This is a genomic window from Chryseobacterium defluvii, from assembly GCF_003634775.1.
Classification (GTDB): domain Bacteria; phylum Bacteroidota; class Bacteroidia; order Flavobacteriales; family Weeksellaceae; genus Chryseobacterium; species Chryseobacterium defluvii.
In genome coordinates, this window is record NZ_RBXB01000003.1 from 115,343 (window position 1) to 173,013 (window position 57,671).

48 protein-coding genes and 1 riboswitch (2 of these 49 running past the window's edge) are annotated in these 57,671 nt (G+C 35.3%); of the genes, 16 read left to right on the plus strand and 32 right to left on the minus strand.

Translation table 11 applies throughout. The features are described from left to right. The 5 genes from BCF58_RS12430 to folE form a co-directional block, all read right to left on the minus strand. Positions 1-2,451 carry the 5' portion of a 4-alpha-glucanotransferase gene (locus tag BCF58_RS12430; RefSeq protein WP_121462155.1) on the minus strand. Its footprint begins 201 nt before the window's first position, so the window shows 2,451 of its 2,652 coding nt (coding positions 1-2,451); it begins with the start codon at positions 2,449-2,451; the stop codon falls past the left edge of the window. A 124-nt stretch (positions 2,452-2,575) separates the two neighbouring features. Further along, positions 2,576-3,742: a T9SS type A sorting domain-containing protein gene (locus BCF58_RS12435; protein ID WP_121462156.1), complete on the minus strand. Its 1,167-nt coding sequence runs from the start codon at positions 3,740-3,742 to the stop codon at positions 2,576-2,578. A gap of 244 nt (positions 3,743-3,986) precedes the next feature. Continuing rightward, positions 3,987-5,453 (minus strand): cysteine--tRNA ligase, encoded by a 1,467-nt coding sequence (gene cysS / locus BCF58_RS12440; RefSeq protein WP_121462157.1) that lies wholly within the window; start codon positions 5,451-5,453, stop codon positions 3,987-3,989. A gap of 176 nt (positions 5,454-5,629) precedes the next feature. Beyond that, positions 5,630-6,061, minus strand: coding sequence for a DinB family protein (locus BCF58_RS12445; protein WP_121462158.1), 432 nt, complete (start codon positions 6,059-6,061; stop codon positions 5,630-5,632). A 12-nt stretch (positions 6,062-6,073) separates the two neighbouring features. Continuing rightward, positions 6,074-6,739: a GTP cyclohydrolase I FolE gene (gene folE / locus BCF58_RS12450; RefSeq protein WP_121462159.1), complete on the minus strand. Its 666-nt coding sequence runs from the start codon at positions 6,737-6,739 to the stop codon at positions 6,074-6,076. A 96-nt stretch (positions 6,740-6,835) separates the two neighbouring features. Here folE and BCF58_RS12455 point away from each other — a divergent pair, with 96 nt between their 5' ends. Both BCF58_RS12455 and BCF58_RS12460 read left to right on the plus strand, forming a co-directional pair. Then, positions 6,836-7,990, plus strand: coding sequence for a hypothetical protein (locus tag BCF58_RS12455; RefSeq protein ID WP_121462160.1), 1,155 nt, complete (start codon positions 6,836-6,838; stop codon positions 7,988-7,990). Between the two features lie 146 nt (positions 7,991-8,136). Continuing rightward, a complete protein-coding gene (locus BCF58_RS12460; RefSeq protein ID WP_121462161.1) occupies positions 8,137-8,820 on the plus strand; it encodes a hypothetical protein in 684 nt (227 codons plus the stop codon). A 35-nt stretch (positions 8,821-8,855) separates the two neighbouring features. Here the strand turns inward: BCF58_RS12460 and metF are convergent, their stop codons facing one another. From metF to BCF58_RS17705, 7 genes are all read right to left on the minus strand, one after another. Then, positions 8,856-9,815, minus strand: a complete 960-nt coding sequence (gene metF / locus BCF58_RS12465) for a methylenetetrahydrofolate reductase [NAD(P)H] (protein WP_121462162.1) — start codon at positions 9,813-9,815, stop codon at positions 8,856-8,858. Between the two features lie 92 nt (positions 9,816-9,907). Then, entirely contained in the window at positions 9,908-12,565 is a 2,658-nt protein-coding gene (metH, locus tag BCF58_RS12470) for a methionine synthase (protein WP_121462163.1), read from the minus strand. 7 nt (positions 12,566-12,572) lie between these two features. Beyond that, positions 12,573-13,664, minus strand: a complete 1,092-nt coding sequence (locus BCF58_RS12475; RefSeq protein WP_121462164.1) for a fatty acid desaturase family protein — start codon at positions 13,662-13,664, stop codon at positions 12,573-12,575. Positions 13,665-13,748: 84 nt separating this feature from the next. Further along, positions 13,749-14,759, minus strand: coding sequence for a homocysteine S-methyltransferase family protein (locus BCF58_RS12480; protein WP_121462165.1), 1,011 nt, complete (start codon positions 14,757-14,759; stop codon positions 13,749-13,751). A gap of 56 nt (positions 14,760-14,815) precedes the next feature. Beyond that, complete coding sequence (locus BCF58_RS12485; RefSeq protein WP_121462166.1) at positions 14,816-15,976, minus strand: O-succinylhomoserine sulfhydrylase; 1,161 nt, start codon at positions 15,974-15,976, stop codon at positions 14,816-14,818. 129 nt (positions 15,977-16,105) lie between these two features. Next, positions 16,106-17,647, minus strand: a complete 1,542-nt coding sequence (locus tag BCF58_RS17700) for an ACT domain-containing protein (protein ID WP_228434798.1) — start codon at positions 17,645-17,647, stop codon at positions 16,106-16,108. Between the two features lie 3 nt (positions 17,648-17,650). Then, positions 17,651-18,592, minus strand: coding sequence for an alpha/beta fold hydrolase (locus BCF58_RS17705; protein WP_228434799.1), 942 nt, complete (start codon positions 18,590-18,592; stop codon positions 17,651-17,653). A gap of 62 nt (positions 18,593-18,654) precedes the next feature. After that, a riboswitch (SAM riboswitch) is annotated at positions 18,655-18,762 on the minus strand. Between the two features lie 187 nt (positions 18,763-18,949). On the opposite strand from BCF58_RS17705, the gene BCF58_RS12495 reads away from it, so the two are divergent. From BCF58_RS12495 to BCF58_RS12505, 3 genes are all read left to right on the plus strand, one after another. Continuing rightward, positions 18,950-21,565 (plus strand): MGH1-like glycoside hydrolase domain-containing protein, encoded by a 2,616-nt coding sequence (locus BCF58_RS12495; RefSeq protein WP_121462167.1) that lies wholly within the window; start codon positions 18,950-18,952, stop codon positions 21,563-21,565. Positions 21,566-21,982: 417 nt separating this feature from the next. Next, positions 21,983-25,312 carry a T9SS type A sorting domain-containing protein gene (locus BCF58_RS12500; protein ID WP_121462168.1) on the plus strand — a complete coding sequence of 1,110 codons (3,330 nt, stop codon included), beginning with the start codon at positions 21,983-21,985 and terminating at the stop codon, positions 25,310-25,312. A 201-nt stretch (positions 25,313-25,513) separates the two neighbouring features. Next, positions 25,514-27,184, plus strand: coding sequence for a T9SS type A sorting domain-containing protein (locus BCF58_RS12505; protein WP_121462169.1), 1,671 nt, complete (start codon positions 25,514-25,516; stop codon positions 27,182-27,184). Between the two features lie 59 nt (positions 27,185-27,243). Here BCF58_RS12505 and BCF58_RS12510 read toward each other — a convergent pair whose 3' ends face one another. The 8 genes from BCF58_RS12510 to BCF58_RS12545 form a co-directional block, all read right to left on the minus strand. After that, positions 27,244-27,666, minus strand: coding sequence for an OsmC family protein (locus BCF58_RS12510; RefSeq protein ID WP_121462170.1), 423 nt, complete (start codon positions 27,664-27,666; stop codon positions 27,244-27,246). Positions 27,667-27,735: 69 nt separating this feature from the next. Continuing rightward, positions 27,736-29,058, minus strand: a complete 1,323-nt coding sequence (locus tag BCF58_RS12515; protein WP_121462171.1) for a DUF58 domain-containing protein — start codon at positions 29,056-29,058, stop codon at positions 27,736-27,738. Positions 29,059-29,084: 26 nt separating this feature from the next. Further along, on the minus strand, positions 29,085-29,576 hold the full coding sequence (locus BCF58_RS12520; RefSeq protein ID WP_121462172.1) for a hypothetical protein: 492 nt from the start codon (positions 29,574-29,576) through the stop codon (positions 29,085-29,087). Positions 29,577-29,636: 60 nt separating this feature from the next. Beyond that, a complete protein-coding gene (locus BCF58_RS12525) occupies positions 29,637-30,671 on the minus strand; it encodes an AAA family ATPase (RefSeq protein ID WP_121462173.1) in 1,035 nt (344 codons plus the stop codon). A gap of 73 nt (positions 30,672-30,744) precedes the next feature. Next, positions 30,745-31,902 carry a hypothetical protein gene (locus BCF58_RS12530; protein ID WP_121462174.1) on the minus strand — a complete coding sequence of 386 codons (1,158 nt, stop codon included), beginning with the start codon at positions 31,900-31,902 and terminating at the stop codon, positions 30,745-30,747. A 12-nt stretch (positions 31,903-31,914) separates the two neighbouring features. After that, a complete protein-coding gene (locus tag BCF58_RS12535) occupies positions 31,915-32,712 on the minus strand; it encodes a DUF4129 domain-containing protein (protein ID WP_121462175.1) in 798 nt (265 codons plus the stop codon). After that, the gene (locus BCF58_RS12540; RefSeq protein WP_228434800.1) at positions 32,705-33,556 is read right to left on the minus strand and encodes a DUF4013 domain-containing protein; all 852 of its coding nucleotides are present in this window, start codon (positions 33,554-33,556) and stop codon (positions 32,705-32,707) included. Before BCF58_RS12540 ends, BCF58_RS12535 begins: the two co-directional genes overlap by 8 nt. A 94-nt stretch (positions 33,557-33,650) precedes the next feature. Continuing rightward, a complete protein-coding gene (locus BCF58_RS12545; protein WP_121462177.1) occupies positions 33,651-34,634 on the minus strand; it encodes a stage II sporulation protein M in 984 nt (327 codons plus the stop codon). Positions 34,635-34,661: 27 nt separating this feature from the next. Here BCF58_RS12545 and BCF58_RS12550 point away from each other — a divergent pair, with 27 nt between their 5' ends. Then, the gene (locus BCF58_RS12550; RefSeq protein WP_121462178.1) at positions 34,662-35,411 is read left to right on the plus strand and encodes an RDD family protein; all 750 of its coding nucleotides are present in this window, start codon (positions 34,662-34,664) and stop codon (positions 35,409-35,411) included. A 34-nt stretch (positions 35,412-35,445) separates the two neighbouring features. Continuing rightward, a complete protein-coding gene (locus BCF58_RS12555) occupies positions 35,446-35,736 on the plus strand; it encodes a GNAT family N-acetyltransferase (RefSeq protein ID WP_121462179.1) in 291 nt (96 codons plus the stop codon). A 43-nt stretch (positions 35,737-35,779) separates the two neighbouring features. On the opposite strand, the gene BCF58_RS17455 is transcribed toward BCF58_RS12555, so the two are convergent. From BCF58_RS17455 to smpB, 6 genes are all read right to left on the minus strand, one after another. After that, on the minus strand, positions 35,780-35,938 hold the full coding sequence (locus BCF58_RS17455) for a hypothetical protein (RefSeq protein WP_170149023.1): 159 nt from the start codon (positions 35,936-35,938) through the stop codon (positions 35,780-35,782). A gap of 64 nt (positions 35,939-36,002) precedes the next feature. After that, positions 36,003-36,974, minus strand: coding sequence for a glycosyltransferase family protein (locus tag BCF58_RS12560; protein WP_121462180.1), 972 nt, complete (start codon positions 36,972-36,974; stop codon positions 36,003-36,005). Next, positions 36,971-37,798 (minus strand): UDP-2,3-diacylglucosamine diphosphatase, encoded by an 828-nt coding sequence (locus BCF58_RS12565; protein ID WP_121462181.1) that lies wholly within the window; start codon positions 37,796-37,798, stop codon positions 36,971-36,973. Before BCF58_RS12565 ends, BCF58_RS12560 begins: the two co-directional genes overlap by 4 nt. A 56-nt stretch (positions 37,799-37,854) precedes the next feature. After that, positions 37,855-38,595 (minus strand): YebC/PmpR family DNA-binding transcriptional regulator, encoded by a 741-nt coding sequence (locus BCF58_RS12570; protein ID WP_121462182.1) that lies wholly within the window; start codon positions 38,593-38,595, stop codon positions 37,855-37,857. 95 nt (positions 38,596-38,690) lie between these two features. Then, on the minus strand, positions 38,691-40,163 hold the full coding sequence (locus BCF58_RS12575; protein ID WP_121462183.1) for an OmpA family protein: 1,473 nt from the start codon (positions 40,161-40,163) through the stop codon (positions 38,691-38,693). Between the two features lie 77 nt (positions 40,164-40,240). Further along, a complete protein-coding gene (gene smpB, locus BCF58_RS12580) occupies positions 40,241-40,699 on the minus strand; it encodes an SsrA-binding protein SmpB (protein WP_121462184.1) in 459 nt (152 codons plus the stop codon). Between the two features lie 202 nt (positions 40,700-40,901). On the opposite strand from smpB, the gene BCF58_RS12585 reads away from it, so the two are divergent. The 7 genes from BCF58_RS12585 to BCF58_RS12615 all read left to right on the plus strand — a co-directional run bounded on the left by BCF58_RS12585 (position 40,902) and on the right by BCF58_RS12615 (position 49,174). After that, the gene (locus BCF58_RS12585; RefSeq protein WP_121462185.1) at positions 40,902-42,524 is read left to right on the plus strand and encodes an ABC-F family ATP-binding cassette domain-containing protein; all 1,623 of its coding nucleotides are present in this window, start codon (positions 40,902-40,904) and stop codon (positions 42,522-42,524) included. Between the two features lie 82 nt (positions 42,525-42,606). After that, positions 42,607-44,319 (plus strand): single-stranded-DNA-specific exonuclease RecJ, encoded by a 1,713-nt coding sequence (recJ, locus tag BCF58_RS12590; protein ID WP_121462186.1) that lies wholly within the window; start codon positions 42,607-42,609, stop codon positions 44,317-44,319. A gap of 26 nt (positions 44,320-44,345) precedes the next feature. Continuing rightward, positions 44,346-44,666 carry a four helix bundle protein gene (locus tag BCF58_RS12595; protein WP_121462187.1) on the plus strand — a complete coding sequence of 107 codons (321 nt, stop codon included), beginning with the start codon at positions 44,346-44,348 and terminating at the stop codon, positions 44,664-44,666. 8 nt (positions 44,667-44,674) lie between these two features. Next, positions 44,675-45,259: a nicotinate (nicotinamide) nucleotide adenylyltransferase gene (gene nadD, locus BCF58_RS12600; RefSeq protein WP_121462188.1), complete on the plus strand. Its 585-nt coding sequence runs from the start codon at positions 44,675-44,677 to the stop codon at positions 45,257-45,259. 61 nt (positions 45,260-45,320) lie between these two features. Beyond that, complete coding sequence (locus BCF58_RS12605) at positions 45,321-45,662, plus strand: DUF3817 domain-containing protein (protein ID WP_121462189.1); 342 nt, start codon at positions 45,321-45,323, stop codon at positions 45,660-45,662. A gap of 307 nt (positions 45,663-45,969) precedes the next feature. Further along, a complete protein-coding gene (locus tag BCF58_RS12610; RefSeq protein ID WP_121462190.1) occupies positions 45,970-48,243 on the plus strand; it encodes a TonB-dependent receptor domain-containing protein in 2,274 nt (757 codons plus the stop codon). A 73-nt stretch (positions 48,244-48,316) separates the two neighbouring features. Beyond that, positions 48,317-49,174 carry an alpha/beta hydrolase gene (locus tag BCF58_RS12615; RefSeq protein WP_121462892.1) on the plus strand — a complete coding sequence of 286 codons (858 nt, stop codon included), beginning with the start codon at positions 48,317-48,319 and terminating at the stop codon, positions 49,172-49,174. A 31-nt stretch (positions 49,175-49,205) separates the two neighbouring features. On the opposite strand, the gene BCF58_RS12620 is transcribed toward BCF58_RS12615, so the two are convergent. Genes BCF58_RS12620 through BCF58_RS12630 form a run of 3 tightly spaced genes read right to left on the minus strand, consistent with a single transcriptional unit; the run spans position 49,206 to position 52,889 of the window. Next, entirely contained in the window at positions 49,206-50,963 is a 1,758-nt protein-coding gene (locus tag BCF58_RS12620; protein WP_121462191.1) for a discoidin domain-containing protein, read from the minus strand. Positions 50,964-51,005: 42 nt separating this feature from the next. Then, on the minus strand, positions 51,006-51,929 hold the full coding sequence (gene ctlX, locus BCF58_RS12625) for a citrulline utilization hydrolase CtlX (RefSeq protein ID WP_121462192.1): 924 nt from the start codon (positions 51,927-51,929) through the stop codon (positions 51,006-51,008). A 45-nt stretch (positions 51,930-51,974) separates the two neighbouring features. Next, the gene (locus tag BCF58_RS12630) at positions 51,975-52,889 is read right to left on the minus strand and encodes a dimethylarginine dimethylaminohydrolase family protein (protein ID WP_121462193.1); all 915 of its coding nucleotides are present in this window, start codon (positions 52,887-52,889) and stop codon (positions 51,975-51,977) included. Positions 52,890-53,183: 294 nt separating this feature from the next. On the opposite strand from BCF58_RS12630, the gene BCF58_RS17460 reads away from it, so the two are divergent. Next, entirely contained in the window at positions 53,184-53,345 is a 162-nt protein-coding gene (locus BCF58_RS17460) for a hypothetical protein (RefSeq protein WP_170149024.1), read from the plus strand. Positions 53,346-53,379: 34 nt separating this feature from the next. Here BCF58_RS17460 and BCF58_RS12635 read toward each other — a convergent pair whose 3' ends face one another. The 3 genes from BCF58_RS12635 to BCF58_RS12645 form a co-directional block, all read right to left on the minus strand. After that, a complete protein-coding gene (locus tag BCF58_RS12635; protein WP_121462194.1) occupies positions 53,380-55,533 on the minus strand; it encodes a TonB-dependent receptor domain-containing protein in 2,154 nt (717 codons plus the stop codon). A gap of 80 nt (positions 55,534-55,613) precedes the next feature. Next, positions 55,614-56,675, minus strand: coding sequence for a helix-turn-helix domain-containing protein (locus tag BCF58_RS12640; protein ID WP_121462195.1), 1,062 nt, complete (start codon positions 56,673-56,675; stop codon positions 55,614-55,616). Positions 56,676-56,744: 69 nt separating this feature from the next. Next, entirely contained in the window at positions 56,745-57,122 is a 378-nt protein-coding gene (locus tag BCF58_RS12645; RefSeq protein ID WP_121462196.1) for a winged helix-turn-helix transcriptional regulator, read from the minus strand. An 88-nt stretch (positions 57,123-57,210) separates the two neighbouring features. Here BCF58_RS12645 and BCF58_RS12650 point away from each other — a divergent pair, with 88 nt between their 5' ends. After that, positions 57,211-57,671, plus strand: the 5' portion of a protein-coding gene (locus tag BCF58_RS12650) for an alpha/beta hydrolase (RefSeq protein ID WP_121462197.1). The gene runs 355 nt beyond the window's last position; only the first 461 of its 816 coding nucleotides appear in the window; it begins with the start codon at positions 57,211-57,213; its stop codon lies off the right edge, out of view.

A 57,671-nucleotide genomic window follows, 5' to 3' on the forward strand; every position in this document is an offset into this window, starting at 1 on the left:
AAGCATTGCGTCATTGTAAAGATGTTGCTTCATAATGATCTCCGCCAAATGAGAATCCAATTCCTCAGGAGACTTTCCATATTGTATCAGTTGTTGGTTAAAATATTTCTGGGTGAGTGCAGGATCTTCTTTCCACCACTGTCTGAGTGTTGAGCTATCATGTGAAGAAGCGGTTACTACATTCAGGTAGGAAGCATTTTTAGGATTATAAAAAGGAATATTCTCGGAAGGCATACGCTGAACTTTCAGCGCAATGATTGCCAATTCATCCATCACTACAGGTACACAAGCAGGAACAAGGCCTAAATCTTCTCCGCAGATCAACATTTCGGTAGCATTTAAAATTACCGGAAGCTTTTCCATGGCTTTTTCATACCATAAATGGTCCTGTCTTCTGAAGAAATAATCATGGTACAGGTCATAAAGGACCTTCTTTTCCCAGTCAGACAGATATTGATAGGAATCTGTATGATAAACATTAAATCTTGGATGATATACCGTTTCTCCGTTTCTTTCTTCCGTTAAGAACAAAACATTGGCACACAGAGAAATCAATGACTCTTCAATCGGGCCTCGCGGATTTTTCTTAAAGAAGTCGGAAAGTTTTCTTTGGGTATCAAACTCTTCTTTAAAAGAATAGGTTCCATTATGATTATTATGAATAAATTCAAGAGCCTGAGCCTTATTCTCGCCAAAATATTTCCAAAGAATCTGTTCGTTGATGAATGGTTTACAATATCTGTCAAAATTAAACGGAATATGCAGCGCTTTAAATTCATCCAAAACAATCGGAACCGCCGGGTAAAAGTATCCCAAAATACCCTGAGTAGCAGAAATTGGCATTCTCCATATCCTGAAAAATCCTAGAATATGATCAATTCTCATCGCGTCAAAATACTGCTCCAAAGCTTTGAACCTGTTTTTCCACCAACGGTAATCGTCTTCTTTCATGGCTTCCCAATTATAGGTTGGGAATTCCCAGTTCTGACCCAATTCTGTAAATTGATCAGGTGGTGCTCCTGCCTGGAAATCCATCCCGAATAATTCCGGTTCTGCCCAGGCTTCTACCGAATACCTGTAGATGCCGATCGGTAAATCTCCTTTTACAGATACACCTAAACTATGGGTATAATCAATGGCATCTTTTAATTGCTTATGAAGCTGGAACTGTACCCATGCATGCAACATTGAAGCATCATAATCTTTGCTTTTGGGAGAAAAGAACTGCAAAATCTTACCTGCAATATATTTTTTGTGCGTTTTCCATTCATTAAAGTTCGGAGTTTTGTACTTATCTCTTAATACACAAAATGCAGAATAAGGAATCAGCCATTCTTCATTGTCTTTAATAAACTTTTTAAAGCTTCTGTCCCTGTAAATCTTATCTTTTTCAGTGGTAAAAACTGCTTGTAAATATTTCCATTTCGATTCGATCATCTTTTCATAATCAATCAATTCAAGGGCATTAAGTTGTTCTTTATCTGATAAATATTCTTCAACTAAATCCTTAGGTAATGAAAAATCAAGATTCTCTAATGAAATATACTGCGGATGCAGAGCATAGACGGAAACAGCAGCATAAGGATAAGAATCCGTCCATGAATAATTGGCTGTGGTATCATTGATAGGGAGAATTTGAATAATTCCAAGATGGGTTTCTTTGGCCCAATCCGCCAGCTTTTTCATATCTGAAAACTCACCTACTCCAAATCCTTCTTCGCTTCTCAAAGAGAATATTGGAACGGCTACGCCTGCGTCATGATACATCTGATAGGCCTTGAACCTAAAATAATGATTGGAAACAATCTGTAAAACATCTTTTACAGGATTGGCTACCGTAAATCTGTTTTCGCCGGTCTCCACATCAATAATCCGGTTTTCTTTACGATCGTAGATGCAATATTTGTATTGAATAAACTCGTTTTCTGGAATTTCAACAGAGGTTTCCCAGATTCCGAAATCGGTTTGCGAAAGATGGATAGCTTTCTCATAATCCCAATTTCCCAATGAAGCAGTACTTCCAAACAATACAATCTTCCAGTCCGGATTGTAAAGTGGAGCTTCAATTCTGAATAAATGGGTATGCTTTTTTAAAACCGTTATTTTCTCAGGGATAAATTGATTGAGTTTATTATGAAGGATTTTATTGTTCAGATAGTTTTCCGGGAAATTTTTATTATTCCATTCATCAAAAATGACAAACTCCTTATAATTATGAGGGAAATTGAGATGATGCGGAACAAATTCTTCTTTCACTATATTCTCTTTTTCATCAATAAGCTCATATGTATAAGAAATCGATTTTGAAAAATAGTCTACTTCACATTTCCACAAACCGTTTTCGGTATAGAACATTGTGTGGGTTTTGGAAACGGCACCTTCTTCGTTTATGACCAACTTCAGGGACTCACCGACTTTCGTGCTGTAACCTATATTAAAGTATAGTTTCATTTATATTTTTTTATAAAAATACATTTTAATCTCGAAAAATAAAACTTCTTGAATATCAAATATTCATTAAAAAAACCTTCTCAAATACTTGAAAAGGTCATATTTCTTTTAGCAAATTTAAAGATTATTCCGTAACCAGAATTTTCTTGTTCAATACTATTTTTCCTGCTTCATCCGTAATGCTTACAATATAAGCTCCGGTTACAAGATTTTTCAGGTATACCTGTTGATCCAGTGAACCGTTTTTCACAGCTAAGTTTTGGTTCATGACACTTTTACCGGAAATATCAAAAACGGTAAGTTTAAGATTTCCTTTTAAAGTTTTATCATTACCGTTTACATGGATTACTTGTTCATCAACTCTGGTAGGATAAATATCAAGATTGGCAATCGGATTGGCAGCGGTTGCCCTATCATTCACAAAGTATTTACTGGCCAGGTCGTAGATGTGAAGATTCTGTTCTCCCGGAAGTTGTTTTGCCTGTAAAGATTCCAATTCTACTTCGTACAACGGGGACCCTTTCGCACTTGCGATTACAATTTTTCCCCGGGAATTCACTGCTGCGCCATTTACCGAATAATTGTCCGGGATTCCGGCTATTTTTCCAACAAATTTTGCTTTCAATTCTTTTGTTACCACCTTGTAAACATTACCTGAAGCGGAAAAAACATAAAAGTTATTATCCGAATCCGCAATCATATCTCCACCAAAACCGGTTTCAATGGTTGTAAAAGAATTTTTGCCATTCCCTGAATCATCTTTTATGATACCGAGATCATTAACCACATACTGATTATTTTTTTTACTGATCTGAAGAAACTGGGTGCCTGCATTATTAATTGCATATATATTCCCGTCATATCCTGTTGCCATTCTTGTCAAATGGGAATTGATATCACATGAAGTCACTCTGGCTGTCGTATTTTCAACCAATGTGATTTCCTTGGTTTTGGGGTTCAATACATAGATATTAGAAGAAAACATGGGCATATACACCAGATGATTATTAAATGAATCATAAGCAAGTGTTGCCATAGTCATCGACTGGGAATGGTTGTAAGAGGTTTTATCTTCGGCCACCGAAGAGTTTCTTAGCTGTGAAAATACTTTTGGAGAAGTTTCAGCCGTAAAAACTCTTTCCCCGGAAATGCCGTTTACCGGATCTATTGCACGAAAATCACTAAAAACAATACTTGGAGTATCTTTTCCTGTCAGTGCAAAAAAATCTTGCTGTGCCTGAGCATTCATGCTTAATACCAACAAAAATAGAGGGAATAAATGTTTTTTCATAATATGTAGAATTTAGATTCGTAATCATTTTAGTATGACTAAGTTACACAATTTTTGAATTGAATCATAAAAAATTGTGTAATACTACATATAAGCTGTTAAGGGATTCTTCGCTTCTCTCCGAATAAACAAATACCGGATAAAAAAACTCTCACAGATTTTACGGACTCGGCAGATGATTGTATTGTAAATCTGAGTTGCCTGCAAAATCTGCGAGAGAATATATTTTTTAAGAGCTTAGAATTTAATTTAAAACGTAAGTTGTTCCGTCTCTTCCGTCTTTTAATTCAATTCCTTCCGCAAGAAGCTTATCTCTGATCTGATCTGACAGCTCAAAGTTTTTAGACTTTCTTGCCTGGTTTCTTAATTCAATTAAAACTTTTAAAGTCTGATCTAACTTTTCGTTATTATTTTCTTCGATAGTTTGTAATCCCAAAACATCAAAGATAAAGGCATTCAACGTAGATTTTAAATCTTCCAGATCTTTTGTTGAAATAGTTTCTTTTTCATCATTTAAAGCAAAAATGAATTTTACCGCTTCGAATAAATGAGCGATCAGAATTGGTGAGTTAAAATCGTCCGTTAAGGCTTCATAACATTTGTTTTTCCACTCTTCCAGGTTGAATCCGGATTCTTTACTATCATCCGGAGTTATTGAATTCAATACTTTAACCGCTTCCATCAACCTGATGAACCCTTTTTCACTGGCAATCATAGCATCGTTGGAAATATCCAGGACACTTCTGTAATGAGCCTGAAGGAAACAGAAACGTACAATTGAAGGATGGAAAGGTTTTTCAAAGAAATCATTTTCTCCTGTAACCAACTGCATCGGTAAAATATAGTTCCCTGTGGATTTACTCATACGCTGGCTGTTCATTGTCAACATATTCGCATGCATCCAGTAATTTACCGGAGCAGTATCATTGCATGCTTTTCCCTGTGCGATCTCACATTCGTGGTGTGGAAATTTCAAATCCATTCCACCTCCGTGAATGTCAAAATTTTCACCAAGATATTTGGTGCTCATGGCTGTACATTCCAGATGCCATCCCGGGAAACCTTCTCCCCAAGGTGAGTTCCATCTCATAATATGAGCTGGAGATGCTTTTTTCCATAAGGCAAAATCCTGTGGGTTTTTCTTTTCACCCTGGCCGTCCAAATCACGGGTATTCGCAAAAAGCTCTTCAATATTTCGTTTTGAAAGTTCTCCATAGTTCAATCCCCTTTTATTGTATTCAAGGACATCAAAATAAACGGAGCCATTGCTTTCATAAGCAAAACCCCTTTCAATTAATTTTTGAGTCAATTCTATCTGCTCTACGATGTGACCTGTAGCTGTAGGCTCAATATTCGGAGGTAAAAGATTGAACATTTCCAGAACTTTATGAAAATCCACGGTATATTTTTGTACGATTTCCATCGGCTCCAGTTTTTCAAGACGGGTTTGCTTTACGAATCTGTCGTTTTCTACATTCCCGTCATCTGTAAGGTGACCTGCGTCTGTAATATTTCTTACATATCTCACTTTATACCCTAAATGCATCAAGGTACGATAGATAAAGTCGAAAGAAAGGAAAGTCCTTACATTTCCCAAATGCACATTGCTGTACACGGTAGGACCACAAACATACATCCCGACATTGCCTTCTAAAATTGGTTTAAATATTTCTTTTTCCGCTGTAAGCGAATTATATATTTTTAGTTGCATTTTTAGTTTGATTTAATGATTTGAATTTAGTTTTAAATGTAAAAATGTAAAAGTTAATAACATTTAATAAGCTTCTATTATAAAAGATCAAGATCTTTATACTAAGATTTTCAGCAACAACAGATAATGGTTACCAGAAAAATTTTATTTGAAACTTTTTTAAATTTAATCATTATTTAAATTGCTTTTAAGTGATATTGTAAATGATCTATATAATCGTGAATAATGTATTCCAAAGTGAATTTCTGCGGAATAGTTTTTGTGGTATCACAAGTTCTTTTCAACGCTTCATCTGGAATATTTTCAACAGTATGCACAATCTGCAAGTTCAGAAATTTCCATAGATTAATTATATCCGAAGTCGGAACATTCTGATAATTCTGGGCTTTCACCCAAAAATCCTGATCATATACAATATTATCATTTTCTTTGTACTGAGTAATTACAAATCTTCTGATATTGGTTAAAGCACTATCACAAAGATGCCCTAAAATTTCTTTCTTTGACCATTTCTCAGGTGAAATTTTATATGACCAATCTTCTTCAGAAAGGTTTTCAAATCTCTGAAGTTCCGCAAAAATAATATTTTTTAGAATCTGGTAATTCATTCTGCTTTCAATTTAGTCAAATTTTGCATGACTTCCCACATAATGCAGGAATTCCTGTCTCGTAATCGGATTTGTCCTGAAAATACCACTTAGTTCCGCAGTAATGGTAGAACTTGCCGTATCTTTTATTCCTCTGCAGTTGACACAAAGGTGTTTGGCATCAATAATACAGGCTACATCTTTTGTTCCTAAGGCTTCTTTAAGCGCATCTACAATCTGCATAGTCAGTCTTTCCTGAACCTGGGGTCTTTTTGCATAGTAATCAACAATTCTATTGATTTTGGAAAGACCAATCACTTCACCGTTTGAGATATAAGCAACATGCGCTTTTCCGATAATCGGCAAAAAATGATGTTCACAGAAAGAATACACGGTGATATCTTTCTCCACCAACATCTGGCGGTATTTGTATTTATTAGAAAAAGTAGAAATTCCGGGTTTATTTTCAGGAAGCAATCCTCCGAAAATTTCATTGACATACATTTTGGCCACACGTTTCGGAGAATCTTTCAACGAATCATCTGTCATATCCATTCCTAAAGTATACATGATTTCTCCAAAAAGTTCCGTAATCTTCTCTATTTTTTCCTCTGGCGATTTATCAAAAGCATCTTTACGTATAGGCGTATGTTCTTTTCCGGTGAAAATATCATCGTCGTTATCAGTAAAATCAACCATTTTTATTTAATTTGCAGCAAAAATACGGAAATATCCGTTCGTGTATTTTAATTTGAGTCAAAAACATTATCTTTCACCTTCCATTTCTGTAAATCTATGATTATTGTTGAAGAAGTACAAAATGAAAAACAAAAAAAGGAATTTTTAGAATTCCCCCGCAGACTTTATCAACGCGACAAAAATTACATCAGGCCTTTAGACAAGGATATCGAAGCTATTTTTAATCCCGAAAAGAATAAGTTCTTCAGAAACGGAGAATGCCAAAGATTTTTGTTTAAAAATAAAAAAAATGAAACCGTAGGAAAAGTAGCCGTTTTCGTAAATAAACTGTATACACAGAAACAGCCTACGGGCGGGATAGGTTTTTTCGACTGTATTAATGATCAGGAAACCGCCAATTTCATTTTCGATTACTGCAAACAATGGCTTAAGGCAAGAGGAATGGAAGCTATGGATGGCCCTATTAATTTTGGTGAGCGTGACAAATTCTGGGGATTACTTATTGAAGGATTCATAGAACCTTTATACGGAATGAATTATAATTTTCCTTATTACGTGGATCTCTTTGAAAATTATGGTTTTAAAATTTACTTTGAGCAGCTCTGTTTTTCCCGGCCCGTTTTCGGAGAAGTATCCCGTGTTTTTACATTGATGCACCAAAAACATAAGAGAAACCCTGCGATTTCTGCACTTCCCATGAAAAAAAATAATCTCGAAAAATTCGCCAGAGATTTCACTGAAATTTACAATAAAGCCTGGGCAGCACACGGAGAAGGAAAACAAATGGAAGAAATGAAGGTCCTGAAAATGTTCAAAACAATGAAGCCTATCATTAATGAACATATTTCCTGGTTTATTTATGAAAATGAAAAGCCTATTGCCATGTGGATGAATCTCCCCGACCTGAACCAATGGTTTAAATATTTGAATGGCAAATTCGGCCCCATAGAAAAGCTTAAATTCCTGTGGTATAAAAAGTTTAGGAAGAATGAAAAAATGGTGGGGCTTGTTTTCGGCGTTATTCCGGAATGGCAGAAAAAAGGGATTGACGGTTATATGATCTGGGAAGGAACGCAACATCTGAGAAAACATACCGATTTCACGATGACCGAACTTCAATGGATCGGCGATTTTAATCCTAAAATGATCAAAATTGCAGAAAACCTTGATACTACCGTAACCAGAAAGTTAGCTACATACAGATATCTGTTTGACAGGAATAAAACTTTTGAAAGACATCCTGTTTTATAAATGTTCTCAACCTGTCGCAAATCACGTCTGTTAACATCTAAAAATCAATAACTTTTTATTACTTTTTATAGAATTTTAATAATTATTGTTTTAAAAAATTATATTTTTGAGTAATATTTGTATTGAATTAAATTGAAGCCTTTAAAATGAAAAAATTAATTACTAGTATTTTTGTAATATCCTTTGTTGCTCTAAATGCTCAAACCGGAATGCTTATGGGTAAAACTGATATTGCGGAGGGAAGTGCATTTTCTAATAGAATCAGGTCTGAGAATTCTGGTGGAACTTTAACATATGATGACATTATTGGTTCTCCTTATCTGAATAAAATGTTTGCAGATGCAAAGATTGCAGAAAATTATGAAAAAGTTTCTGTAAGATATAATAGTTATGCTGATCAGGTTGAATTTGAAAGAGACGGACAAACATTGGTACTTCCAAAGGAATCCAAATTTTCCAGAATAGAAATTTTATCGCCTAAACAAACTATTGTTTTATTAGAGACTAATGATGAATTCAGCGGTTATTTCTTTGAGGTAGCAGCAGGTCCTAAATATTCTCTCTATAAAAAACTTAAAACTAAATTTGTGGACGCAGTTCCTGCTAACAGCTCTTATACAAGTGATAAGCCTGCCAACTTCAAGTTATTAGATCCTGTTTATTATATTAAGACTGATAAAGGGTTTATTAAGAAACCAAGAAATCAAAAAGACCTCATTTCTCAGCTTCCTGAGTTGAAAGATTCTCTTACAGAGTTTTTTAAGTCTAACAAAATAAAATTTGATAAAGAAGAAGATTTAGTAAAATTAGTGAAGTTCTTGAATCAATAAAAATAAAGCCTTGTAAAGTTTACAAGGCTTTTTTATTAAAATAATTCTCCGGCCACTTTCTTAATATTATCACTTTTTCCCATAGAGTAAAAATGCAATACCGGTACTCCGAAATCAAGGAGTTCTTTGCACTGAGTAATCGCCCACTCTATTCCGATTTCCTTTACAGCTTCATTATTTTTTGCTTTTTCCACTTCATTGATTAATTCTTCAGGTAAATCAATTTTAAAAACCTGTGGAAGTAATTTTAAGTGTTTTTTAGTGGCAATAGGTTTGATTCCGGGAATAATAGGAATGGTAATGCCCATTTCTCTGGCTTTTTGTACAAACTCAATGAATCTTTTATTATCAAAAAACATTTGGGTTACAATATAATCTGCTCCTGCATCCACTTTTTCTTTCAGCCATTTCAGGTCATAGTTCATGGATGGAGCCTCAATATGCTTTTCAGGATATCCGGCTACTCCAATGCAGAATTTATTATGTTCATCACAAATCTGGTCATCATCATGAAGGTACTTACCACGTCCTAAATTATTGATCTGATGCACCAGATCCATTGCACTTGCATGTCCTCCGGGAGTAGGCTCGAAATATTGGTGGCCCTTCATGGCATCACCTCTCAGGGCCATTACATTATCAATTCCAAGATACATACAATCTACCAGAAGGTATTCTGTTTCTTCTTTGGTAAAGCCACCGCAAAGTAAGTGTGGAACGGTATCCACATTATATTTATGCTGAATGGCAGCACAAATTCCCAATGTTCCGGGACGCATTCTGGTGATCCGGCGTTCCATCAAGCCATTTCCCTTATCTATGTAAATGTATTCTTCTCTGGAAGTGGTAACGTCAATGAATGGAGGTTTGAACTCCATCAGCGGATCAATGTTCCGGTATAGGTCTTCAATCCCGATTCCTTTTTGTGGTGGAACTACTTCTAACGAGAATAAAGTTTTTCCATTTGCCTTTTTTATATGTTCAGTAATCTTCATTTTATATTTTAGTTGTTAATCGACAGTTATCTGGTTGATAGTTTTGACTGCAAATAATCCGCAACCAGATAAACTATCCACCGCAGACTTCATTACGCTAAATTTGGAGAAAGCCATTTTTTCGCTTCCTCAATACTGCATCCTCTTCTTGCAGCATAATCTTTCAGTTGATCTTCTGTAATTTTTCCAAGCCCGAAATATTTGGCGTGCGGACTCCCGAAATAATACCCGGAAACCGAAGCCGTGGGGAACATCGCCAAACTTTCAGTAAGGAAAACCCCTATATTTTCTTCCACTTTCAACAGATCCCAAATGGTTTTCTTTTCCAGATGGTCAGGACAAGCCGGATATCCCGGAGCCGGACGGATTCCTTTATATTTTTCAGCAATCAGTTCTTCGTTGCTTAAATTCTCCTGGTTAGCATATCCCCAATATTGGGTTCTCACCTTTTTATGTAAAAATTCAGCAAAAGCTTCTGCAAACCTGTCCGCAAGAGCTTTTACCATAATTGCATTGTAGTCATCATTTGCTTTTTCGTATTCAGCAGCAAGTTCATCGGTTCCGAAGCCTGCAGTCACACAGAAAACACCCACATAATCAGTTTTTCCTGAACTTTGTGGAGCAATAAAATCACTTAAAGCCAAATATTCTTTGCCTTTTGATCTCTGAGCCTGCTGTCTTAGTGTTAAAAATTTAACCTTTTCTTTATCATGTTCATCATAAACAAGAATATCATCGGTGTCATTGGAATTGGCTTTAAAAATTCCGAAAATAGCTTTTGCAGTTAATAGTTTTTCATCAAGAATTTTTTTAAGAATCACCTGTGCATCTTTGAATAATTCTTTTGCCTGTATTCCAACTATCTCATCTTCCAAAATATTCGGATATTTTCCATGCAGGTCCCAGCTTCTGAAAAACGGTGACCAGTCAATAAAAGGCAACAGCTCTCTCAAATCCTGATCTTCAATAACAGTTATTCCCAGCTGATTTGGAGTGAAAATTTCTTCGTTTTGCCAATCAATTGTAAATTTGTCTTTTCTGGCATCTTCAATGGCAACATAATCTTTATCAACCTGCCTGTTCAAAAACTTTTCCCGGAAATCAGAATAATCATTTTTTAAGTTCTCAACATATTCTTTATTTCTGTCTCCTAATAATGAGCTCACCACGTTTACCGCTCTCGACGCATCATTCACATGAACTACCGCATTTTTGTATTTCAAATCGATTTTTACGGCGGTATGTGCTTTTGAAGTCGTTGCCCCTCCTATTAACAATGGAAAGTCAAGATTTTGTCTTTCCAGTTCGGAGGCGATATAAACCATTTCATCTAGACTTGGAGTAATCAGGCCGCTTAATCCGATGACATCCACTTTTTCTTCAATAGCCGTCTGAATAATTTTTTCGGCAGGAACCATCACACCCAGGTCAACAATTTCATAATTATTGCATCCCAGAACCACACTCACAATATTTTTACCAATATCGTGAACATCTCCTTTTACCGTTGCCATTAATATTTTCCCATTAGCCGGTTTTGTGCCGTCTTTTTCCGCTTCAATGAACGGCTGTAAGTAAGCAACCGCTTTTTTCATTACCCTTGCCGATTTTACTACTTGTGGAAGGAACATTTTCCCACTGCCGAACAAATCTCCGACAACACCCATTCCGGTCATCAAATTGATTTCAATAACATGTAAGGGTTTTGCCGCCTGTTGCCTTGCTTCTTCAACATCTTCTTCGATAAAACGATCGATACCTTTTACCAACGCATGAGTGATTCTTTCCTGTAACGGATGGTTTCTCCACTCCAAATCCTCAACTTTTTCCTTTTTAACGGATTTGTGTTTCTCGGAATAGTCTAAAAGCCGTTCTGTAGCATCTTCTCTTTTATCAAGAATAACATCTTCTACAAGTTCCAGAAGCTCTTTATTAATTTCATCATAAACCTCCAACATCGCCGGGTTTACAATTCCCATATTCATTCCCGCCTGAATGGCATGATAAAGAAATACCGAGTGCATCGCTTCTCTCACCGTATCATTTCCACGGAACGAAAATGAAACGTTGCTTACTCCTCCACTCACCGATGCATACGGAAGATTTTGGCGAACCCATCTCGTTGCTTCAATGAAATCGATAGCATTTCTTCGGTGTTCATCCATTCCTGTTGCAACGGGGAAAATATTTAGATCGAAAATAATGTCTTCGGCAGGGAAATTCAGCTGATTAACTAAAATATCATAAGAACGTTTTGAAATCTCAATTCTACGTTCATACGTGTCGGCTTGTCCTACTTCATCGAAGGCCATGACGATCACAGCTGCTCCATATCTTTTAATGGCTTTTGCTTGCTTGATGAATTCTTCTTCGCCTCCTTTCAAGCTTATGGAGTTGACTACACATTTTCCTTGTGCTACCTGAAGCCCGGCTTCCAGAATCTCCCATTTTGAAGAATCCACCATGATAGGGATTCTTGCGATATCCGGTTCGGAAGCAATAAGGTTCAGGAATTTAATCATGGAAGCTTTTCCATCAATTAAGCCATCATCAAAATTAACATCGAGAATCTGTGCCCCACCTTCAACCTGATGGCGGGCAATATCTAATGCTTCAGCAAATTTTTCTTCTTTTATTAATCTTAAAAATTTCTTGGACCCGGCCACATTGGTTCTTTCACCAACATTAATAAAATTACTCTCCGGTGTTATGATAAGAGGCTCAAGCCCCGATAATCTTAAATATCTCATTCGGTTTTTATTCTTCTAAAATGTAATATGCATTGTTTGCATTTTGCTTAAGCAAATCCACATGTTTGCCTAAAGCTGTTAAAATGGGAAATCTTTTATACGCCAGATTATGTTCTTTTGCGAACTTTTCGATCTCATCTGTAATTTCATTATAATACAGATAGCTGTAATTAGGAAATAAATGGTGGGCAACATGAAAATTGAAATTTCCCAAAACATTTCTCACCAACCAATTATTTTCCTTTAAATCATTCGTCACTTCAAACTGGTGTTGAAGCCAGCTGAAAGGCAGTCCGTTTTTTTCATCCAATTTCGGAAAAGCATTATCAGGAAGCGGATGTAAAGGCAATAAAACAAACAGCGCAAAAATACTTGCGGCAATCACCTGTAAAAACCAAGCTCCCAGAGCGAGTCCAACTGATACTTTAAAAAACAGAACAGGAACTACAATCTGATAAAAGAAATAAAATAATTTGTAACCTATCATTTTCACTTTTTCTATAGTGGGAATGGAACCCTGGGTTTTTAAAATCACTCTTTCATTATCAAAAAAATCCCTGAAATCCCTGATGAACATCCAATTGAATAAATATAAAGGATATACCAAAAAGAAAAACTTATGCTGGTATTTTTGAATTCCTTTTGCTTTGATCCATGGAATAATTAAAAGTAAACCACTTTGTTCAATATCCGTATCCCACCCATCCACATTCGGGTAAGCATGATGGCTTGCAATATGTCTTTTTTTCCAGATGTAGGAATTGGCTCCCACAAAATCAAAAATCTGCAATACCAGCCCATTCAATCTTTTGCTTTTATAAATATTATTATGGGCAGCCTCATGAATGAGATTCAGATAAATCAGAACCAATGAAATGCCCATTAATACAAAACTGAGGATATAGACCCCTGGCTTATCTGCATTAAAAACGGCAAAGAAATATAAACCAAAATAAACCAAAGGCAAAATGATTGCTTTGATCTGGATATAAATATCCCTATTCTCGGGAATTGCTTCTACTCGCTGGTTCACTTTCTTTCTTAGTTCATTAAATAATTTTACATCATCTGAATTTTTTAAGTAACTCGGCTTTTCCATTATTATTAAATTTTGTGGTTTATTTAAAGATAATATTTATAACCTTGTCCTCATATCCTGTTTTAATTAAAAAAATCTATCAAATCAGACAAATTCCTTCAATTTTCTTGGCTGATAATTCTGCACCAGATCTGAAATTGCTTTTATATGATCCGGCGTTGTTCCGCAACAGCCTCCAATAATATTGATCAATCCTTTTTCAACATATTCTTTAATCTGCTCCGCCATAAATTCCGGGGTCTCATCATATTTTCCAAAAGCATTAGGTAAACCCGCATTCGGATATGCTGAAACATAAAATTGCGAATTATGAGCCAGTGTTTCCAGATAAGGTGTCAATTGATTGGCTCCCAACGCACAGTTGAACCCCACACTTAAAAGGTTCAAATGGGAAATGGAAATTAAAAAAGCTTCTGCAGTCTGTCCACTCAAGGTTCTTCCTGAAGCATCGGTAATTGTTCCTGAAACCATGATCGGAATTTTAATCCCCCTTTCATCCTGAATTTCATCAATGGCAAACAAAGCTGCTTTTGCATTCAGAGTATCAAAAATTGTTTCCACCAACAAAATATCTGATCCTCCGTCTAACAGTGCTTCAGCTTGTTGTTTATAGGCAATTCTCAATTCGTCAAAAGTAATGGCCCTGTAACCCGGGTCATTGACATCAGGGCTTAGACTTGCCGTTTTATTGGTAGGTCCGATAGATCCTGCCACAAACCTCGGCTTATCCGGATTTTTGGCAGTGTATTCATCACAGGCTTTTCTGGCAATTTTTGCAGATTCATAATTCAGTTCGTATACTAAATCTTCCATGTAGTAATCTGCCATTGCAATGGTAGTTCCGGAGAAAGTATTCGTTTCAATGATGTCTGCTCCTGCTTCCAGGTATTTTTTATGAACTTCTTCAATAGCTTGAGGCTGCGTTAAAGAAAGTAAATCATTATTTCCTTTCACAGGATGTTCCCAATCTTTGAAACGCTCTCCACGATAGTCTTCTTCCTCGAATTTGTATCGCTGAAGCATCGTTCCCATCGCTCCGTCAAGAATTAAAATTCTTTCGGATAATGCTTTGTATAATTGTTCTGAATTTTTCATTTTTTATTTTGATTTGAGAGCCTTGTCAAGGTTTTAAACCTTGACAAGGCTCATTGTTAATCTAATGCCTGTCTTAAATCTGCGATGATATCTTCTACATTTTCCAAACCAACGGAGCAGCGAACCAAACCAGCTGTAATTCCTACTTCATTTCTTTCTTCTTCCGTTAACTTTGAATGTGTTGTTGAGGCCGGATGGGTTACGATCGTTCTTGTATCACCCAGATTGGCAGAAAGAGAACACATTTTGATGTTATCTAAAAATTTTCTTCCGCCTTCAATTCCTCCTTTGATTTCAAAAGCAACAATATTTCCACCTAATTTCATCTGCTTCTTTGCAATTTCATAGCTTGGATGAGACGGTAGGAACGGATATTTCGTCAGTTCTACATTCGGATGACTCTCTAAAAATTCGGCAACTTTTAAAGCGTTTTCACAATGCTTTTCAACTCGTATGGCCAATGTTTCCAAACTTTTTGATAAAACCCATGCATTGAAAGGGGACATTGCAGGACCTGTGTTTCTTGCAAAAAGATAAATTTCTCTTATCAGATCTGCTTTTCCTACTGCCACACCTCCTAAAACCCTTCCTTGCCCGTCAATCAGCTTTGTTGCGGAATGTACAACAATATCTGCACCATATTTTATAGGCTGTTGAAGATAAGGTGTTGCAAAACAGTTGTCTACAATAAAGATCAGATTATGTTTCTTAGCAATCTGCCCGAAAAACTCAAGGTCTAAGATCTCAATTGCCGGATTGGTGGGGGTTTCAAGATATAAGATTTTAGTATTTGTCTGAATGTATTGTTCAACATTTTGTGCATCTTCGGCTTTGAAATATGTTGTTTCGATATTCCATTTTGGGAAATATTTGGTAAACAACGTGTGGGTTGATCCGAAAACCGACTGACAGCTTACAATATGATCTCCTGCATTCAATAAGGTGGCAAAAGTTGAGTAGATGGCAGCCATTCCTGTTGCAAAAGCATATCCTGCTTCCGCACCTTCCATTTTAGCAATCTTATCGGTGAACTCCGTTACATTAGGATTGGAAAAACGGCTGTACAAATTTTTAGGCTTTTCTTCAGCAAAACTCGCCCTCATATCCTCAGCATCCTGAAAAATAAAGCTGGATGTAAGATACAACGGTGTAGAGTGCTCATCAAACTGGGTTCTTTCAGTTTGCGTTCTTATTGCCAATGTTTCAAAATTTTCCATATAGTTTTAATTTGATAATTTAACATTGTATCAATATAACAATGTAACAATGAGATTCTTCGTTATACTCAGAATTACAATCTTGATTATTATTGGTAAACTGTTATATTGCTACATTGTTATATTAATTTATTTGGTTTCACTTACTCTTAAAATATCCCCGAAAACACCTCTTGCAGTAACCTGAGCTCCTGCTCCTGCTCCCATAATTACAATCGGGTTTTCACCATAGCTTTCTGTATAGATCTCAAAGATGGAGTCTGATCCTTTTAGCTGGCCTAAAGCTGAACTTGCAGGAACGGAAATCAATTTTACATCAAGTTCTCCTTTATCTTTCTGTAAATCTCCATGCAAATCTCCGACGTATCTCAAGACATGACCTTCTGCCTGGTTTTCTTTGATTTTCTGATATTCTTCATCAAGTTCATCCAATCTGGAAAGGAATTCTTGCTTAGAAACAGATAATAAGCTTTCAGGGACAAGATTTTGAATATTAATGTCATCAAACTCATTGATCAGATCTAATTCTCTTGCCAGAATCAATAGTTTTCTTGCCACGTCATTTCCTGATAAATCTTCTCTTGGATCTGGTTCAGTATACCCTTTTTCCAATGCTTCGTTAATGATCGTTGAAAATTTGTCATTTCTTAAAGAAAAATTATTGAAGACATAACTTAGCGTTCCTGAAAATACGCCTTTAATCCTTGTAATATTTTCTCCGGAAAGGTGTAATAATTTGATAGTATCAATTAACGGCAAGCCAGCTCCTACATTCGTTTCATATAAATAACGTCGGTTATTTTTGCTCAACGTATATCTTAGTTTGCGATACTCTTCAATAGGTAAAGTGTTGAAAATTTTATTGGAAGAAACAAGGTCAAAGCCGTTTTCAGCCAGCGTATGATAGTTTTTAACAAAGTCTTTGCTTGCTGTATTATCGACAACAATTAAGTTTTCCAGTTGATTTTCTTTTGAAAAGTTGATCAGCTCATCAACGCTGGAAGGGTTTTCTGCAACCAAAACCTCATCACCCCAATTATTGTCAAAACCTTTCTTATTGAAGGCAATTTTTTTGGAATTGGCTACAGCAACCACTTTTAGGTCTATCTTTTTCCGTCTTTTAATTTCATCTGAGGATTCCAATACCTGATCGATCAGGGTTTTCCCAACATTTCCATGTCCGATAATCGCCAGGTGAACAGTTTTAGGTTTTTTGTATATTTCAGATTCAATGATATTTTTTGCTTTTTCGTCCTGCGAGGAAGTCACTACAATATTGACTCTATTTTCACTGGCAATCTGGTTTAAAAGCAATGGAAAAACATTATTTCTGGCCAGTTCACCAAGAACTTTATTGTAATCTTCAGCTACAAAACCCAAAACAGAAACATTATTGATGCTGTAAATCTGGGATACTTTCCCCGATCTTCTTTCTGCTTCAAATTCTTCAATCAGGCATTTTACTGCATTTTCAGCATCATTTTCATGAACCAGGATTGAAATTCCGTTTTCAATGGCTTGTTGTGAGATTACTCCTACACTGATTCTTGCCAATGTAAGTGCTTTAAAAATTCGTCCGTCTACCCCGATTTCTCCAAGGAAATCTTCACCTTCGAATTTGATGATTGATCTGTTTTTTAAGAATTTTATTTCGTTAGCATTATTTCTCATCTTCTACAAAATATTTTTTATGATGTTATTTAATTGTTCGTATTCCATTAAGAAGGCATCGTGCCCATGTATTGATTGGATCTCATGATAGAAAACATTTTCTTTTTTTTCTTTCAGTTTTTCGAAGCACATTCGAATTTCTGAAGCAGGAAAAAACAGATCAGAATCTACAGAGATCATGTGCATTCGAGCCTCTATTTTTTCCAGTGCTTTCTCTTCCGCATTGATGTTCATCAGCAAATGATTCATCAGTTTATATGCTTTTAAACTAAACCTTTCGTTTAAAACATTCCCATGATAAACCAACCAATCTTCTGATTCTAACCTTTGCTTTTCCTGATTATATCGAGTTTGAAATCTATTGTTTAATGATTGTGGTGTCCTGTAACACAACATGGCATGAATTCTTGCTTTTTGTAGTGGATCATCATTGCTGTTCAATAGAAATTTCTGAACAAGGCATTGCGCATGAAGCCAATCGTGGGTTTTATAATCACATGCAATAGGAATAAAAATTTCTGCCAGTTCCGGCTTTTTAGTAAGCATTTCCCACCCAATTCCTCCACCAAGAGAACCTCCGATAATGGCATATACATTTTCTATGTTTAGAGCTTCAAGTCCTTTCAAAAAGACATTTGCAATATCCGAAGGAGTGAAATCTTCACATTCATCAATTAAAAAGTCATCATAGCCGTTCCCGGGAATATTGAAACACAGAACGGTGTATTTGTTCGTATCAATAACCTGGTTTTCTCCAATTAATTGTTTCCACCAGCCCCTGTTTCCTGAAACATTTGAATTTCCGGTTAAAGCATGGTTTACCAGAATGATTGGTGCTGTAAACAGGTCTTGCCCGAAAAGCTGATAGCTCAACGGGATATTGCATTCCTCTTTTTGGGAACTGGTTTGATACGAAAAATGAATATAGTTTAGTTCTGTTTTCAATTCTATTATATTTTATAACACAATTGAAAATGCCATGAGAAATGGCTGAAAAGAACTTCAGTGAGTTATCTGTCCAAAATGATTTTGGTAGAACGTAGCACCTTCATTGCTTGCGCAAAGGGTTGCTAAGGTTTCGCAGGGTCTATTCCCTCAACCTTTCTTGATAACATTTTCAATATTTTAATGAACGATGGGGCAAAGATAGTCTTTTTCTTTTACATTTTTAAGAAAAATTAATTTATTCTGAAAAAAGCCCATAAATACAAGATTTCCAAGGGCATGTTAAGAATTGTTCAGCACTTAAAAATTGGAATTATTTAGCAAAAAAACTACCTTCGTACTGAAAAAGGATGAGATATGATTGCTGAAAAACAAAGATTACAAGATACCAACTGGAAAAATTGGGGACCTTATGTAAGCAACAGACAATGGGGAAATGTGCGTGAAGATTATAGCCCCAATGGCAACGCATGGGGATTTGCCAATCATGACAATGCTGAAAGTTATACCTACAGATGGGGGGAAGAAGGTATTGCGGGAATTTCAGATACCAAACAACTTTTGTGCTTTGCTCTTTCGTTCTGGAATAAAAAAGACAAGATCGTTAAAGAACGTTTTTTCGGATTGAGCAATCCTCAGGGAAATCATGGGGAAGATATCAAAGAACTCTTCTACTATCTGGATAATACTCCAACTCATAGTTATATGAAGATGGTGTACAAATATCCTATCAATGAATTTCCCTACGATGACCTTATTGCCGAAAACGGAAGACGAAGCAAAAGGGAACCTGAGTATGAAATTTTTGATACGGGAATCTTCAACAATGATGAATATTTTGATATTTTTATTGAATATTGCAAAGCGGATACTGACGATATTTTAGTAAGAGTCAGCATTTATAACAGGAGCCAGAAGGATGCTCCTATTGTAGTAGCTCCGACATTATGGTTCAGAAACAATTGGAAGTGGGGATATAATAGATATCAGCCTTTTTTAAATGCTTCTCATGAAGGATGTATTGATATTCACCATGACAGTATTTCTATCAAAAAGCTGTATATCAGAAACGGCAATGCCAGAAGTGTTTTTTGTGACAATGAAACGAACACCCCAAAATTACATGGGACACTTTATTTTGGGAACACTTATTTCAAGGATGGAATTAATGACCATATTGTGTATGGAAGCAATACCATTAACCCCGAAAAAAAAGGGACAAAAGCTTCTTTTTTAATTGATGAAATCATTGAAGCCGGGCAATCCAAAACGTTTGAGCTTAGACTATCCCCTCATGAAACAGACGAACCCTTTGATCAGTTTGATGAGATTTTCAATACAAGAATAGCCGAAGCCAATGAATTTTATCATGAAGTTCAGCATGATGTAACCCACGATGATGAAAGAAATGTCCAGAGACAAGCTTTTGCGGGATTGCTTTGGAATAAACAGTTTTATCACTACAATGTAGGAAAATGGCTGAAAGGAGACCCTAATTTTGAGGCGCCCAGAAATTTTAATGACTATGTAAGGAATACGGAGTGGAACCACATGCACAATAAGGATATTATTTCCATGCCGGATAAATGGGAATATCCTTGGTATGCAACCTGGGATCTTGCATTCCATTGTGTTCCTTTTGCTATTATTGATGCTGAATTCGCCAAGGGACAGCTTCTTTTGCTGACAAAGGAATGGTATATGCATCCTAACGGGCAGCTCCCTGCTTACGAATGGAATCTGAGTGATGTAAATCCTCCTGTTCATGCATGGTCATGCTTCAGGGTTTTTAAAATTGACGAGAAACAAAACGGAAAACCGGATTTATTATTCCTTGAAAAGGTTTTTCAAAAATTACTTCTTAATTTCACCTGGTGGGTCAACCGAAAAGATAAGAACGGTAAAAATATTTTTGGAGGCGGTTTCCTTGGACTTGATAACATTGGTGCTTTTGACCGGAATATGATCCTAAAAGACGGACAATATCTTGAACAAGCAGACGGAACAAGCTGGATGGCCATGTACGCATTGAATATGATGAGAATTTCCATGGAGCTTGCCCAATACTATCAGGTATATGAAGATATGGCCATCAAGTTTTTTGAACACTATCTGTATATCGCTGAAGCTATGGAAAACCTGGGTGAAGGAACAAAAGGATTATGGAATGAGGAAGATGGGTTTTTCTATGATGTTCTTCAGCTTGGAAACGGAGATAGTGTTTCTTTAAGACTAAGAAGTATCGTGGGGCTGATCCCTATGTTTGCCGTAGAAATTATCGACCATCATTTACTGGAAAAAATGCCTAATTTCAGGGAAAGAATGGATTGGGTCTTAAAAAACAAACCGGAACTTACCAAACTTGTTTCTCACTGGGAAGAGGAAGGACAGGGAAGGAAACACCTGATGAGCATTTTGCGTAAAACTCGTCTCACTAAAGTCTTAAAAAGAATGCTTGATGAAAAAGAGTTCCTGAGTTCTTATGGGATACGCGCTATGTCTAAAGTATATGAAGAAAACCCTTTTATTTTCTCTGTTCACGGCAATGAAAATATAGTCTACTATACGCCTGCAGAAAGTGACAGCAGAATGTTTGGAGGTAACAGCAACTGGAGAGGGCCGATCTGGTTCCCTATTAATTTTCTGATCGTTGAGAGTTTACAACGCTTTCACTTTTATTATGGAAACAGTATGAAAGTGGAATTTCCGACAGGAAGCGGAGATAAGAAAAACCTGGATGAAGTAGCTCAAAATATCAGTCACAGGCTTTGTTCTATTTTCTTAAAAGATGAAAATGGGGAGAGAGCGTTTAACGGAGGGAATGGAAAATTCAATTATGATGAGTATTTTAAAGATTATATTACTTTTTATGAATATTTCCACGGGGATAACGGACGGGGCGTAGGAGCATCACATCAAACAGGGTGGACCGCCACTGTCGCTAAATTGATGAAACCGAGAATGACACTATAAATAAAGCCAGCTAAAAGCTGGCTTTATTTATATAACTCTATAAAATCAAAATAAATTATTTAATTACAAATACTCTCATAATTTTTAAAATTTCACCAACAATAATCTTATATTTTTCTCACAATGCAAAGTATAAGTTTTTCTTATTCGAGAAAAAATGAATATAATATTATTTAATGAAAGAAAACACAAAATAAATTCTATTTGTATTTAATTAGATTTGCAGCATTAATTAAAAACACAACATGAAAACATATTTATCATTTGCTTTCCTGCTCTTCTTATCAGGAATCACGACAAAATTATACCCGTCTCGATTATTCCATTAATTATATTTCGATAAATAACATTTAACCTGCTCAATTAGGGGTTAGGATTTATTGATTTATTTTAAACTAAACACAAAAAAATCATATTATGAAAACAAAATTATTTTTGTTCATCTTCCTAATAATGTCATTAGGAATACAAGCTCAGATTATTAATTTCCCTGATCCAAATTTTAAGGCCAAGCTATTGTCCTCTTCTCCTGCCAATACTGTTGCAAAGGATTTATCCGGAAATTATTTTGCCATTGATGCCAATGGAGATGGTGAAATTGATCAAAATGAAGCGCAAGCCGTAACGGAACTAAATATATCAAATGCCAATATATCTTCTTTGACTGGAATTTCAAATTTTCAGTTAATATATCTTAATTGCAGTAATAACCAGATTACGTCATTAGATCTTTCCACGTTGTATCTTTTCGGATTGGACTGCAGCCATAATCTGATTAGCTCCTTAGACCTTTCTTCATCACCGGAAATTGTAACTTTAGACTGTTCTTTTAACTCGCTAACAGATTTACAGCTAACCACCAACGGACAACTTGATGATATCAACTGCAGCCATAATCAAATTGCGACATTATCTCTTTCAACTTCTCAAGTATGGATGATGCCAAATCCGCGTAATATTGATTGTTCATATAATTCTCTAACATCTTTTTCACTTGCAAGTAATGTTATTTATGGTGATGTTAATTGCAGTCATAATCAGATAACCACATTAAGCGTTAAAAACAAGACAATGAGCTCATTAGATTGCAGCTATAACCTGATTTCATCTCTGGATTTCCAGGATGTAAAGCTGCAAAACCTATCTGTATTGAATGTCAGTAATAATCCCGGACTAACCAGTATCTGTAAAAATGAGGGTGATACATTACCAAGCACGGGTGCTGTCTCTCAAATGGTGTGTAATGGTGCTGTAATTGGCTTTGACCAAGGGTTTAAAAAGATTTTACTTTCTTCTAATCTTGATGCCTGTACTTATGGCTATTATAACTGGGTGGCTAAAGACATCAATAATAATTGCCTGGACCTTGATCCGGATCAGGATGGTGAAATGTTACAAATTGATTTGGATAAGGTAGCCTATCTTCAATTTTTCTATGATCCAACAAGTTCGACCAACCATAACTTTGTCACTACCAATGGCATCCAGCATCTGGTAAACTTGAAAGAAATCCATGGAGTTACCGGAGGAACATCATCTTATGCTACCGGTAGTTTGGGCAGTATCGTCATTGATGGCCACCAAAATCTTGAAACTATAGACCTTACCCAGTTTTATGTGAAATCCGTTGACATCAAAAATACTCCTAAACTTAAAAAGGTTCTTACAGGCACCAATCATAGTTATGCCGGCGGCGATGCCTTAGCTTATGAATTCAGCAATTGTCCTTTACTTGAAGAAGTATATGGAATGCAGTCAAAACTTACTGCCCTGACATTCCTGAACTGCCCTAATGTAAAGAATATAGACGTTACCGGAAACAGGTTGGCATCTTTTGATGCTTCCATGCTTCCTAATCTGGAAAACTTACACATAGGAAATTACAGAGCTTATACTTCCAGTCCTACCGAGACTGTAGATTATCCTAAAAATACAATGACCACTTTTGATATTTCAGGGCATACCAAACTGAAAAATTTCTCATGTACTAAAGGAGTATTAACGTCATTAAATATTCAAAACTGCCCTTTACTGGAAACGGTTAACTGCTCAGATAATGAACTTACATCATTACAGGTAAGTGGAACGAATATGACTATTCCCCTGCAGTATTATAATTTTAATAATGGAACGGCTAACTTATGTGCTAACAATAATAAATTAGAAAATCTTGATTTTAGCAATTCGAAAATCAATAGTATTACTATCAACAACAATCTTCTTAAGACCATACTATTAAAAAACGGTTTTACTGAAACCATCACATTTAATAATAACCCTAGCATTAAATTTATCTGCGTAGATCTACCGGAACTCAGCTCCATTCAGGCGCTTGTTAATCAATACGGATATACCAACACGTGTAATGTAAACTCATACTGCAGCTTCACTCCTGGAGGCAATTATAACACTATCACAGGAACCGTAAGGTTTGATGAAAATAATAACGGATGTGATGCCGGCGACGAAGTTTTTGAACATATGAAGCTGAAGATAAATGATGGAACAACTACAGGAGAAACTTTTGTAAAAAACAACGGGAAATATGATTTCTATGCGCTGGCAGGAAATTTCACCGTAACAGTAGAACCTGAAAATCCATCATTATTTACAGTAACACCTTCTATTTTCGTCATTAATTTTGCAGACGCCAACAATAATGTTTCCACGCAAAACATCTGTGTTACCCAAAACGGAAATGTGAAGGATTTGGAAGTTATATTTGCCCCTGTAACCGATGCAAGGCCTGGCTTTGATGCTGTTTATAAACTGATCTGGAGAAATAAAGGGAATACTACTCTTTCAGGAACTGTTACACTGGCTTTTGACAATACTAAAATGCTCTTTTTATCCTCCGTTTTGCCTTCTACCGTGAGCGGAAATCAGGTGACATTTAATTTTACGAATTTAAAACCTTATGCCAACACATCTTCTGAGCTTACTTTCAAAATAAATGCTCCTACAAACCCTACTAATCCGGTAAATATTGGAGACACTCTTAATTTTAGTGCAATCATCGACTCTCCGTCAGGAGAAAGTACTCCGGAAGATAATGAATTTGCTTTCAAACAAACCGTTGTAGGTTCTTTTGATCCTAATGATATTACCTGTCTTGAAGGAAGCCAGGTTCCATCGTCAATGATTGGAAAATATCTTCATTATATCGTTAATTTTGAGAATACGGGTACTGCTCCTGCCACAAATATTGTTGTGGAAATGAATGTGAATCCGGATGATTTTGATATTTCTTCTTTACAATTGCAGAATACTTCTCACAGCACCTATACGAAAGTAACAGGTAATAAAGTGGAATTTATCATGAAGGACATTAATCTTGCCGCTCTTGCCCATGGAAATGTAGCCTTAAAAATAAAATCCAACAATAATCTGATTACAGGCGACAGTGTGAGCAATCAGGCTAATATTTATTTTGATTATAATTTCCCGGTAGAAACGAATGAAGCCATTACCTTGATCAAGAATCCAACATTGCAAACCAATGATACAATAAGTAATAACTCAATCAATATCTACCCGAATCCTACCAAAGATGATGTAAATATCAGTACGGATGCAAAGATCAAATCGATTGAAGTATATGATGCACAGGGAAGAATCATTCAAAAGCATATGGGGATCAATTCTCAACATGCAAAAATTTCGATACGTAGCAATACTTCCGGACTATATATTTTCAAAATTATAACTGAAAAAGAAGTCGTCATGAAAAAAGTGATGAAAAATTAAACTAAAAACCTCTTTTTTAAGAGGTTTTTTATTTTATCTCTATTATCTATTTGATACGAGTGCCCACATCATTTCATAAAAGCAAATTACCCATAAAATTATAGATATTTATTAATATTTGATATTATTGATCAAATAGTATTGAATTATTTTTAATACATCACATAAATTAGCCTATAAACTAATTTTTACTGTATTATTATGAAACAAAAACTATTACCTACTTTATGCCTGGTATTATCCGGCATATTCACCAACCAAATCAATGCCCAGGAATATCAGTCGATCGCTATTTCAAGCGGATATTCTGCTGATGTTATTGCCAATGGTATCGGATCTTCCAGCTCATCTACCAACAATGATGTCGATGGAGTAAACTTTGCCTTTATATCCAAGGATTTCCAACTCACGTCTTCTAGTTCGTCACTTTCTTATGGTTTGCCTATCAATGGAATTATTAATTCTGCCGTTGCTACTACTCCAGGATTGAATTATCAGCTTGCGTCTTACAGTGGCAACAATTCATTAAGGCTTCTTAATGCCAATGATAACGGAACCCTTATGTTTGCAACTCCTATTCCTGCTTTAAACCTATATATGTTGGCAACAGGGGGAAGTGGAGCATGCACGGTAAATGTAGATGTTAATTTCCTGGATAATACTTCCCAAACCTTTACGGGAATTAGCATTTCTGATTGGTATGGAGGAAGTGGCTATGCCATCCAGGGAATCGGACGAATCAATATTACCAACGATGTTCTGGAATCAGGAGGCGGAACCAATCCCAGATTATATCAAATTCCATTAGCCATTAATGCCGCGAACCAGTCGAAACCTATCAAAAGTGTAACGGTAACAAAAACAGGGACCGGAGGCATACCTAATATTTTTGCTTTTTCTGCGGATGTATATTCTTCATGTCCAGCCCCGACCAATATTGCCTATACATCTAATGTGGATGGGGCTACTCTTACGTGGACTGCTCCTGCCTCTGCCCCTTCAGCGGGTTATGATTATTATTACAATTCTTCTCCTACTCCTCCCACGGCAACCACACCCCCCACAGGAAACGTATCCGGAACAAGTGTAACGATTGGAGGGCTCCCAACCGGACAGGCATACTATTTCTGGGTAAGGTCGAACTGTGGCACATCACAGGGCTTCTGGAAAATGAAAGAATTTACAACGGGACAAGTATCCGCAACTTATACTTCCGGAGATATTAATACTATGTATAGCAGTGGTACACCGGGTGTCACTTCTACCACAAACTGCCCCGCTACTCTTTCCATCAATGTTCCTTCAGGATACAAAATAAAATCCACTGCGGTATCTTATGCTATGAGTACAGTAGCGGACGGCTGGATGTCTGAACAAAACAGCTTACTGGTCTGTTCGACCTCCGGAACAAGCGAGTCTTCGGTATCCACGGGCTCCGGTAATACCGGCGGAACTTATTCCTATAACAGAACCGGCCTTACTATTGCTAATGCACTTTCAGGAACGGTGAATTTTGAGCTAAGGGCATGGAGGACTTATGGAGGTTCAGATTGTAGCGCTGATTATAATAAAGTAGATAATAACACATGGAAAATAACTGTTACATTAGAACCGGCAGCATTGGCCGTCAATGAAGTGGTAAAGGAAAAAGAGAGAATTGCTTTCCCGAACCCTTTCCATGAGACGCTGAATATCGAAAATACAGGCAATGTAAAGCGTATTTCGGTTACAGACTTTTCCGGAATTACTGTAAAAACGGTTGATAACCCAACTTCACAGCTTCATCTGGGAGATCTTAAAGACGGAATGTATATTCTGACATTAACGATGAAAGACGGCTCTGTGAAGAGCACAAAAATCATAAAAAGATAATAACTTTCAGTCATAAAAAAATCCGGATGAATCATTCGGATTTTTTTATTTATTTTTATTTAATCTACTTTTTCCCCGTTTACAAAAACTTCGTAACCGATTTCCACAGTGGGTTCAAGGGTCTTGGAAACTGAACAGTATTTTTCAAATGACAGTTGAGCTGCTTTCAATGCTTTTTTAGGATCTATGTTTCCTTCCAAAAGAAATTTCACTTTGACAGATTTAAAAGGTTTAGCATCTTCTACAGGAATTCTCTCTCCTTCTACTTCCGCTTTAAAATCTGTAATCTCCTGTCTCTGTTTTTTCAAAATAGAAACAACGTCTATTCCGCTACACCCGGCTACCGCCATCAAAACGCTTTCCATTGGTGACACCCCCTTTGCTCCGGGTTGGGAAGTATTATCCAAAAGGATGGAGTTTCCTTGGGAATTGGTGCATTCAAATAAAAAGTCGTCGTTGATTCTGTTTAATGTTATTTTCATTATTGAAATTTGGGTTTATTACGACGCTGAACAAAGTCAGGCGCCTATTGAGTAATTACTACTGCAAAATTATAAAATTCCTCTCGCTTTTATCTCTAAATATTTATTGATAACATCGATATTTAAATTTTCAGGAAGGGTATATACGGTGTAAATTCCATATTTACGAAGCTCCTGGATGATCAGTTTTTTTTCAAATTCAAATTTTTCTGCAATGATCTCATCATAGATTTCCTGCATACTTTCAGGATTTTTATGAATTAAGGTCTGAAGTTCCGCATTTTTGAAAAACACGACCACCAGCAAATGGTTTTTGGCAATACCGCGTAAATATTTCAACTGGCGGTTTAATCCGTCTAATGTTTCAAAATTGGTAAAAAGCAGAATCAGACTTCGCTGATTGATAGAATATTTTACATCCTGATACAACCGGTTAAAATCACTTTCAAAGAAATTGGTTTTGATATTATAAAGTGCTTCTGAAATCTTTTTAAGCTGCCCCGATTTATTGTCGGCCGCAATTTTGTTTTCTGTCTTTTTTGAGAACGTCATCATTCCTGCCCTGTCTCCTTTTTTCAAAATAATATGAGACAGTGCCATTGTTGCATTGATTGAATAATCCAGAAGGCTCAATCCGTTGAATGGCATTTTCATTGTTCTTCCCGTATCGATCAGCATAAAAATACGCTGAGACTTCTCATCCTGAAATTGATTGACCATCAAACGATTCATCTTTGATGTTGCTTTCCAGTTGATGGTTCTGATATCATCACCCGGAACATAATCTTTGATCTGCTCAAATTCCATCGTATGCCCAAGTTTTCTTATTTTTTTGATTCCGCCCAATAAGAACTCGCTCTGGAGAGCCATCAGTTCATATTTTCTCAGGTGAATGAAAGACGGATAAGACGGCAACATGGTATCTTTCTGAAAATTAAATCTTTTTGAAACAAAACCTATTGGTGATGACACATACACATTTAAACTTCCAAAATGATATTCTCCCCTTTCTTTAGGTTCTAATGTATATTGAAAGTAAGTATTTCTTCCCGGTTCAATCTGTTTATTGATAAAGAAATCTCTTTTCTGAAACTGGAAAGGAATTTCATCAATAACCCTGATATCAATTTTAAATGGATAATTGTTTTTAATATCTATCTTCACCGGGTTTTCATCTCCGTTGGATAATTTTTCAGGTAAGATCCTTTGGGCAAGAATTCCGTTTTTTTGATTAAAGATTAAAAGATAATCCACCATACCCGTAAGAAAAGTGAGTAATAAAGCAATATGGGCAACCCACATCAGAAAAGGAAAGAAAAATGCAAAAACATACAGTATCCCCACTCCGATGAGTGTGAAGAAAAAGCGGTTATTGATGTATAATTTTTTCATTTTTCAGATGTAATGTCTTTGATCTTCTATATATTTTTTTCTTTTAATAAAGTTTTTGTTGCAATTTTTGCTTCATCAACCAGATGGTTGTTATTCAAATTATTTTCTAACTCTTCAATTGATAGGTTTTGAAATTTATTCTTGAAAAATTGTATTTTTCTATTTCTATCTTCTTTTTTCTCCTCGTGCGTTTTATCTAAAAAACTTTCTTTCAGTTCATAATACCTTCTATATAAAACCAGAACAAACAAAATTCCAATTGGAAGATTTAGAAAACTAATATTTATTTTAAAAAAGGTAGAAAACTGAATAAGATTAAAAGATCCTAAAAATAATATTACCAATAAAATTATCAGGCTATAATCTTTAAATTTCAAATATAAAAGTGATGATAGCAACAAACCCATGATTCCAATAGAAAACAAAGGATTGAAATTACTTGGATTTACAATCAAAGAAACTGCAATATGTATCCAAAGTAAAATCATTGCAATTATTTCTATTTTTAATTTTTTCATGGGCGATAAGTTTTAAGAACTTTGATACATACCTAAGGCCTAAATCCTAATTCCTACTATCTATCTCGGTATCTCTATTCCTTCTAAAATCTGGCGGATGATTTCATCAGCAGTCAACCCTTCCATTTCTCTTTCAGGTGAAACGATAACTCTGTGTCTTAACACGGCATAACTTGCTTCTTTAATATCTTCCGGGGTCACAAAATCTCTTCCTCTTAATGCCGCAAAAGATTTTGAAGCCGTCAATAATGCTAAACTGGCTCTAGGCGAAGCTCCCAGATACAAAAATTGGTTTTCTCTGGTATTGACAATGATTTTTGCAATATATTCCATCAGCTGAGCTTCAACAATGATCTCTTTTACCAAATGCTGGTAATTTTTCAGTTGCTGGGCTGTGATCACTCGATTTACCACTGCTGTTTTATCTTCTACCTTGCTTTCATGCTGATTTTTGATAATGCTGATTTCCTGTTCAAGATTAGGATATTTCACATTGATCTTGAATAAGAAACGGTCCAACTGTGCTTCCGGAAGCCTATACGTTCCTTCATGTTCAATAGGATTTTGGGTTGCCACTACTAAAAATGGTTCTTCCATTTGATAGCGGGTTCCGTCCATTGTGATCTGTCTTTCTTCCATAACTTCAAACAATGCAGCCTGAGTTTTCGCCGGAGACCGGTTGATCTCATCAATCAAGATAAAGTTGGAAAAAATAGGTCCTTTTTTAAATTCAAATTCTGAATTCTTAACGCTGAAAACTGAGGTTCCCAAAATATCTGAAGGCATCAAATCCGGAGTAAACTGAATCCTGCTGAAGCCTACATCAATAGTTTTCGCCAATAGTTTTGCAGTAATCGTCTTGGCTACACCCGGGACTCCTTCAATCAGGACATGCCCATTGGATAATAGAGCAGCCAAAAGATGTTCTACCATATTTTCCTGTCCTACAATTACTTTGGCAATTTCGGACTTTACTTTTTCTAAGCTTGCACGAAGTTCAATCAAGTCGATCCTGGATTCAAATTCGCTTTCTTTTTTATCAAGATTTATAGAACTTTGATTTTCTAAATTCTCAAAATTTTCAAGGTTTTCCATAAATTGTATCTTTTTGTTCCGGCTCTACACCGGTAATTCACGTTATATTTACTAAACAGAAATCTGTTATCTTTTATTTTAAAATCTCATCCAACAGCTGATTCATCCTCGTAAGGTCTTCTTTCATAACAGCAGCATAAGGATCCTGTCCTTTTTTGATTAAGCTTACCGCTTCATTAATCATTTCTATTGTTTTACCTGTTTTTAAATGAAGTTTATTGGCAAATTCTTCATCTAAACTCCGGGTATCTATAAGAAGGTCTATTCTTACCTTATTTAAGAAATATTGCGCCTTTTTGGCCATCATATCATGGAAATCTCCTTCCTGAAGATATAAGTTCCCAATACTTTTTACAAAATCCACAGAAGTATTTTTCAGAGGTTCAATCACAGGGACAATTCGCTGCTTTCTTTTGGCATTGAAGAAAACAAACAATACCAATCCGCCCAAAAATACCCACCATGCATATTTCAGTGCAGGTTTTGAAAGAATAAACCTCATGAAAAACTGTGAAACTTTAGTATTGCTTTCCACAAACCATACTGTTTCCCTGTCATTAAGATACGAAAAAACATCCTGCGTATATTTTACATTTCCGTTTCTAAGAAGATAATAGTTTGTAAGGAAAAGGGGTTCACTGTGCACATACATATTTCCCTTTCCAATTTTAGCTTTAATAAAATTGACATGGGTTGCACTATCATTTTCTATTGCTTTTCCAAGAATCTCAACTTCAGGTTTGATAAAAGTGAATCCTTTTCCGGAAGGAAACTTATCCAGTTTAATGAAGTCATTCTGGTATTTTTTATCCGTTAATTTCAAAACATTTTGCTCCCCGAAAGACATCTGTGAACTAAAAAAGCCTATACTATCCGATATTTTTTTAGGAATATAGGTTGTTATTACCATCGCGTCAGAGCCTTTGGAAACCTGATCTAAAATCGTATTCCATGATTCTTCATCCATATCACTCTCCACAACTAAAATATTATGCAAACCCTTTTTATACTGATTGTAATAATTATAAGGGCTCTGATCGGTTTTCTTAAGATTATTTTTAAACAGGTATTTCGCTTCTTCATTGAATACGAATAATCCGAATGGTGATTTTTCATTGACATCGAAATTTTTACGCCAGTCGGTCACTTCTTTTTTATTCACTTCAAACAATGCCATGATCACCATGATAATGATGAAAATGATAGCATATATTTTGAAATTTTTGTTCATTGTCAGGACAATTTACGGTTTGAAAGATTGATATTGATTTTTAAATTTCAAATAAGCCTGCTCATCAATATTGAACTCCCCATACCAAACATAATCGAATATATAAGATAAATTGAAAAAATCATCCTTTAATGGAGTTTGCTTTAATTCTGCAATATAATCTTTATTGGTTTTTTCGGGATTCCAGTTGATTCGTTTTTTATCACTCAGTTTTTTCAGGATAAACAGAAACTGATAACGAATTGCCGAACGATAATCACCCGATCTCTCGAACTGGGCAATACTTTCCGGAAAATTGATTTCATGGATATTCTCATGAAGTTCTTCCTCGTTGATAGTAATTTTTTTATTCTTTTTACCAAAAATAAAATTGCCGTCTTTCCCCAGAAGATATTTCACGATAAAATAGAGCAAAAATCCAACAAGGACAATCGCAAAAAGACGAATCAGGATTCCTGTTGTTTTTTCTGATTTGGTGAAAATTGTATCCCCGAAAATACTTTGAAGTATTTTGGCAATTTTTCTCTTAAGTTTTTCCAAGAAAGATTCTCTTGGCTTTGAAGTAGAATAATCAAATTCTTTTCCTTTATATCTTGCCGGAAGGTTTTCCTTGAAATTTTTCGGATAAACCGTATTTTCTGAAATTGGTTTTTGTTTAAGAATAGAATCTGCAGGATACATATTTTTATAATACCCTTCATCCAATGAATCCATTATATATTCTTCCACCTCCGGAGCAGGGTCGTTTTGAGCTTTCACTGATCCAAAGGAGAAAAAAAACAGTAAGAAAACAAGAAGCAGTTTATTCATTAATCCCAATAGTTTCTATTTCGGCGAGTTCCACTTTCTGATGAAGGTCTGTCCTGCTGTCATAATACATAAGTCCGGAATTCACATACATTAGATTTGAAAGAAAAAGAGAAACCAGTATAGAAATCCCATACATTACAAAGAAAAATATCCCGGCTGCCCCTTCAAAAGGATTCTGCTCAAAATTCCCGTCCGGAGTCGTAGTGAGGAGGGAACCATACACAAAAAACATAGGAATAGAGGTAAAAATACTGGAAATGATATACATAATGATGAAAATAATGAGGGTTGCACCCCAATATTTCCAAAACGGAGATTTTTCCCTTCCGTTAGGATAAGAAAACTGTGCTCTTATGGAATAGCTCAGGCTTTCAAAAAAACCTCTTTTTGTATTAAAAAAATCATACATCAGAAATGTAGACACATTAAACATTGCCGGATAAAGGAGTATAATCAGGAAGAAGCCTATCACAATCATCATCAGTGCTGTAGAAACACCCAACATCAGAATGGCCAAAGGAGTTACAATAAACATCATTCCCAGGCAAAGTATGGCAATTCTGCCCATATTACTTTTAAAATCATTCAGAATATCATCTGTTTTTATTTTTACCTCACCCTGAGCAAGTCTTTTTAAATAAAAGACAGGGTACAGATAATTAATGATCATCAGAAGGACGAAAAGCAGAAACATAACTATTCCAACACCAATAAACATCGCCATATTGTCTTGAAAGTATCTTTCAAAATAATAGCTTTGTCCGCTCATATTGGATCCGAAAGCCTGCGAAAAAAGTTCTCTGTATCCGAATATGCAGACCACTACCATCAGAATTAGCAACAATCCGTTAATTAATATATAATTCCTGAAATAATTTTTCCCGTGTAATTTGAAAAAATTAAAACTGTCACTTATGAAAGTGCCAAAATCTCTTTTCTTATAAAACTGCATCGTTAATTTGGTTATTTATTTTTTTATGAACAATGGAAGGATACACAAAGTAGTAAAACCCTATGATAGCCAACGATCCAAAGATAATGACAAGATTCAGGATCAAAGGCATTTTCAGAGCATGCCTTGTGACATATCCTTCAATGATTCCCGCACAAACTGTAAAGGGAATCGTACTTAAAAATATTTTAAAAGAATCTTTAAATCCCATTTTAAAAGAATTAAATCTGGAAAAGGTTCTGGGAAACAAAATAGATGCCCCCAAGATCAAGCCGCACATCGCCTCCACTACCATTGAAAAAATCTCAAAAACGCCATGAAGCCAGATTCCTCTTGCACTGTCTTTCAATGCACCGTAATCGTAAAAAAAATATTGAAAGGAGCCCAGCATCACACTGTTGGAAAGCAATGCATACAATGTACCTATTCCCGCAAAAATCCCATAGAGATACAGTTTGGCCCCGACTCCGATATTATTGAAAATAATTCCTATGGTACTTCCCCATGTTGAACCTTTCTGATAAACTCCGACCGCATTACCTTTTTTGATGTTTTCAATGGTTTCGTTTACATAGCCTTCACCCAGGATAATGGTAGCAAACTCTTTATCATAGATGGCAGAAAGCACTCCTATTAAAGTAAATAAGGTAAAAAAGAGAAAGGCATATAACAAATATCTTCTGTATTGATATACCAATAAAGGGACTTCCGTTTTGAAGAAATACAGAATCCTGTTTTCTTCCACTCTTTTTGTTTTATAAATTTTCTGAAATATTTGTGACGACAGGTGATTCAGATAAACCGTTGTATTACTTTTTGGGTAATAAGTCTGTGCAAAAGAAAGGTCATTGATGAGATTAATATACAGTGAAGACAGGTCATCCGGATTTTTTTTAATTTTCCCTTGAATAACCTGTTCAATTCCCAGCCATTTTTCTTTATTTTGTTTTATAAAATAAACTTCTCTCATAATCTATAGGCTAAAATAATAAAAATTATGTCTCAAATTGCGATTAATACTTCACAAAATGTAAATATTAATTTTAACATTGCCAGTGTTGGAGAAAGGATGCTTGCTTTCATCATAGATCTCCTGATCAAGGTGGCCTACGTGATTCTTGTATTTTATTTATTCTTCAATGTTTTTGATTTGGGTTATATTATAGCCGGGATGGATCAATGGTCTGTTATTGCGGTCTATATCGCAATTACCTTTCCTGTCTATATTTATCCTGTTGTCTTGGAAAGCTTAATGGAAGGACAAACTCCGGGTAAAAAAGTGATGAAGATCCGGGTGGTAAAAATAGATGGTTATCAGGCCAGTTTCGGGGATTACATGATCCGTTGGGTTTTCAGGCTGATTGACACCTCTTTTGGTGGAGTGGTCGGCTTAATTTCTATGATCGTTTCTAAAAACAATCAGCGTCTGGGTGATATTGCTTCAGGAACGGCTGTCATTTCTTTGAAGAACAGTATTAATATTTCACATACTATTTTAGAGAATATTCATGAAGATTATATTCCATCATTTCCTCAGGTGATCGCTTTAAGCGATAATGATATGAGAATCATCAAAGACAATTATACCAAAGCATTACGGGTGGATGACAGAGAGATTATCAGCAGGCTTTCTGATAAGATCAAGGGCCTTTTAAAGCTTGATATTGATCCTACCAAAATGACGGAAAGGCAATTTATCAATATCATTATTAAAGATTACAACTACTACACAGGAAAAGACAGTTAATAATTTTTCGTATCTTTATTGATAATGTTTGATTATGAAATTTGAAAACAATAGATCCGGAAACGGCGGTGTCCTTACATTAAATAACGAAATAAAAGAAGTGGGGAGATTAACCTACACAATTTTTCCTGAAGAAAATAAGTTCATTATTTCTTTCGTTCTTGTACATCCTGAATTTGAAGGCAGAGGAATGGGGAAATATTTAGTGGAAGAAGCCATAAGATTTGCCAGGGAAAACAACTGGAAAGTATATCCACACTGTTCATATGCAAGAGCAGTAATGACAAAAATGAACGATGTAGACGACATTTTTATCAGAAATTAAATCATAAAAAAAGTTCTCGTGGAGAACTTTTTTATTTTTAAAACTATTGTGGACAAACCACATCCGGGCAATAAATTCCGGGACATCTTGGTCTTCCATCCGTAGGACAACACTGTTTTGAGCATCCAATAATAATTCCGCCTGAAATTTCTTTCAATCTGGTTCTGGACAGAGGATTTTGAAGCATTTTCAAGTTTTTCATATTCAATATTTTATAGATTAGTTCTATAATAACTGATATTTTGTGTATTTTATTATGCAAGATCTTATATTTTTAAAACTTCTTCCATAAGAATCTTCTCAATATCGTCAGGATAGCTTACCTGCAGATGGTGATCAGAAGCCACCCAATTTTTTATTTCTTCTAATTGCAAAATTTTAGAATTGAGAATTCCCATTTTATCCAGAGCACAGGCATTACATTCCTGCTCATACTGATTGTGTATAGGAATAACAAAGAGCTTTTTATCCATAAAAAGAGCTTCGGCAGGGGTTTCAAAACCGGCATTGCAAAGTATTCCTTCACAATTTTCAAAATATTTCAGATATTGGATTTCATCAATGGGAAATACTTCAATGTTCCCTTCCTTAAATTGCAGCTTGCTGTATTTGGAAAATACTTTCCATTCAACAGCGACTTTTTTTAAAACTTTGATGATATTGTCATCGGAAAAGCTTGGCAAATATACCAGATAGAAGCCTTTTTTGTCCGGATTAAGATTTCTGATTTTTCTTCTGATCACAGGTTTCTTGATCTGAGGATGATAATTTTCAAAATGAAATCCTATTTTTCTTTCGCTGGGTACGTAATATTTCAGAATAAGCTCACCAAAGAAATCTTTCTTTTCCGGTTTCGGTGTTTCTTTAAAGCTCATTGACGCTTGATGGCTCAGCTCAATCATAGGCAATTGCTTCAGTTTGCAAGCCCATCCTGTTAACGGTTCAAAATCATTAATGATTAAATCGTAATCAGAGAGTTTCAATTCTTTGATATCTTTTACAGCTTCCAAGAATTTATTTTCTGTAAATGTTTTGCGATAGGATAAACCACCTGTTTTGTTATATAGAAGAGAAATACCCTTAAATTGGAAATTAATATCGAAATCAGCCTTTAACTGAGATTGGTGACCACTGATTAAAGTATCCACCGAAACATATTTTTTAAGAATAGGAATTATTTCCTGTGCTCTGGCAATATGACCGTTGCCGGTTCCCTGAAATGCATAGAGGATTTTCATTGGGAAAAATTGGTTACTATTTTTAAAAGCTCTGAGGTATCCATCTCTTTGATTTCTTCCGCTTCGTCATCTTTAAGTAAATGCTTATGATCGTCATAATAAAAAATCTTCCATTCGTTATCATGATACTCCAAGGCGGACAGGTTTTCAATCCAATCCCCCGAATTGAGATAGGTACAGGATCCTTTTTTATTAACTACCTGCCGGATCTGCGGCTGATGTATATGTCCACAAATTACATAATCATAATGGTTATCAATAGCAAGCTCAGAAGCGGTCATTTCAAAATCACCAATATATTTCACCGCTTTTTTTACATTGTTTTTGATCTTTTTTGAAAATGAATATTTTTCTTTACCCATTTTTTCTAAAAACCAATTGACAACATTGTTGATCATGATCAGTAAATCATAGCCTTTTCCGCCTAATTTGGCAATCCATTTTGAATGCTGTACAGAAGCATCAAAAACATCACCGTGAAAAATCCATGTTTTTTTCTGATTAATATCCAGACAGATTTTATTACACACCTTTAATTTACCCAATTCGAAATCGGTAAATTTCCGGAACATCTCGTCATGATTTCCGGTAATATAATAGACGTCCGTATTTTTAGTGGCAAGAGAAAGGATTTTTTTAATCACTTTCAGGTGGGGTTTAGGAAAGTAAGACTTTTTGAATTGCCAGATATCAATGATATCTCCATTCAAAACCAGAGTCTTAGGTTGAATTGAATTCAGATATCTCAGTAATTCTTTAGCCTTACATCCATAAGTTCCCAAATGAACATCCGATATGACTACTAATTCAACGTTTCTTTTCATAGTTTTATGCAAAGAAACTAATTGAAAATTAATTATATATGAATGTTATATTAATTTTATAGAGAGTTCATCAACTCTTCTGTAATTTCCATGTTGTGATATACGTTCTGTACATCATCATCTTCTTCAAAACGTTCAAGCATTTTCATATTCGCTTTGAACTGTTCTTCAGTTACTTCTTTCGTATTGTTCGGAATTCTTTGAAGTTCTGCACTTTTGGCTTCTATTCCCAGTTCATCAAGTTTATGGGATAATGAGCCGAAATCTTCAAAAGCAGTGGTAATCATAACTTCATCTTCGTCTTTATCGATTTCTTCCGCTCCACCATCAATCATTTCCATTTCAAAATCATCCCAATTCATTTTGATCTGAGACAAGTCCAGATTGAAGATTCCTTTTCTATCAAAAATAAAAGCAAGTTCACCATTTTTACCTAAGTTACCGTCAAACTTATTAAAAATAGCCCTTACATTGGCTACTGTTCTTGTCGTATTGTTTGTTGTGCATTCCACAAAAAACGCTACACCTCCCTGACCATATCCTTCATAAGTAATTTCTTCATAGTTTTCCGCATCAGCACCGCTCGCTTTTTTTATCGCTCTTTCTACATTATCTTTTGGCATATTTGCCCCTTTGGCATTTTGGATGCATCTTCTTAAAGCCGGATTAGATTCAGGATCAGGTCCACCCGCTTTTACTGCTAATGCTATATCCTTTCCAATTTTAGAGAACGTTTTGGCCATTTTATCCCAACGGGCCATTTTAGAAGCTTTTCTGTATTCAAATGCTCTTCCCATTTTAATTTTTTAAATTTTCAACAAAATTACTTAAAAGTGAACGAAAAAAAAATACCTCCAAAAACTTGGAGGTATTTATTATTTAGAAAAATTAATTATTTTCTTTTTTTAACTACTTTTTTCTTAGCCGGAGCTTTTTTCACTGGAGCATCTTCGTAATCTCTTTTCTTGATTGCGTTCCACTCGTCAGCACTTTCAATAGCTTTTACAACTACTTTTCTGTCTACTTGTCTTTCAGCGTCAGAAGCTTTTTCAGAAACTGTAGCTTTAGATTCACCAACACCAACTGATTTAAGAGCGTTAGCATCAACACCTCTAGCATCTAAAGCAGCAACAACTGCAGCAGCTCTTTCTCTAGAAAGTTTCAAGTTATAAGCTTCAGAACCTTTAGCATCAGTTCTACCTTCTAATAGATAGTTACCACCGTCTTTCTTGATAATATCAGCAGCAGCATCTAATGCAGGAGTAGACTCAGGCTTGATTGTAGCTTTATTAAAGTCAAAATAAACACTTCCTAGTTTTGATTCAACTTCAATAGCTGTTTGAGTCTTAGGCTTAGGACATCCGTTGTATTCTGGTAAACCAGGAACTGTAGGACAAGCATCATCTTTATCTAAGATACCGTCACCATCTGTATCTGGCCAAGGACAACCATTGTTTTCAGCTGGACCTGCTACTGTAGGACAAGCATCATCTTTATCGATAACACCATCACCATCAGTATCTGGCCAAGGACAACCGTTGTTTTCAACTGGACCTGCTACATCTGGACATTGATCGTCTTTATCTGGAACTCCGTCACCGTCTGTATCAGGACATCCTTGGAATTCAGGTAAACCTGGAGTATCAGGACAAAGATCATCTTTATCTAAGATACCATCTTTATCTCTATCTCTGTTACCAAATCTAAAGTTCAAAGATGCAGAAGCTTGCCAGAAGTTAGCAACTGTAGATTTATTACCTGGAGTTGAAACATAATCTCCCTGGATACCAAGACCGAAGTTTTTAGTTAACCAGAAGTTCGCCCCAGCACCTGTAGCTACTGTGAAGAAGTTAGCTTTTCCGTTTTCGTTTCCGCCTTCACCATTACTAACCCATTCTCCATTAGCATCAACTCTTGGGAAAGAAAGACTTGTATGATCATGTCTTAAATAGTTAGCACCCACTCTTAAATATGGGTCAAACCAAGACTCTTCGGCCCATAAAAGACCTGCGGCCTTGGCTTGGAAACCAAGTCCTGTCTGAAGGAAAAATTCTTTCCCCATGTTGAATCTTTTATTATCAACGTTTCCTACTGTAGTCTGCCAGTCAATAACTAAACCTTTACCAATATTTCTAGCAACTGTTAGTTTAGACAATGGAGGTGTAATAGAGAAGTTGTTCATATTGAACATTGTCTTCGTCAAATTATTAGCAGAGAACGTGTTACTGAAATTACCTCTCTGTGCCAAATGGTTTTCCGCATGAGCACCAACTCCGATCATCCACGGATTGTTGGTAGTCTGAGCGAATACAGTAGAAGCAACAGTAAGCGCCAATGCTGAAATTCCTAATTTTAGATTTTTCATAGAATTAAATGATTAAATAATTGATAATGCAAAATAAATATAATTTTTCTTTATACACAAAGTTTTTTAAATGATTTTTAACTTTTCTTTAATATTCTGTCCAGGTTTCTTTTATTTTCTCTATCTTTTATGCTCTCCCTTTTATCGAAAAGCTTTTTCCCTCTTCCCAGAGCTATTAAAACCTTTGCCTTCCCTTTATCATTTATATATAACTTTAAAGGTATAATGGTATTACCTACATCCTTTAGCTTTTTTTCCAGTCTTTGCAATTCTTTTTTGTGCAACAGCAATTTCCGTTCCCTTTTTGTTTTGTGATTATAAAAAGTTCCCAATTTATACTCATCTATCATCATATTAATAATGTATAATTCCCCATCAATAAACTGACAGAAGGATTCTGTAATAGATGCTTTGGAAGAGCGTAAAGATTTAATTTCCGTCCCTGTTAAAACCATTCCGGCTTCCACTTCTTCAAGAATTTCATACTCAAACCTGGCTCTTCTATTTACTATATTGACTGTTTTTTCAATCTTCATTTTAAGTTCGTATGTATATATGATGTAAAAATTTAATAAAGTTGCACCTCTACTTCTTTAAGTATTTATTCAGGGCTCTTGTGTTATTAAATTTAATTAATGAAATATATAAAAAATACTTCTCTTTTAAAAACTTGACTATTATAATATTACGAAATACCCAAATTCTTTTCGTATTTTTGCGCCAAATTTACAAAACTATATGTTAACAGTATCTAATTTATCTTTACAATTCGGGAAAAGAGTTCTTTTTGACGAGGTAAATATTATGTTTACCAAAGGAAATTGCTATGGAATTATCGGAGCAAATGGAGCAGGAAAGTCTACATTCCTTAAAATATTAACAGGAAAACAAGAACCAACAACGGGTAATGTATCTTTAGAGCCTGGAAAAAGGATGTCTGTTTTGGAGCAGGATCACTTTGCTTATGATCAATATACTGTTCTTGAAACTGTTTTAAGGGGAAATAAAAAATTATTTGAGATAAAAGAGGAAATGGATGCATTGTATGCAAAAGAAGATTTCTCTGATGAAGATGGTATTAAAGCAGGCGAACTAGGTGTTATCTATGATGAAATGGGGGGATGGAATGCAGAATCCGATGCACAGACCATGCTTTCCAATGTTGGAATTAAAGATGATATGCACTGGCAACTTATGGGAGAACTTGAGAATAAAGACAAGGTAAAAGTTCTTTTGGCTCAGGCTCTTTTCGGTAATCCGGATGTACTTATTTTGGATGAACCTACAAACGACCTTGATATCGATACTATTTCTTGGTTAGAAGATTTCCTTGCAGATTATGAAAACACAGTAATTGTTGTTTCTCACGACCGTCACTTCCTGGATACGGTTTGTACCCATATCGGAGATTTAGATTATTCTAAACTTAACCTTTATACAGGTAATTATTCTTTCTGGTATCAGGCTTCACAGTTAGCGACAAGACAGAGAGCTCAGGCTAATAAGAAAGCAGAAGAAAAGAAAAAAGAGCTTCAGGATTTCATCGCAAGATTTAGTTCAAATGTTGCAAAAGCTAAACAGGCTACTGCAAGAAAGAAAATGATCGACAAATTGAATATCGATGATATAAAACCATCTTCAAGAAGGTACCCTGCCATTATTTTTGAAATAGAAAGAGAAGTGGGAGACCAGATTTTAGATGTAAAAGGTCTTGAAAAAACAAAGGATGGCGAATTGCTTTTCTCTAATATAGATCTAAATCTTAAAAAGGGAGATAAAGTAGCTGTACTTTCTAAAAATTCCTTAGCAATTACAGAATTCTTTCAAATTTTAGCAGGGAATACACAGGCAGATAAAGGTACTTTTGCATGGGGGGTTACAACCAACCAGTCATATATGCCTTTGGATAATACAGATTTCTTCCAGGAAGACGTAAACCTTGTAGATTGGTTGAGACAATTCACTAAAAATGATGAAGAACGTCACGAGGAATTCATGAGGGGATTTTTAGGAAGAATGCTTTTTTCCGGAGATGAAGCTTTAAAATCTTGTAAAGTTCTTTCAGGAGGTGAAAAAATGAGATGTATGTTCAGCAGAATGATGTTGCAGAAAGCGAATGTTCTTTTATTAGATGAACCGACGAATCACTTGGATCTAGAAAGTATCACTACATTAAACAACTCTTTATCAAACTTCAAAGGAAACATTTTACTGGCTTCCCATGACCACGAAATGCTTCAGACAGTCTGTAACAGAATCATCGAGTTAACCCCTACCGGAATTATCGATAGAGAAATGACTTACGATGAATATCTTTCCGATAAAAAGGTAAAAGAATTAAGAGAGAAAATGTATTCTTAAAATAATGAACCGTTCAAATTCTGGACGGTTTTTTATTTAATACTTACTTACTTTTTAAAATATAATTCCCTATTTTTGTGAAATGAGTCAAAAATGGATTTATAAGCCCGAACCTGATGAGGAAATTGTGGACAGATTAAGTTCGTCACTTGGTTTTGGAACTTTCGAATCTAAACTTCTCGTTCTTAGAGGAATTGACAACTATCAGAAGGCCCGAGAGTTTTTCAAACCAAACCTTAACGATATACACAGCCCCTTTTTAATGGCCGATATGCAAAAAGCTGTTGAACGCATTGCGACTGCTATTGAAAACGGAGAAAAAATACTGGTATATGGAGACTACGATGTAGACGGTACTACTGCAGTTGCCTTAATGTATCTTTACCTCAGCAAAATTGTTGAGAAAAAATATTTGGATTATTACATTCCGGACAGAAATTCCGAAGGTTATGGGATTTCTACAGAAGGAATTGATTTTGCCAAAAACAATGGCTTTTCTTTAATCATTGCCTTAGACTGTGGGATCAAAGCCATTGATATGGTAAATTATGCAGAAAGCCTGGGTATTGATTTTATTATTTGTGATCATCACCTTCCGGGAGAAGAAATACCTAATGCTGTAGCCGTATTGGATCCTAAAAGAAGTGATTGTCGATATCCGTTTAAGGAATTATCTGGCTGCGGAGTCGGCTTCAAATTATGCCAGGGATTAAATACCATTTACAAAATTCCTGAAGCCGAATTATTTGAATTAACGGATCTTTTAGCAATATCTATTGCTGCTGATATTGTTTCGATGACCGGGGAAAACAGGGTTCTGGCAAAAATGGGGCTGAAAACACTGAGAAAGACAAGAAATTTAGGGCTTAGATTGTTAATTCCTGAAGATAAACTTTCCCATTTTGAAATTTCAAATATAGTTTTTGAAATCGCTCCCAAGATTAATGCCGCCGGAAGAATTTCCCATGGAAAAGCAGCTGTGGAATTGATGGTTTCTGATAATTTAAAACATGCTCATCAAATCGTTGACGATATTATGGATCTTAATGATGAAAGACGTGAGCTTGATATGAATTCCACCCTCTCTGCCTTAAATCAAATCATTGAATCCCAGCAGGAAACCAAACATACCACGATCGTTTATCATCCTGAATGGAATAAAGGTGTGATTGGAATTGTAGCTTCCAGACTTATTGAAACGTATTACAAACCTACTTTGGTTTTTACAGACGGCAATAATGGTGAAATGGTAGCTTCCGCAAGATCTGTTTCCGATTTCGACGTTCATGAAGCACTGGATCTTTGTTCTGAATATTTCCTGAAATTCGGGGGGCATCATGCAGCAGCCGGGCTTTCTATGGAAAAGGATAAATTTGAAGCTTTTAAAGAAAAGTTTGAAAAGATCGTTTCCGAAAAAATTAAGGAACACCAGAAGGAACCTTCCATTACGATAGATTCTGAAATTCAGATTGATGAAATCAATAGGGAGTTTATTAATTTTCACAGGAAATTGGCTCCATTTGGACCTCATAATATGAAGCCCATTCTTACTTTAACGAATCAGAAAGTTTCGGGATATGTAAAAACAATGGGCAAGGATAACAACCACCTTAAGTTTTTTATTAAACAGGAGTCTACAGGAAGAAATATTGAATGTGTAGGCTTTAAACTTGGTCAATTTGCAGAAAATTTTAAGAATAAGAACTTTGATATTGCCTTTACCCTAGAGGAAAATCATTGGAAAGGAAATGTAACTCATTATTTAAATATTAAGGATGTAAAGTTCAGGGATTAGGATTTAGGGATTAGCAAATAGGTAGTATGGGAAATTATAAGGAATTGATTGTTTGGCAGAAATCTGTTGATCTTGTAACAGAAATTTATGCTTCAACTCAAGGTTTCCCAAAAGAAGAAGTTTATTCTCTTACAAGCCAAATCCGACGTTCTGCTATTTCAATCCCGTCCAATATTGCTGAAGGTGCTGAGCTTGAAACGCAATTATTAATTTCCAAAAACTTAAATTATTTAAATTTAGAAGAATTTGAAAATCTAAATAAAAAGTCAACCGAAATATCAAAAAATGATCAACGCAATAATATCAAAACTGCAAAATTCACCTCATCTTTAAGCCCTAATTCCTAAGTCTTTAAATGAAAAAAATCGGTTTATTTTTCGGCTCATTCAATCCTATTCATATTGGTCATCTGATTCTGGCTAATTACATCCTGGAAAATTCGGATATGGATGAATTGTGGTTTGTTGTAAGTCCACAAAATCCTTTTAAGGAAAAAAAATCTTTGTTGAAAGATCATAATAGGCTCGATATGGTACAACTTGCTATAAAAAATTATCCTAAAATGCGGGTTTCCAATGTAGAGTTTTCACTTCCGAAACCCAGCTATACGATTGATACTTTAACGTATCTTCATGAGAAGTATCCTGATTATTCTTTCAGTTTAATTATGGGTGAGGATAATCTTGAGAGTTTACACAAGTGGAAAAATGCTGAAACTTTAATCAAAAATCATCACATTATTGTTTATCCACGAATGTTTGAGGGCGAGAAAAAAGATTCAGAATATCTGCAGCATGAAAACATTTCTTTAATCAAAGCTCCCGTCATTGAACTTTCTGCAACGGAAATCCGAAATATGATCAAGACAGGGAAAAATGTAAGACCCATGCTTCCTCCTGAAGTTTTTGAATATTTGGATGGGAGTAATTTTTATAAATAATTTAGCTTTAAGAAAGAGATTTTAACTCATAATTTATAATTCATCACTCATCACTTTTATAATGAATTTCATCGATAAATTTTTCTCCAAATATCCTCAGGAAAAGATCATTAAATGGTTTAAACAAATCTGCATTGCAGAAGCTGTTTCCTGTTTTCTCTTATATGGTGTTGCCATGATCTGGAAAAGATATGATGAGGAAGGGCTTCTGGCTACTATTTTCATTATTATTGTTGGAAATATACATGGCCTTTTCTTTACACTTTATCTTTTACTTTGTCTGCCAGCAAGAAAAATCTATAAATGGGATGATGAAGATTTTGTCTTCGCATTGCTTGCTGCTTTCTTTCCTTTTGCTACGATCTGGGTGGATAAAAAATTAGCTAAATTCGACAGAGAATAAGGGAGGCTTTTAAGTCTCTTTTTTTTATAATTACCCGTAAACAAATACAATTATTTTATCTGTCTTTTTCTTATTTTTTAAAAATTCAGCTTTCACGTGTAACAAATCATGCCTTAAAATTGTCTAATTAAGTAACAAGTTTAATTAACAGTAAAATTTATATTAATTTTTATTAACTGAAAATCAATCAGTTAAATTAAGTATAAGAATATTTTTACTACTTTGTATTGCAAGATACTTAATTTATTATATATCTTTGCAATGTTAAATAATAACAAATACAAGCTATTAACAAATTAAAAAAGTCATGAAAACGCCAATTCTCATCGCAGCCATATTTTTCAGTGGATTAGCATTCGCTCAACAGAAAAAATCAGATTCCGTAAAAACTCAGAATATTGAAGGGGTTACTCTCACGAAACAGGTTTTCAAAAAACAAAGTGACCGTTTTGTTTACGATGTTGCCGCTTCACCAATAACAAAAGGAAATACGACTTTTGATTTATTGAAACAGACGCCTCTACTCTCTACAACAGATGATAAAACGTTGAAAATTGCAGGAAAAAACAATGCTTTAATTTATATCAACGGACGAAAAACCAATATGGATGCCGAATCTCTGGTTCAATTCCTAAAAAACACTCCAGCCGAAAATATTCAGAAAATTGAAGTAATTACGGTTCCGGGAAGTGAATATCAGGTAGAATCTTCTGACGGGATCATTAATATTGTACTGAAGAAAAAGATGAGCGATGGAACCAGCGGTAATATGAGAATGTCTAACAGCCAGAATAAATACAACTCCAGTTCTGCAAGTTTCTCGGTAAACTACAGAAAAGATAAGCTGGGAATCAGCGCTAATTTAAATGGTGCAGAAAATATTCAACCACAGACGTACATTTTAAGGAACGGAACAGATAAGGTGAAAAATGAATCCACAGGAGATATTGATGATCCGAACAAAAACATTGGCGGCTATGTAAATGTGGATTATCAGCTTACCGACAATAGTAATTTGGCGTTATCATGGAATTCATGGGCCAACAGAAGCTATAACTCTACCATTGATCTATTAAATATGATCACAAAATACGATGACAACGGAAATCTTATTTCGACAGATTATACCCGTACTAAGAATAGAGAAAATGCACGTAACTATAACAATTCCGTTAATCTTAATTATGAGCTAAAACTGGATTCCCTGGGAAGCAAATTGAATTTGAATGCTGCTTATCTTAATTATAAAAGATTCCAGTATTCTGATAACAACACGATGCTTCCGGGAGCAATGAACGATTTTTCTTTAACTGGAAAAAAAATCATTCAGGACATTCCTCAGATCATCAATAATTTCTCAGGAACTGTAGATTATATCCAAAAGCTCAAGAATGATTTTACGTTTTCTGCAGGAGGAAATTTTAATAAAACAAAAACTGATAACGATACCAAAAACTACACGTATCAATTTGTAGATCCTGCAGGAAATCCAATCCCTAATGTTGAGCCAAAACTGGACTTCAACCATTTTATCTATGATGAAAACATTTACGGGCTATATGTAACTTTCGAAAAGAAATTTTCAGACAAATTTTCGGGAAAAGTGGGTACAAGATATGAAATCACCAATAGCTTGGGAACAGCAGATAATCCTCAAAACCCTGTTGAAGCACAAAGGCACCAGAGAATTGAAAGAGATTATAAGAACTTACTGCCTTATTTGACTTTCAATTATGCTATTAATGATAAAAATAATATCTCTTACTCTTTTTCAAGCAGAATGAGAAGACCCAGCTTCTGGGAACTGAACCCTGTAAAAAACTATATTACAGAAGACAATTACACTCAGAACAATCCTTTTGTAAAAGCATCTTCTACTTACAATCAGGAATTAACGTATATGTATAAAAACTCCTACTTCCTGATCTTGAATCATTCATTGTTCAAAGATGTCATTACACAGGTTCCGTTACAGAGAAAATATATGGAAAATGGTATTGAAAAGGTACAGCTTGCTTATATCAGAACCAATTTCGGAACGAAACAGGAAATGTCTGCTATGATTGGAATGCAAAAAACATTCTTTAAGCAATATCTGACAACAAATTTCAATATCGGAGTTCAGCATAACATCAATGATGGCACACTGAATACAGACCCGACAACAGGGCAGGTTTTTGATATGTATACCAATAATACAAAATCAACAAGCTTGGTTATTCAAACGAATAATACGATCCGTCTGGATAAAAAGAAAACATGGTTTTTGGGGGTAAACTATTTCTTTATAGACAAACAACAGATAGAACTTGGACTATTGAAAAACTTAATGAGCCTGGATTTAAGCTTAAAGAAAAACTGGAACGACTGGACATTTGCAGTTAATGTAAACGATGTTTTAAGAACCAATGTGGTGGAAATCGAGGATTATCAAAGCTCCGGCAATTACAATTATATCAAAAACGATCAATACAGAAGAAACATGACGGTGAGTATTACTTATAACTTCGGAAATCAAAAGGTGAAAAAAGTAAGAGACATTGAAAGTGCTTCTGATGCCATTAAGAACAGAACAAGATAAACAATCATTTCTTCATATTTATATTTTTGTACGAAAACTCGCTGAGCAATCAGTGAGTTTTTTTATCTTTATCATGATGAGGATTTTTTTATTGATATTCTGGTTGATGTGTACGGCTGTTTTTATGACAGGCTGTAAAAAAGAAACATTGCAAATTAATAAGGACAGTTCCTTTAAAAATCAATCCAACATCAGCTACGGAAAAGATCCGGAACAGAAAATGGATCTGTATATTCCCAAAACTATTTCCACCCCAAAAGAAGTTTTTGTCATTATTCATGGTGGTGGATGGCGTGGAGGAGACAAATCCCTGTTATCTTCTTTTACATTTTCGTTGATGGAAAAATTTCCTGATTGTGCTTTTGCCAATATCAACTACAGGCTGGCTTCCCGCTCCCGTTACGCTTTACCTAATCAGACCAATGATATTCATAGTGCGCTCCTATTTCTGGAGAAAAAGTTAAGCCGAAAACCTAAATTTATACTTCTCGGAAACAGTGCAGGCGGACATTTATCTATGCTGTATGCCTATAAATATGATCAGGATAAGAAAGTAAAAGCGGTTATTAACATTGTAGGCCCTTCCAATTTATCAGATTCCGGTTTTAAAAATTATGAGGATTACTCTTTTGTTGAAAAGCATTTAATAGACCCTAAAATTATTCCTGATAATACCTCAATGAATGAATTGGCAAGTCCGGTAAACTGGATCACAAAAAATTCTGCCCCCACCCTTTCATTTTATGGAACGAATGATACAGTTATTCCTCTTTCACAAAAAGCCTTTTTAGATTCTGTTTTACATAAAAATGAAGTGACCAATACTTCTTTTGAATTTAACGGAAATCATGTGGACTGGCTCAAAGAACCTCATCCCTCATTCTTAATTGATAAAATTTCTGAATTCCTGAAGCAGGTTGATCAAAAATAAACGCTTTGAAAATTTCAAAGCGTTTTATGTATTATTCTGATTTTACAACTTCTGTTCTCTCCGAAATCCCATTGGCATTAAATGCCTCGATTTGGAAATAATAAGCATCTGTTCTGTCGGCTCCGGTGAAGAAATATTCATTTTTCCCGTATACCATAATGCTTCCGTATAATTTATCCGGAGATTTACCCCAATAAATTACATATCCGTCCGCATCGGAATTCTGCTGCCATTTCATCCAGATACTTCTTCTCTCACCATATTTTTTAGGATCAGCTCTTAATGGTACAAAGCTTTGAACTTTTCCGGGTTTGCTTCCATCACCTTTCCCAAATACCCTGAAACCACTTAAAGCAAATTTTCCTGTAGGCATTTTCAGATTTTCCATTTTCAGGAATCTTGCTTTTGCAGGTTTTTCCAGTTCAATATAATCGTGAGGAACATCTTTGGTATTTTTACTTTTATCTACAATCACATTCCATTTTTTACCGTCATTGGAACCATAGATTTTATATTGATGCATTTTTCCTAACGTCTTTCCCAAAAACTCCACATCCTGATCGGCATAATTAACCTGAATCGCATTAATAGTAGAAACCTCACCTAAATCTGTCTGAAACCATTCTCCTGCATTCCCTGTTTTTGCGCTCCAATACGTCTTAATATCCTCATCCACCGCATAGTTGGAATGATATCCTCCTAATGTAGAAGAAACCTGAACCGGTTTGTTATAATTCAATAACATCCAGCCTGAGAAAAGTCCTTTGGTGAAATCTTTTCCCTGTGCATATTGCGGAAGATAGGTAGGATAATCTCCGTACGCTGTATTGCAGTACATCACATCATCTTTATCAAAACCTGCAGGCCAGATTCCTATTCTTCTTTCGAAATTATTTTTGGTAGAGATAAAGATCGTTGAAACATGCCACCAGTTTTTATAGTTGTCTTCAAATGTAGCGCCATGTCCAGCTCCTCTTGCAAAACCTCCCGGCTTATAAGAAAATGGATTGTGCTGTTGATATTCATATCCTTCTAAAGGGTTTTTACTTACATATACACCATCAGAATACCCACTGAATTCTGTTGCAGGAGCTCCATACTGCATATAGTATTTTCCATTATGCTTGGTCATCCATGCCCCCTCCACGAAAGGTTGAAGGAAAACATTGTCATTATACTCCCCAAATCTTTCCCAACCGTGATCTTCCGGCTTTAATTTAATGATGGGCTTTACAAAACCTTCGGACTGTAATGTTTTAACTTTTACTTCTGTTCCTAAAAGCGGCCATTCATTGCTTGAACCCCAATATAAATACAATTTGTTTTTATCTTCATCGTAATGAAAAGCAGGATCCCATGCTCCTACTTTTAAAGTATCCACTGCAATTTTCCAGTCGTCTTTGGTAGGATTTGTACTTTTCCAGATCGGAAAATCCTGTTCCCATGTCGACCCGAAAACGTATAAAGTGTCTTTCATTGCCCAAACCGCAGGTGCATTCAGATCATGAATGTATTTGTTATCTCTAAGAAATTTTCTTTTTACAAATTTCCAGTCCAGCATATCATCACTGTACCAATATCCTTCCTGGTTGGTGGAAAAAAGAAACAGTTTGTTTTTGAAATTAACAATTACCGGATCTGCCGTAGCACGATGTTTTCCCTGTTTTGAAAATGATTCGAACGGGGTGTACCCATAATCTATGTTTACCGGATTACAGAATGTTTTTTGCTGGGCATTGATAAGATAATATGGCAACAATGCCATTAATAACATAATTCTTGATTTCATATGTATAATTCTTTATCCGGTTAATGACAATATAAAGTTTACCTATTTTTTCGGTAAAAAAACCTCAGCCAACATACAGCGGGCACTTCCGCCTCCGTTTACTTCGATTGTATTAAGATCAGAATAGATGATCTCACAGTATTTTTCAATATTGGAAACCTGTGCTGATGTTAAAGACTGATATGCCGTTTGGCTCATTACCAAAAATTTCTTACCGTCTTTATTCTGTACCTGAAGCATATTGCCTGCAAATTGCTGCATTTGCTCTTCTGAAATTTCAATAATTTCTTTTCCTGAATTCTTAATGGTTTCAATGACTTTACCTCTTTCCAGTTCATCATCAATACAATCTAAGCAGATCACAACAAATCGATCCGCAACACACATCATTACATTGGTATGATAAATCGGTAATCTTTCCGAACCTACTGTTTGGAAGGAATGAAAAACGATTGGAGTGAAACCATACTTTTCACAGAATTTTTTGAACAATTCTTCATCTAACCTTAAAGAAACTGAGCCATAAGCAATCTTATTATCGTGATCGAAAATCATGCTACCCGTTCCTTCCAGAAACTTCCCCTGTATTTCCGGGAAAGACCAATCATCAATTTCTTTTACTTCAAAGCCCTGGCTTTTTATATTTTCAATAATATCATCTCTTCTCTCTACTCTTCTATTAGCTGCGAACATTGGGTATAAAACCACCTTTCCATCTTTGTGAAAGCTCACCCAGTTATTCGGGAAAATGGAGTCCGGAGTATGAGGGTCTAAAGTATCTTTTACTGTAATTACATTAATTCCTTTACTTCTTAATTTATCAACGAAATTATTAAACTCCTGTAAGGCTTTTTCCTGGATATCGGAACCTTTCTGTTCTACCTGGAAATAATTATTTTTTGCTGTTTCAGCATTATAGCCGAATGCAATCGGCTCTATCATTAAAACTGTATCTGTTGTTTGCATTGTCTTTTTTATTAAATAATTGAAAGATTAAAAAATCTCCAAACCCTAATCTCTCACCAAAGGCATCGTAGAACACCTCAACAATCCGCCCATTTTAGAAATCTCGCGGTAAGGAATTTCTTCTACAGTCATTCCCCATTCATTTCGTAAATGATTATTCATTCTGGTAAATGCTTTGTCTGAAACCACTACTTCCGGAGATATCGAGAAAATATTCGGGAACATTTCAAACATTTCTTCTGCCGTAACGTGGAAACAGTTTTCCTCCCCAAAAATATCAATGATCAGACGGTAGTCGCTTTCGTCTACAAATCCATCTTTATAAATAATACACTTATCTTTTCCTACAGGATTGAATGTACAATCCAGGTGGAGGATTCCTTCATACGGTATTTTATCATTTTTCTTTAATTCAAGATCGATGATTCTTTTTTTAGGAAAATATTCTTTAAGAATCTCTATAGCATACTCGTTGGTTCTTGCCGTTTTATAATTCCTGTAATCTTCACTGAAACATGTTCCGATAAAAAGAAAATCATCCCATACAATTACATCTCCGCCTTCAATATGAGCAGTTTCCGGAAGATTGATGATTTTTCTCCAGGCCACTTTTTCAAATACTTTTTTATAAGCGTCCTGTTCATCAGCTCTGTCCGCAATAACGTTTGAAATAATCATTTTATCATCGATCACGAAAGCAACATCTCTGGCAAAAACCTGGTTGTAATCTTTAATAATGCTGGGGCGGAGAACTTCTACATCATATTTTTTAAGAACCGTTTCAAAGGCATCCATTTCATTAATGATATCCACTTCTTTAGGATACATATTATGTTCTATTGAATAATATGATTTGGCATCATAGCTTTCCTCAAGAGTGGGAACCGGTCCCATGGAATTTGGCTGGCCAAGAACAACTGATTTTAATTTTCCTGTTTCGTTTTTAATGTTTAGTTTCATAAAGATTTATGCATTCTACAAATATAAGTAAAGGTCTCTATTTGAAAAACTTTTGAAATATTTTATGCACAGAATTATTTTCTGGGAGATAAACTCATCCTTGATTATACCAAACACCCTTCTCTTTCACATTTTAACTCAAAATAATCAACTTTACAAAGTCTATAAACTACTGTTTATGATCTATTTAAGATGAAGATTATTGATATTTATTCAAAATAAATTCATACATTAGTGAAATAATTTTTCATGAAGAATTAAAACTTAGCTATTAACAATCAAAACATCAACATCATGAACAAGAAAAACCCGGCGCTACAAAATGCGCGAAAATTAGGAAGAGAAGAGCAAAAATCTGTAATAGGCGGTGGTATTACAAGACCAAGATACTGCTGCGAATGGGATGATGCCGGAAACTGTACCATCTGGACATGCGGTAACTGTGTATGTCCTTAGAATAAAAAGAACCTGCTTTATAAGCAGGTTTTTTTTATCTCGTTCTGTTTTCTTCTTCTGTTCTTTGGATTTCTTTAGTTTGATATTTTGAACTTCCAAAGTTGTAGCTTAATGAAAATATAAGCTTCCGATTATCCCACCAATGGATAAAACGGTTATCCATGATTTGCTTATGCCTGAATTCTAATTGTTGATTGTACGTATCAAACATATTATTAAAACTGATCTTTGTGTTCAAAGCATTATCAAGCCATGATTTCTGGACTGAAAGATCCACGGAATACCGTGGTTGTATAATATACAGACTATTCCCGGTTCTGGATTCGTAATTCGCAAAAAGATTGATCGTGTATCCTTCCGGAAGAGTAAATACCTGATTAAGCCTTACTTCATAATTATAAATTTTCAAAGCAAAAACCTCATTAAGATAGGGTCTGAATTCGTAATTATAATATCCGTTTACCTGGGCGTTTGCATTCCACCATTGGGTAATCTTGATTGGAAAACTGACTTCAAGGGTGGCAAATTTGCGATAAGGAAGATTGGCTCCTAAATATTCTAAGACGTTGGTTTCCGGGTTGTAGATCGGGTAACGCGTCATTACATCCTTTTCCTTTCCTATCATTAAACTTGTCACCCAATTCTTATACCGGTATGTTGCTTTGACCTGGCTGGTCAATGAAGGCTGCAAATAAGGATTTCCAATCCAGTAGTTCAACGGGCTGAAGTAATACCTGAAAGGATTAAGCTGTGAAAAATTAGGGCGGGTTATTTTTCGGCTATAGGAAAGAGACAGTTCATTGGATTTATTAAACACATAATGAGCACTAAAGGATGGCAGCCATTCAAGGTAATTCCTGGAAACAACAGAATCTGCGGTTATAGCCTCAGAGATACTTTTGGTATTTTCAAAGCGCAATCCGGCATTGATCTGTAATTTTTGAAATTTCTGACTGTATGCCAAATATCCTGCAAAAACTTTCTCTTTGTATGAAAACCTGTTGCTTCGGGTAGGATCAAAGACAAACCCATCATTCACCGAAAGCGTATCATACTTGATATTGTTATTTGTATGCGAATTGCTGAATTTAATCCCGGCTTCCAGATTAGCATTCCCCCATTTTTGCGCAGCATCTAGCTGAGCAGTATAAATATTAATTTTGTTGAGAAGATCAGATTTCCAATAAGATAAAAGTTGAGAATCAGGTAAATCTCTGTTGATAAAATCATCTTTCTGCTTATTTTCAACCGAAAGATGGTTTCCCAGAAAGTTTAGTCTGAAGTTCTTGTTTTGATAGGAATAATCTGTGGCTACACCATAGTTATCCTGTGTATAATCGATCGGGTTTTCACTGCCCGTATTAAAAACCACTTGCGATTCATCATGATTACTTGTATACAGGGTTCCTGAACGATTCCTGTCATGTTTTCTGAAATTGCGTCTTACATTTAGCCCCAATCTGTTTTTATCATTGATCCTGTAATCAAATCCGGCCTGAATATTCAATATTTCTGCATTATCCTTTTGATATGTAGTGGTCCGCATTACATTGGTATTGGCCAATCGCTGTAAAGCATTATAACGGTATGTTGAAATTCCGTTATTATATCCCAGCTGCATCGTATAGGCAATTTTCCCGGTGTTGTAAGATAAATTCAGAGTGTTTTCCCGGTAATTGAATTTATTCACCGATACATTTCCATTATAACTTCCTTTCCAGCCCAGATTCCCGTTCCTTTTTAACCTGATATCTATAATTCCTTTAAATTCGGCATCATATTTTGAAGAAGGGTTCGAATTCACCTCGAGAGATTCCACCATTTCAGGGGATAAGGAACGGAGATAAGATTGTAATTCCTGACTACTCATTACTACAGGTTTCCCATCAATAAAAATGGCAGGAGTGATTCTACCGCCAATAAATATGCCATCTTCCTGATCTACCGTAACCCCCGGAGTTTTCTTTAAAACTTCAAGAATATTAATAGATGCTTTAAAATCCTTATTCCCGGAAACACTTACAACGATGTTCCCTTCATTAAGTTTTATATTTCTGGGAGCCGCTTGTAATACCACTTCAGAAATTGTATTTATAGAATCTTTGAGCTGTAGAGAATCCGTCTCCTGCGATTTTGCAAAAAAGGATAAAAATAACAGCAGGATAAAAATCCGTAGTCTGGTCATCATAAATTTTAAATTTTATGATCCCAAAAGTATCGGAGACTGAGAAAAATGGAGTTTTGAAGTTTAAATTCCGAAGTACAAAATTATAAATCTGAACTCTGAAGCCCCGCCCCAGAAACGGTTAGCGATTGCTTATACAAAAGCGGCGTGGTATTTTTTATTTTCTTAAACGTTGAAAAAAAAGTAGATTTTGAATTGAAACCAACTTCATAGCCAATCTCTTCAATCTTTAAATAAGAATCATTTTCAATCAGTTCACAAGCTTCATGGATCCTGAATTCATTGATATAAGTAGAAAAGCTCTTGCCTAAATTATCATTCAATAATTGTGAAAGCTGGTGTGTTGACATATTCATTTTGGAGGCCAGATCAATCAATTTTAAATTCGGGTTTTTGTAGAGTTCTTCATGATGCATGAGCCTTTCCAATTTTGAAACAAAACCATCTGCCTTTTCACCGGAAATTTTTTTATTGGAATATTTATTAACGTCTTTAGAAATTGACGGTTGGGATTTTTTATTAAACAAAATTAAAAAATTAGCATACAGCACAAATGAAAAAACAAGGCTTCCACCTGCACAATATACCTGAACCCAACCTGTAGAGATGAGCTGATAGGCCAGGAAAATGATCACATTGCTGAGTAAAACGGGAAGAATAAACTTATTCGGATTCTTTGATTGCTTTTTGGAAAGAATATAATATTGGTACACTGAAACCAAAACAAAACCGGACCAGACCGTGTAAACAAACGTTGCAAAATATCTGTCCCATGTCACAGGAAAAAACAGGTATAAAATTCCGACAACGGTCAAAATACTGGTTAAGATTCCAAAAGATTTCCGGCATTTTTTTAAAATAAATTCTTCCTGTAAAAAAGATGCCCGAACATAGTAAAATAAAGCCGGCCCCGTAAAAAATAATGCTGCCAGACCAAAATACGGAATCACTCTCGGCCAATAAGGGTAAAAGTAAATACAAACAGAAATCCCGACTCTGATACTTAAGGTTAATAAAATTAAGCCTAAAAAGAAATCCGGGATATTCTTCAGCTTTTTAATAAACAACAAATAAATCCCAAGCAAAAGCCCGTTAAAAGCTCCTACCGCACTGAAGAAAAATAACATTTGTTGTCCGAAACTCATTATTGTCTGATTTGCAGAGTAAAATTAACGAAAAATATATTCGGTTTCAGACAATCATATAAATAATATTTAAGAACATTCATTAATCAGGATTTCTTTTCCTTCAGCATATTCCTTACCCCATTCACAAAGATCCTTTAAGATGGGTATTATATCTTTTCCTTTATTGGTAAGTATATATTCTATTCCCATCGGAACAGTATCCGGTAATTCTCTTTTCACAATAAGTCGGTGAGTTTCCAACTCTTTCAATTGCCTTCCCAAGACCTGTTCTGAAATATTCGGAAGCTCTTTTTTTATTAAATGAAACCTGTTATTCCCTTCAGAAATAGAATAAATAATCTGCGATTTCCATCGTCCGCTGATCATGCTGATCGCAGAATTAAGCTCACAGATTCCAAATAAAAACTGCTCATTCAATGCATTTGTGGAATTATTTTTTCTCATAATCTTAAGGACCTTTATAGCTCACAATTTTGTTCGTTATTGTAAGTCACCAATTGCATGCTGAAATTTACACTAAAATTACAAAAATATGATCACTAGAAATATTTCAATGATTATCAGCATTATAGCATCCTTTGTATTAAATGCACAAACAAAATGGATCTTAAAGTCCGAATTTTTATCAAAACCGGATACCGTCCTGGTGTTCCAGCCCAAAACGTATGATGCGGCTAAGGAGTATCCTTTAGTTTATTTGCTTCACGGCTATAGTGAAAATTACAGGCAATGGTCTCAAACAACGGATCTGCAAAAGCTGTCTGATCAATACAACATGATCATCGTTTGTCCTGATGGCTTTGTATCATGGTATATTAATAGCCCTTATAATAGAGGGTCCAGAATGGAAGATTTCTTTTTTAAAGAGCTGGTTCCAAAGGTTCATAACACCTTTACCATTGACAAAAAGAATATTTTCATCAGCGGATTAAGTATGGGCGGATACGGTTCATTAAGGTATTTTTTGCTCCATCAGGATTATTTTAATACCGC

Bases quoted from the DNA above. Each gene is read 5' to 3' on its own strand.
- BCF58_RS12435 (WP_121462156.1), bottom strand. From the start codon at position 3,742: ATGAAAAAACATTTATTCCCTCTATTTTTGTTGGTATTAAGCATGAAT.
- cysS (WP_121462157.1), bottom strand. From the start codon at position 5,453: ATGCAACTAAAAATATATAATTCGCTTACAGCGGAAAAAGAAATATTT.
- BCF58_RS12445 (WP_121462158.1), bottom strand. From the start codon at position 6,061: ATGAATTACCAGATTCTAAAAAATATTATTTTTGCGGAACTTCAGAGA.
- folE (WP_121462159.1), bottom strand. From the start codon at position 6,739: ATGGTTGATTTTACTGATAACGACGATGATATTTTCACCGGAAAAGAA.
- BCF58_RS12455 (WP_121462160.1), top strand. From the start codon at position 6,836: ATGATTATTGTTGAAGAAGTACAAAATGAAAAACAAAAAAAGGAATTT.
- BCF58_RS12460 (WP_121462161.1), top strand. From the start codon at position 8,137: ATGAAAAAATTAATTACTAGTATTTTTGTAATATCCTTTGTTGCTCTA.
- metF (WP_121462162.1), bottom strand. From the start codon at position 9,815: ATGAAGATTACTGAACATATAAAAAAGGCAAATGGAAAAACTTTATTC.
- metH (WP_121462163.1), bottom strand. From the start codon at position 12,565: ATGAGATATTTAAGATTATCGGGGCTTGAGCCTCTTATCATAACACCG.
- BCF58_RS12475 (WP_121462164.1), bottom strand. From the start codon at position 13,664: ATGGAAAAGCCGAGTTACTTAAAAAATTCAGATGATGTAAAATTATTT.
- BCF58_RS12480 (WP_121462165.1), bottom strand. From the start codon at position 14,759: ATGAAAAATTCAGAACAATTATACAAAGCATTATCCGAAAGAATTTTA.
- BCF58_RS12485 (WP_121462166.1), bottom strand. From the start codon at position 15,976: ATGGAAAATTTTGAAACATTGGCAATAAGAACGCAAACTGAAAGAACC.
- BCF58_RS17700 (WP_228434798.1), bottom strand. From the start codon at position 17,647: ATGAGAAATAATGCTAACGAAATAAAATTCTTAAAAAACAGATCAATC.
- BCF58_RS12495 (WP_121462167.1), top strand. From the start codon at position 18,950: ATGATTGCTGAAAAACAAAGATTACAAGATACCAACTGGAAAAATTGG.
- BCF58_RS12500 (WP_121462168.1), top strand. From the start codon at position 21,983: ATGAAAACAAAATTATTTTTGTTCATCTTCCTAATAATGTCATTAGGA.
- BCF58_RS12505 (WP_121462169.1), top strand. From the start codon at position 25,514: ATGAAACAAAAACTATTACCTACTTTATGCCTGGTATTATCCGGCATA.
- BCF58_RS12510 (WP_121462170.1), bottom strand. From the start codon at position 27,666: ATGAAAATAACATTAAACAGAATCAACGACGACTTTTTATTTGAATGC.
- BCF58_RS12515 (WP_121462171.1), bottom strand. From the start codon at position 29,058: ATGAAAAAATTATACATCAATAACCGCTTTTTCTTCACACTCATCGGA.
- BCF58_RS12520 (WP_121462172.1), bottom strand. From the start codon at position 29,576: ATGAAAAAATTAAAAATAGAAATAATTGCAATGATTTTACTTTGGATA.
- BCF58_RS12525 (WP_121462173.1), bottom strand. From the start codon at position 30,671: ATGGAAAACCTTGAAAATTTTGAGAATTTAGAAAATCAAAGTTCTATA.
- BCF58_RS12530 (WP_121462174.1), bottom strand. From the start codon at position 31,902: ATGAACAAAAATTTCAAAATATATGCTATCATTTTCATCATTATCATG.
- BCF58_RS12535 (WP_121462175.1), bottom strand. From the start codon at position 32,712: ATGAATAAACTGCTTCTTGTTTTCTTACTGTTTTTTTTCTCCTTTGGA.
- BCF58_RS12545 (WP_121462177.1), bottom strand. From the start codon at position 34,634: ATGAGAGAAGTTTATTTTATAAAACAAAATAAAGAAAAATGGCTGGGA.
- BCF58_RS12550 (WP_121462178.1), top strand. From the start codon at position 34,662: ATGTCTCAAATTGCGATTAATACTTCACAAAATGTAAATATTAATTTT.
- BCF58_RS12555 (WP_121462179.1), top strand. From the start codon at position 35,446: ATGAAATTTGAAAACAATAGATCCGGAAACGGCGGTGTCCTTACATTA.
- BCF58_RS17455 (WP_170149023.1), bottom strand. From the start codon at position 35,938: ATGAAAAACTTGAAAATGCTTCAAAATCCTCTGTCCAGAACCAGATTG.
- BCF58_RS12560 (WP_121462180.1), bottom strand. From the start codon at position 36,974: ATGAAAATCCTCTATGCATTTCAGGGAACCGGCAACGGTCATATTGCC.
- BCF58_RS12565 (WP_121462181.1), bottom strand. From the start codon at position 37,798: ATGAAAAGAAACGTTGAATTAGTAGTCATATCGGATGTTCATTTGGGA.
- BCF58_RS12570 (WP_121462182.1), bottom strand. From the start codon at position 38,595: ATGGGAAGAGCATTTGAATACAGAAAAGCTTCTAAAATGGCCCGTTGG.
- BCF58_RS12575 (WP_121462183.1), bottom strand. From the start codon at position 40,163: ATGAAAAATCTAAAATTAGGAATTTCAGCATTGGCGCTTACTGTTGCT.
- smpB (WP_121462184.1), bottom strand. From the start codon at position 40,699: ATGAAGATTGAAAAAACAGTCAATATAGTAAATAGAAGAGCCAGGTTT.
- BCF58_RS12585 (WP_121462185.1), top strand. From the start codon at position 40,902: ATGTTAACAGTATCTAATTTATCTTTACAATTCGGGAAAAGAGTTCTT.
- recJ (WP_121462186.1), top strand. From the start codon at position 42,607: ATGAGTCAAAAATGGATTTATAAGCCCGAACCTGATGAGGAAATTGTG.
- BCF58_RS12595 (WP_121462187.1), top strand. From the start codon at position 44,346: ATGGGAAATTATAAGGAATTGATTGTTTGGCAGAAATCTGTTGATCTT.
- nadD (WP_121462188.1), top strand. From the start codon at position 44,675: ATGAAAAAAATCGGTTTATTTTTCGGCTCATTCAATCCTATTCATATT.
- BCF58_RS12605 (WP_121462189.1), top strand. From the start codon at position 45,321: ATGAATTTCATCGATAAATTTTTCTCCAAATATCCTCAGGAAAAGATC.
- BCF58_RS12610 (WP_121462190.1), top strand. From the start codon at position 45,970: ATGAAAACGCCAATTCTCATCGCAGCCATATTTTTCAGTGGATTAGCA.
- BCF58_RS12615 (WP_121462892.1), top strand. From the start codon at position 48,317: ATGATGAGGATTTTTTTATTGATATTCTGGTTGATGTGTACGGCTGTT.
- BCF58_RS12620 (WP_121462191.1), bottom strand. From the start codon at position 50,963: ATGAAATCAAGAATTATGTTATTAATGGCATTGTTGCCATATTATCTT.
- ctlX (WP_121462192.1), bottom strand. From the start codon at position 51,929: ATGCAAACAACAGATACAGTTTTAATGATAGAGCCGATTGCATTCGGC.
- BCF58_RS12630 (WP_121462193.1), bottom strand. From the start codon at position 52,889: ATGAAACTAAACATTAAAAACGAAACAGGAAAATTAAAATCAGTTGTT.
- BCF58_RS17460 (WP_170149024.1), top strand. From the start codon at position 53,184: ATGAACAAGAAAAACCCGGCGCTACAAAATGCGCGAAAATTAGGAAGA.
- BCF58_RS12635 (WP_121462194.1), bottom strand. From the start codon at position 55,533: ATGATGACCAGACTACGGATTTTTATCCTGCTGTTATTTTTATCCTTT.
- BCF58_RS12640 (WP_121462195.1), bottom strand. From the start codon at position 56,675: ATGAGTTTCGGACAACAAATGTTATTTTTCTTCAGTGCGGTAGGAGCT.
- BCF58_RS12645 (WP_121462196.1), bottom strand. From the start codon at position 57,122: ATGAGAAAAAATAATTCCACAAATGCATTGAATGAGCAGTTTTTATTT.